The following is a 57,671-nucleotide window of genomic DNA, read 5'->3' as shown; positions in this document are numbered from 1 at the left end:
ATAACAACAGCCGCGATACAGAACAAGATTCCACTATAAGCCCGCAAAAGAATTCGAGAAGTACTTCTTCCTCTCCGAAACCACTTGATAATGCGTTAGCAATTATCACGTCACTTGTGGGGCTTATCGCCGGCTACCGGAAACGCCGATATGGTAGTTCAGCAGCGGAAATGACATTCCATAGTGAGGAAAAACATCCTCTGAAAGATTCTATAAAAACAAGCTTTGAAAAGTGTGTTACAAGCATGGATCTTTCTATGCTGAAAAAGCTTTCTAGAGCTATAGACAAAATATATTTTCCTTTGCCCAAGAAGAATGAGTATATCCGAGGTGGAGCAGTAGTCGCTTTACCGACATCAGAGTCGAAAATTAAAAATGTGGATTTGGTATACCCACTGCCTCACAAGGGCGGGGTGACGGGTGACCGATGGGATAGCCTCCGTATCCGGAAAGATACAGAGATAAACCTGAAGGACGAACTCGCTCCAATCTGCCTGTTCCTAAAGGACATCGGCCAATACCAACCGGTACCGGCGAATGCGGAAAACACCAGTACGTATATGCGAGCGTTATTAGTGGCACCGATAATGCATGGGTAAAAGGAGGGAAAAAAGGCTCGTCATCTCTGCAATATGTTTCACAAGGAAAAACAACAGTATATGACGCCACAGATCCTGAGCACCCCAAGAGACTTGGCACAATACCACTTGAGCAGGCATGCGCTACATATGATCATGACTCACAAAGAATGATTGTTATAGGTGATAGAAAAGCTCGTCCCGGCGAAAGTGGTTATCCCGGTGGACGGACTCGCGTAGTGGAGGTTAGTAAGGAGATTAAAGATCCTGATAATCCCGGAGAGTGGTATAACGATCTCACAGAAATAGGTGTTCTTCCCGGAGGCGGAGATAGAGAGTGCTCAATTCGATGCAGTCCAGATGGGTCGATCATAGTAACAGAGGAGACTACTCGCGATGGTGGAGGGATACAGGTTCACCGAGCACCATCTGCAGAAATGCTAACTCTTGCACCGCCTCATTTCCTCATAGATAACGGTGCCCCGGAGGATCCAAATATGAAGGATCCCACGCATCTGCAATGTGTATATGGAGGAGCTACAGGGAATTTTGAAAGTAAAGGTCCTTTTATATCAGCAGATTTTTATGTTTCGCAGTGGATACCACCAGTAAAGAAAGAAGGACCACAAGTACCACAGAAGCGACAGGATTCGCAAAATCCAAAGAAGTACGGCGTGGAAGTCTATGTTACGAAGTTTTTAAAACATCCATGGTCACACTGGAAAGTTTGGGATAGACCCACTAAGGGTATCTTCCGGAATTTACAGATAATAGTTGACCATATTTGGAAGTAGAGAATGGTGTCTAAACACGCAAATAGGTGAAGTAAACAGAATTATTTGAAACTTAGGTAGGTGTTTTGTGCATGTGGATAAATAAAAAGTTGGGGCGTGTTATTGCGGTTACTGCGTGTGTGGTGTCTGTTGTAGTGGGTGGTGCGTCTATTGGTGGTGCTGAGCAGGTGGGGCCTCGGGTGTCTAATGTGCATAAGGATACCTGGCTAGATCAATACCATCCGAACAGCGTTAGTGATGAGGCTGAGTGGATTAAGGGTGGATATCTTTTTGATAAGAACCCATTGATACCGTCGGATTGGGGTGGGTATCCGGTGTACACCTTTGAAGAGGAAATGGGGAAGGAAATACTCCGACTTTTAGGCCTTAAAGTACCGTATCGAGCACGACCTGTTGCTTTTTATCAAAGAGCTGGTATAGAAAACCATCCTTATGATCCCAATGGTTATGTTCAGCCATTGATTTCTCCCGGCAGTATAAACACCGCTCTTTATGTAGTTCGGGATTCTCCAGAAGCTCGGGATGCTCTTGTTAATCCATTGTTATGGAAGGAGATCCGGACTGGTAGAAAGTATTGGCCATATGGGTATCGGTTTGAAGTTGAGTCACCGTTTTCTCTTAAAGACTCCGAGAGGTTGAATTATCGTATTCCTAAGGTTTTTTCAGGAGTATGGGGCAATGAACAGATTGATGGCGTTTGGAGCTATTGTATTAATCTTTTTGCTAAAAAGGGTGCTCCTTTCGTCGTAGTTATTAACTCTTATGCCAGTTCAGACATTCATGACAATAATTTTATTTTGGGAGTAACAATAACGTCGCCGTATGTGGTGGATTATGGTCATGTTTCATCGTCTATTGAAGGTAGTAATACCTGGTGGACTCGTGGTAGGAGAGGCCATGATGAGAAGTGGACAGAAGGTTATGTTTCGTAAAGTTTCTGCGTGTGTGCTTGCTTTAGCGGTTGTTTGTGGTGGGGCTGTTCCTGCTTCTGCCGCTGTGACTATTAGTGATGCTGATCGTGAGAAATATCAAGATCTTGCTCAGCACTGCGAAGTTGAACTTCAGGATGTTTATGGCGGAGGGACAATTGGGCGTGATCTGATCATGCTTGAAACCAATAGGGGATACTTTGTTGATTCTGCTCCGGGGAATCCTTCTATGTGGGGTGGTTCCGATGTTTACCAAACTGGTTTAGATTTTCTTCGACATATAGCGATTCTTCTCGAATTGACAGGTCCTTTAGTGGAGACGACGGGGGTGTATGAGGGTACTCCGATGACGGAATACCGTCCCGTGGAAGGGACGAATGATTATGCGACTATGGAGGATGCGAAGAAGAATTTTCGCTCCTGGAGTATACAAAAGAAGTGGTCGTATATTAATAATCCACTTACCTGGTGGCAGCTGAAAACAGGTGTTCCGTACCGCATTTATTCAATGGTGTATAGGGAACGGTCCCCTCAGTCTCTAGCTAAAATGATTGAGAAGTATAAACGTGCTTTTATCTGCTTTGGTTCGTTTTCTCATACTTCTGTGCAGCCGATAGCAGGTCCTAATAATCAGTGGCAGGTATCAGCTGATATTCGTGGAAAAGGCGGTGCTCCGTTTGTTCTTAGGGTGTTTTCACAAGGCTCGAAGGATCCTCATGCGAAAAATACGGTGAACCTTTCGCTCGTCAGTCCTTACCTTGCTGATAAAAATAATGAATCGCAGCATCGCTCCCAATATCTCCCCCATACCTTGTAGAGAGTGTTGTCTTAATTAACAGATTGGTGGTTTGTATGTGGGTGAAGAAGAGATTGGGGCGTGTTGTTGCGGTTGCTACATGTGTGGTGTCTGTTATAGCAGGTGGTGCTTCTGTTGGTGGTGCTGAGCAGGTGGGGTCTCGGGTGTCTAATGTGCGTAAGGATACGTGGTTAGATCGGTATCACCCAAGTAACGCTAGCGAGGAGGCTGAGTGGATTAAGGGTGGGTATCTTTTTGATAGGAATCCGTTGATACCGTCGGATTGGGGTGGGTATCCGGTGTACACCTTTGAAGAGGAAATGGGAAAGGAAATACTCCGACTTTTAGGTATTAAGGCACCATATAAAGCGTATCCTGTTGCCAGTAATGCGGGTGAAAATAATTATGGTTATAGGCCTAATGGTTATGTGCGGCAGTTAATTCCTCCTATCTATTTATCTCGAACAAGTCTTCTGTATCAAGAAGATCGGGATGCTCTTGTTAATCCATTGTTGTGGAAGGAGATCCTGACCGGTAAGAAGTATTGGCCCTATAGATATCGGTTTGATATTGGGCCAACACTTTCTCGGAAAGAGTCCGAGAGGTTGAATTATCGTATCCCTGAGGTGTTTTCAGGAGTATGGAATAACTCTGCGTTTATCACTAAGTATCAACAATTCTTTGCTGACGAGGATGGCCAGTGGAGGTATCATATTAATCTTTTTGCTAAAAAGGGTGCCCCTTTTGATGTGACTCTTTATGCGTATAGCAGTCAAGAAGATCCTAATATTTGTATGTGGGGGTTGACGATAACGTCGCCGTATGTGGTGGATTATTGCCATGTTTCGTCGTCTATCGACAATAGTGACACTTGGTGGTGCCGTCATAGGAGAAGTCATCATGAGCAGTAGGCAGAGGGTTATGTTTCGTAAAGTTTCTGCGTGTGTGCTTGCTTTAGCGGTTGTTTGTGGTGGGGCTGTTCCTGCTTCGGCTGCTGTGCGCGTTAGTGATGCTGATCGTAAAAAATACCAGAGTCTTACTGACCGTTGTGGAGACGAATTTGAGCATGTCAGGAAAACCATGCTCTCTCATGAAGAGGACATAGCTTATATCAATAGGGGATATCTTATTGATCTTGATCCGAAGAATCCTTCTTCGGAGAAGATCTCTATGTGGGGAGGCTCTGATTTCTATCAGGCTGGTCTAAAGATTCTCCGTCAGGTAGCGACTCTTCTTCACTTGTCGCATCCTTTGGTGGAGACAACAGAGCTGTATGAGGGTACTCCGATGACGGAATACCGTCCTGTAGAGGGGACGAATAATTATGCGACTATGGAGGATGCGAAGAAGAATTTTCGTTCCTGGAGTATCGGTAGGCAGTGGGAGTATATTAATAATCCGCTTACCTGGTGGCAGCTGAAAACAGGTGTTCCGTACCGTATTTATTCAATGGTGTACCGGGAACGATCCCCTCAGTCACTGGCCACAATGATTGAAAAGTACAAACGTGCTTTTATGTGCTTTAGCACGTTTTACACTACCCGTGTAGAGCCTCCTGCAGAGCGTAGCAACCGGTGGCAAATATCAACAGATTTTTATATGAGGGACGAAGGTGCCCCACTTGTCCTTCGGATATTTTCGCAAGGCTCGAAGGATCCTCATGCGAAAAATACGGTGAACCTTTCGCTCGTCAGTCCTTATCTTGCTGATAAAAATAATGAGTCGCAGCATCGCTCCCAATATCTCCCCCATACTCTATAAGTGAACTGTTGCAGCTAGTAGAGTGGTGGTGTGACCAGCATTTCATTCCTCGGCCCTGTTGGCACATTCAGCGAGGCCGCACTGCAGCAGATTATTAACGAGAAGCCTGTGCCGGCTCTTCGTAGTGTGGAGAAGATTATTCCGGCTCTCACTCCGCAAGATGCGCTACACATGGTGCGGGAGGGTAGAGCAGACTTCGCGCTTGTTCCCACCGAGAATTTTGTTGATGGCCCCGTCACCACCACTCTGGATAGTCTTGCCCGTGGTAGTCGTCTTCAAATATTTGCGGAAATTGAAGTACCAGTAGCGTTTTCCCTCCTGGTAAAAGATGGTAGGCCGCTTTCGGATGTGCACCTTATAGGCTCCCACCCTATTGCTCTTACGCAGGTGCATGGCTGGCTTCAGGAGCATCTTCCGCAGGCCGAAACTGTTGCCACTAATTCCACTGCCGCCGCCGCGGAGGATGTTGTGCGTGGCCGGCTCGACGCTGCTTTCGCCCCCGCCCGCGCCGGCGAGATCCTGAACCTTGTTAGTCTTGCTGATGGTGTTGCGGATATCCCCGACGCCTCCACCCGCTTTATTCTGGTAGGTACGCCAGCGACCCCCACACCACGCACCGGTAAGGACTGCACTTCCGTTGTGTTCCGCCTCCCCAACCAGCCGGGCACATTAGTTGATGCCATGAATGAGTTCGGGCTACGCGGGGTAGACCTGTCCCGTATTGAATCCCGCCCCACCCGCGAAAAGTTCGGCACCTACAATTTCTATATTGACTGTGTGGGACATATTGATGATGCCGCCATAGCGGAGGCCCTGCAGGCACTCTACCGGCGGGCCGAATGGGTGCGGTTCTTGGGGTCCTGGCCAGTGTCCCGTAACAGTGGCTCCACTCCTCCTGATTTTCACAAATCCCAGGAGTGGCTAGAAAACATGCGCCACGGTAAAGAAAACTAACCAGAGGAGATTTATGGTTCCCCACCTGCTACTACTTCGGCACGGACAAACCGAGGCGAATGTGCGCGGCATGTTGGATACCAGCCTCCCCGGTACTTCCCTCACCGAAAAAGGTATGCAGCAGGCCTTCCATTGGGGGCAGCGAACACACCCCCACACCCTGGCGGTTATTGCCACGTCGGAGGCACTGCGGGCCCGTCAAACCGGCCGCATGATACTACGCGGCATGCACCAGGCTCACCCGGATTTACCGGAGGAGGATTTTCCGGAACTACGCATTGTGCCCGGTATTTTTGAAACCCAAGTGGGGGACTGGGAGAAAGCCACCGTGCAGGATAACCCCGACATTATGAAACAGTGGCTGCGTATCTACTACAGCTGGCTACATGGGGACGTTGATAATGCCACCCCGGGGCCGTTGGGGGAATCCGCCCGCCATATTTTTGCCCGCTACGCCCCCACCGCCATGAGTCTCTACCGCGAGTTCGCCCTCCCACAATTACAGGCACAGTTACAGGTGCAGTCACCGGCTCAGTTACGGGCTCAGCTACGGGCGGCGGAACACTCCGGTGCACGTGACGCTGCTGTGAAGAATGTGCTGCTAGTGAGCCATGGTGCTGTTATCCGCATGTTCACCACCATGCTGGTGCCGGAGATTGATAAACGCTACGCCTACTGGAACTTCTTGACGAATACGCAAGTAGTAGACCTTGTCCCCCACGCACTTGCGACATGGCTGTCAGCAGAGGAGGCCAGTGGTGTGGCCACGATGAAGATGCCCAGTGTGAAAGACATGCTGCAGTGGGGGTGGCAGGCCCTCCGCTGGGGTGACGATGAACCCCCATTCGTGTACACAGTGCCGGAAGAATACGACGACCCCGATTACCACGACCCACTTCAAGCAGGTAGTTCCGGCTCCGCCGGGGCGAAAGATACCCCCGGTGTGAATCCCACATTCAACAATGCACACTAGCAACAATGCGAATTAGCAATACTGCACGTTAATAGCAGCACACTAGCGCGACAATACCCGCTACTAGTAGGAAAGGCCGGGCACGGAGTACTTCAACAGTGGATCATTGTGCATATCCGGCAGCTGATTATTGCCCTTCGGGGGAAGTTTCTTCGGCTTCTTGGGTTTCTTCCCATCAATAGTGAACGATCCGGTAGCGGACCCCTGCAAGGTGGCGAACCCAGTCTTATTCCCCTGTGCCAGTGAACACGTCACCCTATGCGATCCAGCATTCCAGCCAGCGAGAGACACGCGCGACCACAGCACTGTCAAAGTGGTATCCCGCAGTTTCTCCGCCCCACCCAAATAGGTGTTCGCTAGCGCCACGCACTGTTTCTCGGCGTAAACATTCTGCTGCTTAGCACTGGGGTAATGCTTCCCAAATTGAGGAGTGAGGTCCACCGTGCCCACAATCTCCATAGTGTGCGGCTTACGGCAGTCCACTTCCTGCACATCGTGAGGGTGCTGCGGGTGGGACGCAAGGCAGGAGCCAGTTGCCCAGATAAGGGACTGATCCTGCTTGGCAACTGTGCCCGTAAATTCGGGGTTAGCGCTCAAGCTAACACTGGGGCTCGCCTCAATACCGCACACGAGAGTACGCACGCCACGCTTCCAGGACTCTGCACCCGGTTGAAGGATCCCAATACGGAATCGCCCAGCCGGGTCAAGCCCCTGCGGCAGGTAAGAGTTAATGAATGGGCGGCAAAGACCCAGGCGGAGACTATCCACCTGGGCGGGGCTCAGTGGCTCCTCACCAGTTGCAAAACGCTGCGATGGGTATGTTGTAAGGTCCACAATGCCGGCAACCTCAAAACGGTGAGGTTTATCGCAGTGAACCTTTTTCAAGGAATCAATCTGCGTATCAGAACTGTTATCGTCCCAGTTAAGGCACGACCCCACAGTAGCGTGAGCAAATTCCGCCCCCGCCTCCGTAGCACCCGCCATAGTGAGTTCCCCAGTTTGGGTAGTGCCGGTTTTATGAACAGTGAAGTTAATGGCAAGCGCCATCACCACAACATTAATAACAACAGTGGAGATAACAACGCACCAGCGGCGGTCTATAGTGCGTCTGCCGCTGTAGCTACCACTGTGCTTACTACCGTGCTTACTGCTGTGCTTACTGTTCTTCGGTGAGGGTGCCATCATCACTACCTATTGTGCACGTTTTCCGAAGCATGGGGTAGTGGATGGGTAGTGGGCGGTAAGAAAGCCACCATACTGTGGAAACGTACTAGTATGAGAGGGTGATCGATCTTAAATTCTTGCGTGAAAACCCTGATGCCGTCCGCACCTCGCAGCGCATCCGTGGGGAGAACCCCGCGCTGGTGGATGACCTATTAGCGGCTGACGAGTCCCGCCGTGCAACTATCCAGGTTGCGGACGCACTCCGTAACGAGCAAAAAACTTTCGGCAAGAAGATCGGTGCTGCCTCCAAGGAAGAGCGTCCCGCCCTACTTGCAGAGGCCAAAGAATTGGCTGCCAAAGTCAAAGAAGCAGAAGTTTCACAACGTGAAGCAGAAGCTAAAGTGGAGGAACTACAACGCCTCCTCCCCAACCTGGTAGAAGAAGGCGCCCCCGCCGGCGGCGAAGACGACTACATCGTCCTAGAAAAAGTAGGAACCGTCCCCGAATTCTCCTTCCCGGTACGCGACCACCTGGAACTCGCCGAAATGTGCGACATTCTGGACATGCAGCGCGGTGTTAAAGTATCCGGCTCCCGCTTCTACTTCCTGAAAGGCGCCGGCGCACTACTGGAGATGGCCCTCACCCAGCTGGCGGTGAAGAAAGCTGTAGAACACGGCTTCACCATGATGATCCCGCCCGTGCTGGTACTCCCAGAAATCATGCAAGGCACTGGTTTTAACGTGCAGCATGATGACGAAATCTACCACCTGCGCACCGACGATCTTTACCTTGTGGGCACCAGCGAAGTAGCATTGGCCGGCTACCACAAGGATGAAATCATTGACCTGTCTAACGGCCCCATCCGCTACTCCGGTTACTCCAGCTGTTTCCGCCGTGAAGCCGGCTCCTACGGAAAAGACACCCGCGGCATTATCCGCGTCCACCAGTTCAACAAGGTGGAAATGTTCAGCTACTGCACACCGGAAGAAGCCCGCGAAGAACACCAGCGTCTCCTCGGCTGGGAACGCGAAATGCTGGGCCTGGTAGAAGTACCCTACCGTGTGATTGATATTGCCGGCGGGGACCTGGGAACATCAGCCGCCCGCAAGTTCGACTGCGAAGGCTGGGTACCCAGCCAGAACTGCTACCGCGAACTCACCTCAACCTCCAACTGCACCACCTTCCAGGCACGTCGCCTAAACGTGCGCTACCGCGACGAGAACGGCAAAACACAAATAGCTGCCACCCTGAACGGTACCTTGGCAACAACCCGCTGGATTGTGGCCATTCTGGAAAATCATCAGCAGGAAGACGGCTCCATCGTGGTCCCAGAAGCACTACGCCCCTACATGGGAATGGACGTTATTAAACCCCGCGCGTAAAGCCCCGCGAAGCCTTGGATAGACTCCGCAAAGCCGTGGTTAAACCCTTTCTGCACAACTTTATAGAGCAGAGATTTTTGTGATACCCGCGTTAACAGTCTCCGGAAAGTCTGTTGACGCGGGTATGCTATAAAAATTTTCTCAAGGGTGCTCATTCCCCATTTTCCTGGGATGATAGAAGCATAAAAGTGGCAGTTAATAACAAGGAGTTGACCCTCATTGACCTCCCCACAACCTCCCCAAGAACCCTTTACGCCCCGCCCGCCGCAGCAGAATACACCCCAGCAAGGTGTATCCCCGCAGAACACATCCCCGCAGAGTGCGTCTCAGCAAGGCATGCCCCAGCAGAATGCGCCACGGAAACAGCCTGCGCCGGGCAATCCGCACCACATGAACCACCGCGAACCCGATTTCGCCTATGAGACCTTCAAATGCGGACACATTATCGGCCTTCTTATGCTCGGCGTACTACTATGCCAGCTTGGCAGCGTCTCGGTAGTGTCCTCCGACGAGGTCACGAAATACATTGTTTTCGTCGTCCTCCTGGGTCTCTTCCTCCCATACGGTATCTACACCACCGGGTACCTGCGTCGTGCTAGCTCACTGGATCGTACACTGAGTTCCATTTTCCTTTTCGCGTGTACCGTTATCTCCGTTATTGCCGCCGTCTATGTTGTGCCCGCCTTCTACTACGTCACCGCACTTCTCCTCTTCGTTGTGCTCATCTGTGAATGGGTTGGCCCGTTAACCGCCTATTGGAACGGTGAGAAAGTAGAGTTTTCTACCCTGAAGTCGTCCTCTACAAAGCCTGTTTATGGTGCCACCCCCTACGAACAGCCGGGCCAGCCTGGTCAGCCCGGTCGGCCAGGACGCTTTGGTCAGCCCAGCGGTCCACAGGGACAAATGAGCCAGATGGGCCAGATGGGGTACCCGGGACAGTTTGCCCAGCCTGGGCAGTTCGGCCAGCCGGGGCAGCCTGGACAACCCGGGCAGCCTGGTCAGCCTGGGCAACAACCTGGCCAGCCGGGTCAGCCTGGCCAGGCCGGTTATCCTGGGTCGCAGAACAACATGGGCTCTATGGGACAGATGGATCAGCCTAGTTATGGTGCTCCGTATGGCCAGCAGATGCCCGCTGCTCCCTATGGTCACTCTGGTCAGCCTGGCCAATTTGCCCAGCCGGGTCAGCCGCCCTATTCCCCGCAGTCGGATCAGTTCGGGCAGGAATACCCAGATCCCCGCAACCATGGACAGAACGCACAGACTGCGCAGGGTGCACAGCCTACGCAGACTGCCCCATTTGATCGGCCGGATTTTTCTGCGCCGCATGGCACTACAGATGATGGTTCCGCCGACAACTCTTCTAATAGCATGCCCGGCAACACGTCTGAGTAAATACAAGTAAATATATCGTATCTAACAGAGTGGGTGATGGTGGCTGCGGCCATCGTCACCCACTCTGTTAGTATAGGGCTGCGGTATGGGGTGTGGTATCAGATTGTGGTGTGCGATGTATCTACAGGATATGCATGGTATAAGCGGAACATCTGGCCATTGTCTTAGTCGCTGCGGCGGCATGGCGCTTACATAGTCGTCAACGAAAAATATAATTCTGTGCAAATAAACGGTTAATTCCCTGATAAAAGGAGGTTCTGGGATATCAGAACCCCCTTTTATCCAACTACGATACATAGTGTCCAACTAGATCGTTTCTGAGGTTTAACACATCATGGCTTCTCGCCTTTACAAGCGCTTCGCCGTCCCCGCAGCCACTGCACTTAGCATGACCGCACTGCTGGCCGGCACCGCCCAGGCTCTTCCTGTTACACAACAGCAAGACGCTACCGTCTTCACCATTGGCCAAGACGGAATGACCCTCAACAAGGGCACCTCTAAAGGAAATTCGCGTCTCGAATACACCTCTGCACCCCAAGAACTTAGCGGTCCCACCCGCGGCTACATCATGATTGCAGGCAAGCAAACCAAGCCTGCCAACGCACGCCTCTTCACCCGCCAGCCCGGCTACAACCCCTACCAGTTTGTAGCCCCCATGGGTAAAGGCCCCGACAAAAACTCCATGGATAGCAAAGAGGGTTTCAAGCCCGAGCAGCTGGCCACCCTCTACCGCTCCGATGTCCCCAAGAACATCAGCTATTCAAAGGTTATCTCTGGATTCTATGCGGCTATGGACCGTGCGGATATCAAGACGGCCAACGCAAACCTTGTGATGTCCATCAACAATAATGCCAGCCTCGTCCAAATTCAGCGCGCCGTTGCAGACTCCAATGATGAGAACCTCATCACCATGTCCGACGCATTGGGCACCCGCCTCGGCAAGATCTACCGCGATCTTTACATCGGCGGCAAACTTGTGAAACTCCAGCAGCTGGTGGGTGGCGACATGTCCCGCGCCTTCAACTTCACCAATGCCACCGGTTTGGAGAAGGCCCACTACCGCAACCCGCGCCCCTTCAAGGAGTTCCCTGAGCATCTCAAGTACTACTACGAGACCCAGGGCGACTTTAATAGCGATAAAGGGTACTCTGGTCTTGCCCTTTCCTACCCCTCCGGCCACACTAACCGCGCCTACATCAAGGGCATCATTCTTGCGGCTGTCTTCCCGGAGTTTGCACCTCAGCTTCTCGCCCGCGCTTCCGAAGTTGGTTTCAACCGCGTGGTGATGGGTGTGCACTACCCACTGGATACCGTCGCCGGCCGTATGACCGGCACCGCCTCCATGGCATGGCACTTCGCCGATAAGCGCTTCTACCCGCTGATTGCAGAAGCCGCTCGCGACACTCGTGCCATTGTTGAGAAGGCATGCGGAACCACCATCATGAAATGCTGGAAACAAGGTAAGCCCTTCCTCTCCGAGGCAGAGTCCATCCGTGTCTACACCGCTCGCATGAACTACAACCTTCCGAATGTTGGCAAGGCTGGACAGCCAATGACTGTTCCTGAAACAGCTTCCGCTCTCCTTCTTGCCAAGTACCCGCAGCTCACTGATGCTCAGCGTGATCGTATCCTTATGCTGTCCTCCATGGATTCTGGCTCCCCGCTAGACTTCGAGGGACAAGATGGCTTCTGGCAGCGTATTAACCTCGCCAAGGCACTTTCCGCCCACGTCAAGCAGCTCGGCAACGGCGCCATTCAGGTCCGCTTCGCGGCCTAAGCATGCACGCTGTTTAGCGCACGCATTCCGCGCCTGCTATCCACGTGCCTATAGCGTCACAACTTCATACCACTGAGTTCACGCCCAGCACTAACAGTCTTAAGCACAGTCGCAAGCACTGATTAGCGCCGGGCGTGAACTCCATTTCTGTTCTTTCCTGCGCTGCCCCTATCCCATTAGCTACACGCACTGTGCTTGCATAATTGGATACTGCGGCGTGACGGCATGTACCACCACAGCCGCGCCCCTAGTCGCGTCCCTGCTATCGCTACTGTTAAGTAGTACTTATGCAGAATAGGAAGTGACTCAACTAGCTGGCCGCATAAACAACGGTGGGCACCCCCTCAGGGGTGCCCACCGTTTAGTATGTTCAAAGCGCTAATGCGCTAGCGCATAAGAATGCAGGAAGGAATTACTCTTCCCAGCCGTAGGTGCGTTCAACGGCTTTATTCCATTCGCCGAAGAGACGATCGCGGGTGTCCTGATCCATCTTGGACTCCCAGCGCTTGTCTTCGCTCCAGTTGGCTTTCAGCTCGTCAATGCTATCCCAGAAGCCAACGTGTAGGCCGGCAGCGTAGGCGGCACCCAGGGCGGTGGTCTCGGCCACCTTCGGGCGGATGACGGGCACGTCGAGGATATCTGCCTGGAACTGCATGAGCGGCTCAGACTTCACCATGCCGCCGTCAACCTTCAGTTCCTTCAGCTGTACGCCGGAGTCGGCGACCATGGCGTCCACAAGCTCACGGGTCTGGTAGGCGGTGGCCTCCAGGACGGAGCGGGCGATGTGGCCGCGGTTAGCGTAGCGGGTGAGGCCGACGATAACGCCGCGGGCGTCGTCACGCCAACGAGGGGCCAGTAGGCCGGAGAAGGCGGGGACGAAGTAGACGCCGCCGTTGTCCTTTACGGTTTCGGCCAGGCGGTCGCAGGCGGGTGCGTTGGGGACCATCTTCAGGTTGTCGCGCAGCCACTGTACGAGGGAACCGCCCATAGCGACGGAGCCTTCCAGTGCGTATACGGGCTTCTCGTCACCGATCTGGTAGCAGACGGTGGTGATGAGGCCGTGCTCGGAGAACTTCGGCTCGGTGCCGGTTCCCATGAGGAGGAACAGGCCGGTGCCGTAGGTGTTCTTGGCTTCGCCAGGCTTGAAGCAGAGCTGGCCGAAGGTGGCAGCTTGCTGGTCGCCGAGAATACCGGTGATGGGGACGCCAGCCAGGTTGGAACGGTCGTGGACGACGCCGAATTCGCCGGAGGAGGGGCGGATTTCGGGGAGCATGGACATGGGGATGCCCATGGCGTCGCAGAGTTCCTCGTCCCACTGCAGGGTGTTGATGTCCATGAGCAGTGTACGGGAGGCGTTGGTGACGTCGGTGGCGTGGACGGCTGGTTCGCCTTCTGGGTTGGCGCCGCCGGTGAGGTTCCACAGGATCCAGGTGTCGGGGGTGCCGAAGAGGAGGTCTCCCTTTTCTGCCTTGGCGCGGGCGCCGTCAACGTTGTCTAGGATCCACTTGATCTTCGGGCCGGAGGAGTAGGAGCTGAGCGGCAGGCCGGTCTTCTTCTGGTACTTGTAGATGCCGTCGTCGCCAGCGAGTTCGTGGCAGATGCCGGAGGTACGAGTATCCTGCCAGACGATGCCGTTGTAGATGGGCTCGCCAGTGTTCTTGTCCCACACGATGGTGGTTTCGCGCTGGTTGGTAATACCGAGGGCGGCAAGGTCGCAGGGGGCAAGATCGGCGTCGGCTAGTGCTTCACCGGCAACGCGGCGGACGCAGTCCCAGATCTCTAGGGGATTGTGTTCAACCCAGCCTTTTTGCGGGAAGATCTGTTCGAATTCCATTTGGCCAACGGACACGATCTCGCCGTCGTGGTCGAAGATGATGCAGCGAGCGGAGGTAGTGCCTTCGTCGATGGCTGCGATGTACTTCTTTTTAGTCACGGGACTTTCTCCTCAAGAGAGTTCATTAAGTTTAGTAGAGCCTATTCGGTTATACAGATTAGGCGATGGCGAGGTAAACGGCGGCGGCCAGTGCGGCACCGATCAGCGGGCCAACAGTGGGGTGAATGGCGTTCTTCCATTCGCCCGTGCCCTTGCCCTTGATGGGAAGAACGAAGGCGTACATGATGCGGGGGCCGAGGTCACGTGCCGGGTTGAGGGAGTAACCGGTGGGGCTGCCGAGGCTCATGCCGATAGCAACAATGATACCTGCTACGCCGGCGTATGTGAGGTTACCGAGGTTAGTTGGGTCATTATTCCAAAGGCCAACGAGGATAAAAAGTACCAGTACGAAGGTGGCAATGATCTCGGTCACATGGTTCCATACCATGCTCTTGCCGGCGGGGCGAGTGTGGAAGACGTTACCGATAGTGGCATTGGCACCAGATTCAGTGCCGTCGTCGTTGTAGGCGTTGGCGTCGAACTGTTGCTTGAAGGCAGCCCATGCGAGGAGGGCTCCCACCATGGCACCCAGGAATTGGCCCAGAATGTAGTAGATGAAGGCTCCCCAGGGAGTCTTATCTGCAATGCAGAGGGCCAGTGTTACGGCGGGGTTGATGTGTCCGCCAGTGGGATGAGAGACGGATGCGCCGGCGAAGACAGCGAGGCCCCATCCGAAAGCGATGAGGAGCCAGCCGGTGTTCTTGGCGGCAGAGGTGCGGAGACTGTTTGCTGCGCAAACACCATTACCGAGTAGCAGCAGCACCATAGTGCCGAGGAATTCCCAGCCGAAAATTTCAGCGCCGCTGAGTTCATTTCCGTTGATCATGTACATATGCTTAGTCCTTGTCAGGGGAGCGAAGGGGAGAATCTGAGCACACGGAATAGTGCAATGACAGATCTTGACTTAATGGTATTTTGTTCCCCGCCAAGTGGTAGTTTTGTTGCCTCACGCAAATCGGTTAGTGCAGGTGACATGTCTTAATTACGGCAACTTTACGGAAATTAGGAGACATAAAGGGGAATAAAAAGCGGATTTATCGTTAAAAAATATGCGATGAAGGTGCGCTTAACAAAGACATAAAAAGACCGCCTCCCCCGGGAGTACAGGGAGGCGGTCTTTCACATCAGAAACTTACTTGTGTAAAAAAGTAAGCCGTGGTGTGGTTTGTATCTTACTTCTTGTCAACGTTGTCGACGTACTCGGCACGGGCTTCAGCAGCCTCGTTGCGGCGAGCATCGGCCTCTTCGTCGGTAAGAGCCTTCTGGGAGTTGAGCTCGGCAACCACGCGATCCTGGTAGAGCTTAACTTCCTTGGCCTTGGTGGCGTCGTCCCAGCCGAGGATCGGGGCGATGAGGTCGGCGATTTCCTGGGCGGAATCCATGCCGCGATCATCGTATTCGATGGAGATGCGGGTACGGCGGGCGATAACGTCCTCAAGGTGCAGGGCACCTTCCACAGCAGCGGCGTAGACGGCCTCAACACGGAGGTAGCCTTCAGCGTTGGTGATGGGCTTCTTGAGGGACTCGTCATCCTTGGCGTAGGAGAGTACGTCGAAGATGAGGGAGCCGTAGCGGTTGAGGAGGTGGTCAACCTGGGCGACGGTGATGCCGTACTTGGCGGCCAGAGCGTCGAGCTGGTTGGTGAGGGCCCAGTAGCCGTCAGCACCGATGATGGGGGTCTCTTCGGTGGTGGACTCGGAAACCTGGCCAGGAACGTCCTGGAGGGCGGCTTCTACGGCGTCCTTACCAATGACACGGTAGGTGGTGTACTTACCACCGGCGACGGAGACGAGGCCGGGGCAGAGGTGAGCAACTTCGTGGTTACGGGCGAGCTTCTCGGTGTTCTCCTGTCCAGCCTGAGCAACGAGCGGGCGGAGGCCGGCGTACACACCAACGATGTCGGCGTAGGTGACGGGCTCCTGGAGACGGGAGTTGAGCTCATCGAGCACGTAGTCGATGTCGGTCTTGGTGGCAGCCGGGTGAGCCAGATCTAGCTTGTAGCTGGTGTCAGTGGTGCCGACGATCCAGTAGTTGCCCCACGGAATAACGAAGAGGACGGACTTCTCGGTGACGAAGCACAGAGCGGAGTCAGACTTGATGCATTCCTTGGGAACGACAATGTGGATGCCCTTGGACTGGTGAACGTGGAACGCAGCCTTGGCGCCAGCGAGGTCCTGCATTTCGTCGGTCCATACGCCGGTGGCGTTGATGACGGCGGAAGCGTGGACGTTCTCGGTGCGGCCGTCTTCGGTGTCCTTAATGGTGACGCCGACAATGCGGTCGCCTTCCTTGAGGAAGTCAATAACCTGGGTGGAGGTGCGGATAACGGCACCGTACTTGGCGGCGGTACGGCCAACCATCATGGTGTGGCGGGCATCGTCGACGAGGGTGTCGTAGTACTGAACGCCACCGCAGGTAGCCTTGGGCTTCAAGGAAGGAATCTTCTTGAGGATGCTCTTGCGGCTGAAGTGCTTCTGGATCGGGACAGTCTTAGCGCCACCCATGCGGTCGTAAAGGGTGAAGCCGCAGAACATGATGGGGCGCTCAATGAAGGGCTTGGTGAGGGGGTAGATGAACTTTAGTGGCTTAACGAGGTGCGGTGCCAGGGTGTGCATGGACAGTTCGCGCTCGTGCAGGGATTCTGCGACGAGGCCGAACTGCGGAATTGGGTTGGGCTGCAGGTAACGCAGGCCGCCGTGGAACATCTTGGATGAACGGCTGGAGGAACCGCAAGCTAGGTCGCGGGCTTCAACCATGGCAACCTTGAGGCCACGGGTAGCGGCGTCGAGAGCGGCGCCTACACCGACGGAGCCACCGCCGATGATAAGAATGTCGAATTTTTCGGAGCCGAGGCGATCCCAGTTAGTTTCGCGGAGCTCAAGCGTGAGTTCGGACGGTGCAGACAAGTGAGTCCTCCTGTAAGAAAACCTTTATATCCCTAATAACTTAGGGAGTGGGTACTGCTTCACCGTACATCGTACCCGCGTGCCGGTAAAACGTTGTTTCTGCAGCTAAATAGCTAGTTGTGGGGTGGATTACACAATTTTGCAGGCGAACTGGCTAAATACCGCCCTAATTTAGTGGTATGCGTCACACTTTTGGGTTGTCATGTCTAAAAGCACCAGTTTCAATGGAAAATGTTGTTATCTAGTTTTCTTCTAATTTTCGCATTACAGTGGGGGAATGGCGTTCGAACCTCTCTTTGCAGTGGCAAACCACCTCTCAAAATTTATTGCGCGTGCCCTTAAATACAATGTCATCATCACCGGGGAGGAGAATATTCCCCGCAAAGGCGGCGCCCTCCTCTGCATCAACCACACCGGATACGTAGACTTCTACTTCGCTGCCATGCCGCTTCTGGCCGCCAAACGCCAACCGCACTTCATGGCAAAACAAGAAATTTTCGAAAACCCCATCGCGGGACCGCTCATGCGTGCCCTGGGGCAAATTCCGGTGGATCGTATCGCCGGTCGCGATTCCATGAATATGGCAATCGACAAACTCAAAAACGGGGAAATTGTGGGCATCTTCCCCGAAGGCACCATGTCCGACTCCTTCGAGATTAAGAGCCTAAAAACAGGTGCAGTGCGCATGGCGCAGACCGCCGGCGTCAAAATCTATCCCGTTATCGTGTGGGGATCCCACCGCGTATGGCGCCGCAACACAAAACCCAACCTGGAGCGCAACCTCCCCTTCATGGTGCACTACTGTGAGCCCATTGATGTAGCAGGCGGCGACGTCGACGAACTCACCGAACAACTCCACACCGTTCTCAAGGACACCTTAGAGGACGTCCGCAACCGCTACTTTGAAGAATTCGGCCCCTTTGAGCCGGGCCTTCCCTGGGTACCCGCTCGTTTTGGAGGCAGTGCCCCCACCTTGGAGGAAGCACAGGCTGACGACGACAGAATCGACAAGCACCGCAAGTACGCCAACTCGGTGATGCGGCACTCGGCGAAAGCGGCCAAAGAGGTCCATTCCGCTATCCTCAACACAAAAGATGCCACCCTTGACGAGGCCGATCCGGAGGCTAAACTCTCCCGGCTTACCAGTATGCGCGAAGCTGCCGAAAGTCTTACGAAAGCGGCTGAGGAACTTGTGGAGGCCGCTGAGCAAGGCGGGGAAGAAGTGAAGCGTAAAGCCGGTGCCGGATCACTGCGTTACATGACGGAGACGGTTGCATCTGCGACAGTGGAGTTGGAGCAGGCAACTGTTCGTTCTGCCCGTAAAGCCTCCCGCAAATTGGGCGCGGGCACGGATTCGGTGACGGAATTCGCGACAGGTTTCCGGCATCGTGCTGCCAAATCGTTACAGTCGGGTGCGGAGTATCTTTCGCAGAAAGCTGAATCGCTGCTGGCGTATCTCTCCGATGCTGAGGAGACAGTGCGGAAGTCCAGCGAGGAGCGGCATATTCGCCACGCCATCGCTCGTGAGAAGCGCATGGAGCAGGCCGCTGCCGACGAGATCCGTACAGCTATTCAAAAAGAAGAAGCTGCAGTAAAACACGCCGAGCGGGAGACGTCTCGGGCCTTGGAGAACGCTGCCCGCGCCACCGAGGAAGTAATACGAGTTTTTGACGACACCGCTACCGACGATGCAGAACTAGACGATGCGGATTTAGATGACGCTAATGAGCTAGGCAATGCAGAGCCTAATGCCGAGCCTAACCCCGAGCTCAACGGCGATGATGCATGAGTGATGGTGGCCAACGCTCATTCGCTCCTTGTGCACGCGGCGGATTAAGGCTGGTAGCAACCGATCTTGACGGCACACTGCTGGATTCCCACAAGCAGGTGTCGCCCCGTAGCCGCGCAGCTATCGCACGTCTCGCGGAGCGCCATATTCCACTCATTGTCGCCACGGGTCGCCCTCTTCGGTGGCTTCCTCCCGTGTGGCAGCAATTACCGGTCTCTCCCCTGTGTATCTGTATGAATGGGGCGCTTATCTATGATGCTTTTCGCCATAAGATACTGCGGCGCACGCTATTACAGTCGGCGGAGTTGACGGATATTGTGCAGTCTATTCACCGGGCTCTCCCGGAGGCGTGTTTCGCGGTAGAGCGTAGCGGTGCGGATACGCAATCCCAGGGTGACGGGCACTTACCGGGAGAGTTCCTTATCGCCGAGAATGCGGAGGAAGTCTGGTATGAGCAGAATGCCCCACGCACTACCCTGGCGGCACTGTCGGAGGAACCGGCGGCGAAACTGCTCGTGCGGTGTACAGAATTGTCTAGCGCGGAGATGGCGGAGATAGTGCGCCCACTGGTGGATCCAGTAGCACACGTAACGTACTCCATCGACAGTGGATTATTGGAGATTTCCCACCCATTGGCCACAAAGGGGAAGCGCTGGCGTACCTGCTGGATTGCTGGGACGTGCCGGAGGAGGCCGTAGTGGCTTTCGGAAATATGCCCAATGATATGGATATGCTGCAGCTATCCACGTGGGGTGTTGCGGTGGAGAATGCGCATCATGCAGTTTTGGCGGCGGCGGATGAAGTAACAGCATCCAATGATGATGACGGCGTCGCTCTCGTCATGGAGAGACTGCTAGCTGAATAATAACTGCTGGCTGAATAATACAAGGGTGGGGCGGGAAGCTGTGTGCTTCCCGCCCCACCCTTGTAGTGAGACTCTTTGTGGTGAGACTCGATGAAGAGATAGAGAGGTTGTGCCCCGTACTATTTACTTAGTGGAGGGCTTTAACTGTCCTAGGGGCAGAATGTTGTATTCGCGGCCCTCACAGAAGTCATTCGGGGCAGGAAGTCCTGCGAATCGACTCTGTGCCCAGGCTAGTGCACCGGGGAGTCCCACGAAGCCCACAAGCAGGTGCTCGGAGAGGTCCATGGTGGCTAGAGTGACGTGCGTGCCGGCCTTGCAGTAGCGGTGCGCTAGTTGCTTCAGCTTGGCGACGGGCACTGCAATGTCCTGGTTGCCGTGGTAGAAGTAGAGCGGCATCTTGGGGTTCAACGGGTAGTACAGGGGGCTGTTTTCCCGCACGACCTTGAACTCGCGGTGCTGTTTGTAGACGTCAACATTGTTGAAGACGGTACGCATGGATTGTCCGGAGAAGCTGGCAACCATGGTGGAGACGCAGGAGTCTTTAAGCCCATTGCGCATGCGTTTCTTCCACTCTGGGCGCATGCGGTCGTAGATGTTCATGCGGTCGGGGTATTCGCGCTCCAGCCCAATCATGGTGCCGGCGAGGATACCGAATCCGGGGTTTGGCCTGTTTCCCAGGGCTTTCCCCATCCATTCCATATCTGCGGGGGTACCGCCGGCGGCAGCACCAACGAAGTGGGGAATGGGTGCGTACTTCGGCGCCATGGCGGCTGCGATGACGGTTGTCATGGCACCGCCAGAATATCCTCCGAGGATAACTTTAGAGTGGCGGGAGTTGAACTTGGGGGTGGTGACAAGTGCGGTAACGGCGTCAAGAATAATGTGCCCAGCAAGAATGTTGGCACCGTAGGCACCTTGCATTCCCTCGAAGTCGGGGAGGAGGATATTCCAACCCATGGTGAGTGCCGCGTTAAGCCCAGCGGTAATTTCCGCGGCGGTGGTGAGGGATTCAACATTGTTGAACTGGTTAATGGGGGTTGTCAGCGAGAATGTCGGCTGACATTCCGTGCCGAGAGAGTTGATGAAGTGGTTGTACACCAGCGTTGGCACGTTGGGGAGGGCATAGGAATGTGCCTGGCGGAGGAGAAGTGCCGTGGAGAAGATCTTCTCTCCGTGGGAGTTTGTGGAGGCAAACACCATCTGTTCCGCCATAGTGCGGGGGAACTGCGGCAGCTTCATGCTGCGGCTCTTAATGAGCTTGCCGTGCGTGAGGTTCTGATACTTAGATTTCGGAACCTGGAAGTAGGGGTCTTTTACCTTGGAGGGGTAAATGGGGGTGGCATTAGCGCCGGGGGATACGGTTACTGCGGTACCCGCTGCTAGTGCTAGTGCGCACAGTGCCGACACGACTTTTTTTCGACAACTGCGAATCATCAGCTTTCTCTCTTTCTCTTAATACGTAGCTGGGCAATACTCTAGCGATTTCTTGCCTAAGCTGGTACTTTGCTCCCCTGCTGGAGGAGAGCAAAGTATGTGTAAAAGTTTAGTGGCCTTAGCATTCAGTGTTCTTTGGGGGTATTCCGGCGAAACGGCCTAGGACCCACGGGAAGGCAATCCAGGCGCCTACTGTGGCGTTGGCGACGTGGTTGAAGACGTGGGTGTCAACAAGCTGAACTTTCAGGTGTGGGCTGGTTGCGCACCAGTGTTTTGTCACTGTCCGAATGTAGCGGATGGGGACGAGGTCGTCACGGTCGCTGGACCAGAGGAAGGTGGGAACGCGTGGTGCTGGCTTGTAGTTAATGATGCTGTTTTCTGCGAAAACTTTGAACTCATTATGCTGCTCGCGCAGTTTCACGTTGTTAAACATGGTGGTGGCGGACTCGTTCTTCATGGCGTCCAACATGCGGGGAGTGCAGGCGTCGCGGTTAGCGTTAACAATGCGCTTGCCCTTCTTGGATAAACGGTTGTAAACGTTCATCCGGTTGGGGTATTCGCGTTCCAGCCCAAGCATGGCGCCCATAATGATGCCGAAACCGGGGTGGCGGTTGTTACCGAGGGCTTTCCCCATCCACACCATGTTAGCAGGCATTCCGCCGGCTGCCATGCCCACAATGTTGAGGTTAGGGGCGTAGGTGGGGGCCATGGCGGCGGCGTAGGCGGCTACCATGGCACCGCCGGAGTAGCCGGACAGGATAATCTTCGGGTTGGGGATATTGAGGTGTTTAACCTGGCGGGCTGCCTTAATGGCATCTAGTGTGATGTGTCCGCCAAGAATGTTGGCGCCGTAGGCAGATTGTAGTCCTAGGAAGTCGGGGAAGATGGTGGTAATGCCCCACACTGCAGCAAGTGCACCCATGCCGATGAGGGATGCGTTGCGAGTCGTAATTTCGGCTTTGCGTGCGGCGTTGGGGGTTCTACCAGCAGTGGTGATGTAGTCGGCGGCGGCGTTAAATGCGAAGGACGGCTGGCACTCTACCCCGAGGGAGTTAATGAAATCGTTGTAGATAAGGACGTTGTTGTTGGGGCGGGCAATGATGGGTCGCATGACGCCAGCACTGGCTAGGACGGCCTTACCGTGTGAGTTTGTGGTTTTGAAGACGTATTGGAAAACCTGTGTACCCTGTACAACAAAATTGGAGACGGGACGTATGCGGATAAGGGTTCCATTGGGGACGGAGTCCAGTTTGGCTTGGCTGACGTTGAAGAATGGCCCTAGGGGAGTGTCGTCGAAAATGGGGGTGGCGTTGGCCTCTCCCGTGGAGATGCATGAACCTGCCAGCATAGTGGCGGCAAGTGTGGCAGCAACGAAGTTTTTCAGACGGTGGCGTTGTGCCGTCATGGGCGGTAATCCTATCTTCTTCTGCAAGTCTTTATGAGACTTAGTTTTGGCCTAGTTGTGGAGCCTCAGCCTGGGGCCCAGTTATTTTTATGTAATTGTACGAGTTCGATGTAGCGGTTTGGTATAGCGGATTTTAGGAAGGGATGTGGTTGCAGTCGTCTCGTATGGGCGTACCGTGTCCCATTTTCCAGAGCCATTGGGCTGCGACGGGAAGATCGTAGTAGGCGGTGGAAACGTGGTTCGGGTTATTCACCTCTTTGTATTGTATATGAACTCCGGCGGCACAGTAACGGCGCAGTGTTGCTCGTAGTGGCCTAATGGGGGCGGAGGCGTCTGTGTAGGAGCCAAAAACGTAGAGTTTTGTTCCGCGGCTGGGGTGACGGCGGTCGTAGTAGAGACTGTTGGCGCGAAGAACGCGGAAGGCGTCTTTTTCTTTATCCGGGCGCAAGCTGACACCGTTGAAAACAGTGTCGATGGATTCCCCTTTAAGGGATTCCAGGAGGCGCGGGGAACAGGCATCTTTCAAACGACGTAGTTTGTCCTTGCCGTGTTCAGACAGGCGAGGGGTGACGCGCATGCTCCGGGGGTATTCGCGTTCTAGGCCGACCAGGGAAGCGAAGGCTAGTCCGAAACCGTCATTGGGTCGGTTTCCGAAGGCGAGACCGTAGTATTGCAGGTCTGTGGGGACGCCGCCGACTGCCACGGCGGAGAAGTGAACATTGGGGGCATACTGTTGGCGGAGGTTAAGGGCCCACAGGCTTGCCATGCCGCCGCCGGAGTAGCCGAGCATTCCCGTCCAACTGTGCTGCATACCTAGTGCAGAGGTGGTTTTCATGGCGCGAACGGCGTCAAGGATAACGTGTCCGGAATGAATATTCGCGGTGTAGGCGGCTTTCATGCCTTCGTGGTCGGGGATAAGGAAGGCATAACCATAGTGGGCGGCGATGGCGGCGTACCACATGGAGATGAAGCTGCGAGTGTTCCACTCGGGGTTGAGGTTTGAATAGGAGAAACTTGGCTGGCAGCCAATGCCGAGGGAATTGATGAAGTCATTGTAAACAATGACATTTCCGTTCTTGGGGAAGTTAGCGGGTTTGACGAGGACAGCGGTGCCGTAGGTGGGCTTGTTGAAGGTGTTGCGGGTGGCGAACACCATTTGGGTGGCACTTCCACCGGGGACAAGAAAAGCGGGGAGTTTACGACTACGGAGAAGCTGGCCGTGTTCCTTGTTCTTGTATTGGGAGGTAGGAACGTTGAAGAACGGGTCAAGTATGGGGGTCGGTATGGTAGCAGCGGCTTCAGCTGTTCCCGGGGTGATGAGGCCGACGGTGAGAGCAAGCACGCCTGCTGCAGCGAGGAGTCGTGTAGTCAAACGCTTCATAATTCTCTTTCTTAATCCCTATCCAAAGCGTGAACCAAGAAAAGTATCACGATAGATAGATTAACTCAAGGCAAGTCACATTTGTAACAATTTTAACAGTATTAACAATTCTGAAAAAACTACTACACGCGATCTCCCTAATTTTCGCTAGGCTTAAAGAGACTCACAGCCAAGGCAGTGCCAAAGACGAATCGTACCCATATTCTGTTGCACCCTTCCGCGCGAGTTTTCTTTCCTGACATGAGAAAAGGCGTTTACATAATGAGCACCCAGTCATACGACCTCATCGTGGTCGGATCCGGCTTCTTTGGACTAACCATTGCTGAACGTGCCGCCAGCCAGCTTGGCAAGCGCGTCCTCATCATTGAAAAACGCTCCCATATTGGCGGTAACGCGTTCTCCCAACCCGAACCAGAAACCGGCATTGAAGTACATCAGTACGGCGCCCACCTCTTCCACACTTCCAACGAACGTGTGTGGAACTACGTCACCCAATTCACCAAATTCACGGACTACCAGCACCGCGTCTTCGCCATGCACGACGGCAAAGCCTACCAATTCCCCATGGGGCTCGGCCTTATCTGCGAATTCTTCGGCAAGTACTACAGCCCGGACGAAGCCCGCGCCCTCATTAAAGAGCAGGCCAGCGAAGTCAACACGGAAGACGCCACCAACCTGGAAGAAAAAGCCATCTCGCTAATCGGCCGCCCCCTCTACGAGGCTTTCGTGCGCGACTACACCGCCAAACAGTGGCAGACCGACCCGAAGGAACTCCCCGCCAGCAACATCACCCGCCTGCCGGTGCGCTACACCTTCAACAACCGCTACTTCAACGACACCCACGAGGGGCTCCCCGTAGATGGCTACGCCGCCTGGCTCCGCGCCATGATCGACCATGACCTCATCGACGTGCAGTTGGATACTGACTGGTTCGACGTCCGCGCCGACATTCGCGCCGCCAATCCCGACGCCCCCGTCGTCTACACCGGCCCCCTCGACCGCTACTTTGACTACTCTGCCGGTCGTCTCGGCTGGCGCACCCTGGACTTCGACGTGGAAGTCCTCCCCATCGGCGACTTCCAGGGCACTGCCGTCATGAACTACAACGACGCAGACGTCCCCTATACCCGTATTCACGAGTTCCGACACTTCCACCCGGAGCGCGCCGACCGCTACCCCAAGGACAAGACCGTCATTATGAAGGAGTACAGTCGTTTCGCGGAGGAAGACGACGAGCCGTACTACCCCATCAATACTCCTGAGGATCGCAAGATTCTTGCTGCTTATCGGGAACTTGCTGCCCAAGAAACCGCTAATGACCAGGTACTCTTCGGTGGCCGTCTAGGAACGTATCAGTACCTGGACATGCACATGGCTATCGCCTCTGCCCTCACCATGTTCGATAACAACCTGACCCCTTACTGGACTGAGGGTGCTCCCCTGAAAGGAAAGGGACAGCATTAATGACAACTGCTCCAACGTCCGCACAATTCTCCTCCTTCGCGGGGGAGCGGCTCGCCCACATCATCACCCCGCGCCCCGGTGAGCCTCTCGACGTCCGCAGTCTCTACATGGTGGAAGCCTCCACCAATCCGCGCCGCTGCCACGCCCCGAGCCGCACCACCCTGTGGATCCCGGCAGACTCCGAAGTTTCTTTTGAAACGTACTTTAACGGTCTGCCCGCCTCCTATTGGCGACGTTGGAGCACTCTCACTTCTGTTGTCCTACGTCTGCACCTTACTGGGTCGGGCCGCGTGGATACCTACCGTTCCAAGATCGACGGATCCCGCATCGGCATTACGGGTGCGTCCTTTATTGGTGATGTTGACGCTGCCGCCACACCTGTATCCGCACCTGCCGCATCCGCTATTGGCCCGCAGGTAACTCGCTGCGCAGACGGCTCCAGCATTGTCGAAATCACCCTGGATCTGGGGCCTTTTGAGGATGGCGGCTGGATGTGGTTCGACATTACCGCCGACACCCCCGTAGAACTTTTGGAGGGCGGCTGGTACGCCCGCACGCCGGCTCCCGCCACTATCAACTATGTGGACCCCGACACGGGCCTAACCCAGGAACTGGATAACTCCAACAAGGTGGTTATCGGTATCCCCACCTTCAACCGCCCCGATGATGCCGTCGCCGCCCTGAAAGCATTAGCCTCCGACCCGGACGTGGACGCCGTCATTGAGGCTGTCCTGATGCCGGACCAGGGCACAAAGAAAGTTATCGACCACCCCGAGTTCGCTGCTGCCGCAGGACATTTCGGTATCGGTGGAGGTGTAGACGGAGCCACCGACGCAGCAGGTAAACCCCTCACTACCTCCCCGGATGGTCGCTTCTTCCGTTTTGAGCAAGGCAACCTGGGTGGCTCCGGCGGATACAGCCGCATCATGTATGAGGCCCGCCAACACACCACCGCGCCGTTCATCCTCTACATGGATGACGATATTGCCATCGAGCCGGACAGTATTCTGCGCGCTGTCGCTTTCGCCCGCTTCGCCAAGAAACCCATGCTGGTGGGTGGCCAAATGCTCAACCTCCAGGAACGCAGCCACCTGCACTCCATGGGTGAGGTCGTCAACCGCGCCGACTTCATGTGGACCTCCGCCCCGCACGTCCACTACGACCACGATTTCAGCCAGTACCCGCTGTCGGCCGCTCGCGACCACCGCGGCGCCAAAAACACTGGCCTGGCTGATCCCCGCTGGGAGGAAACCGCCGACCTGCACCACCGGATTGATGTGGACTACAACGGCTGGTGGATGTGCCTCATTCCGCGCATTGTGGCCGACACTATCGGCCAGCCCCTGCCACTGTTTATTAAGTGGGATGATGCCGAGTTCGGCCTGCGCGCCGGCGCCCACGGCTTCCCCACCGTCACCATGCCCGGTATCGCCATCTGGCACATGGCCTGGTCAGACAAGGATGATGCGATCGACTGGCAGGCCTACTTCCACCTCCGCAACCGCCTGGTGGTAGCTGCCCTCACCCAGCCCACAAGCGCCTCTATTAACGGCTTGCTGGCCTCCATGGCGAAAGCCGCCATGAAACACACTCTCTGCCTGGAATACAGTACTGTCGCCATCCAGATTGAGGCGGTTAAAGACTTCCTGCGCGGCCCCGATGCTCTCTTCGAGCTTCTTCCCACCGCACTTCCGAAGGTGGCAGCCATGCGTCGCGATTACCCCGATGCGGTTGTTCTCCACTCCGCCAGTGATCTCCCCGCTCCCTCCGGTGGTCCCGGTGGGGTGACGGTAGAGCCGCGCGGTATCCGTAAAAAGGTTGTGGCACTGGCAAAAGGCGTGCTGCATTCAGTACGTCCAGCAGACTCCGACCACCACAGCACTCCGCAGATGAATCTGCCCCCTATTGATGCCCGCTGGTATTCCCTCAGCCGACTAGATGGGGCTACCGTCACCACCGCAGATGGGCGCGGCGTGGTGTATCGCCAGCGTGATCTGGATAAAGCTAAAGAGTTACTACGGGAAACATTCGCCATGCATAAGCAGTTGCGGGAACAATGGTCGGATATGCAGCGCCGCTACCGTGCCGCACACCCGCAGCTGACCAGTATGGAAGCCTGGTCGCAGATTTTCGGGCCAGAAACACTCGATTAATCCCACATGAGCATAGAGAATACTGACATGGAGAACACCGTCACAGACAACATGTCCAGCACTCCCTCCGATCTTTCCCCGGAAGAGAAAATTCTGTGCACGGTACAGAAATGGTGCCGCCCCTACCCCTGGACAGTAAAAGTTGCGCAGGGGCTTTCCCACTTCGGTGAGCATTCCCTGGGCTGGCTTGTTTTATCCGGTCTAGCGGCGCTTACCTTCCCTAAGCATCGGGAGCAGTGGGGGCTGGCAGCTCTTTCTGCCTTCGGGTCGCACGCTTTAGCTGTCATTATTAAAAGAATTGTGTGGCGTCCGCGCCCGCACCACCCGGCTATTGACGTCAATGTGAAAACCCCTAGCGCTCTGAGCTTCCCCAGTTCGCACGCCACCAGCACCACCAGTTGGGCGACTAGCGCCGCTACTATTAGCCATAATCCACTGCCGCTGGTGCTTAGCCCCATCATGATGACATCCCGCATGATAGCTGGTGTTCACTACCCCACGGATGTTGCTGCAGGTGCTGCTCTAGGGGCTGTCAGCAGTGTGGTGACCCATAAATGGGGTCCGGCCGTGTTGCAGCGGTTACGGAGTAGAAAAAATCATTAGTATGGCGTCGTAAGTACCCCTAAGGAGCAACTATGCCCAACTCACCATGCTTCCCTCATTCGCGCCCCCCACGGAAGTCGACTAACGCGGAACCTTCCTCTGCTGCGAAACGGACTCCCCGAGCGGGCCAGCCTGGTCGTGCTTCTGCACAGCGTATCGGCGGATCTGCCGCCGGTGCGTCGCGTGGTGATAATCAGCGTGGCGGTATGCGACCCCGACGTGGTAGTGCACAGACTAGCCGCAGCACACAGCCTCGCGGTACTGCACAATCTCGGAGTACTGCGCAATCTCTCACTGGTGCGCAACTTCGCGGTGGACAGCCTCGCCGTGGTGGGCAGTCCGGTCGTAACCGGAACTCTTTTCCAGCAGGGGGAAACTCTCAGAACAAGAATTGGGATAAAGATTGGGGAAGAGCCTGGGGTGATGTCAGTGGTGCTAACTATGAAACCCAACCGGAAAATGCTGAGCCAAAAAGCTCTGGCCGATTTTCTGCCGCAGGTTTCTTCACAAAGCGCAATACCATCATTATTGGCGCTATTGTGCTGGTGCTTATCATTGTGATTTCGCTGGCCGTAGCCCACCACAATTCCAACAGCGATGATGAGTCCACTGATGCAACCGTCACCACTTCTACAACGGTAACCGAAAACGGTACTAGTACTCCCACAGAAGAGGGTTCTGGCGACGACGGTGATATCCCTCTGGACTTTTCGCAACTCTCCATGGATCCATCAACTGACCCCAATTCGAAAGCATATTTTGCAGCCTTGAAGAAGGCCGGTATGCCGGTAAGAAAGGGCATGGAAACTGCTGTTTTAGGGATGGGCTACACGCACTGTCAGGTACTATATGCCGGCAGTGACACTAACAAGCAGGCCAAAGAAGTTGAAGATGTCATGATGGACACTTTTGTGCAGATGACACCCGGAGTGAAGAAAGAAAAGGCTAGAAAAGCTATTGCGCAGGCTGCTGATGAACATTTGTGTCCGGCTTTAGAAAAAAGCGTTGGGAAAAACTAGCCCGTGTAACATTTTTCCCGGTAGCAGCGATGAACCCAGTGACACAGTCAACATCACACCTTTAAGGAAGGTTTACATGTCCTTTGAAGTAGAGTCGTTCTTCCGCGGCACCACTATCGATACCTCCCTCCTGACCACATTCCCTGATCTTGCAGAGAAACGAGTCGCGCAGATTGTTGCTGGCGAGGCGGAAGATTATCCGATCTACCGATTCTTCGACTATCTACAGGACCCACAGCCCACTCCCGAATCATTAACATGGCTGTCATTTGTTACCCGCACGAAAGCTATTGCGGCACAACTACAACAAGTGTGTGAACGCGGTGACCGAGTAGTCATTATGATGCCGCAGCACCTTGACTACGTCACGGGCTTCTTTGCTCCCCTCTTCGGCGGCCAGATCGCTATCCCCGCATTCAGCCCCACAGAACCTTCCCACGCTGGCTACCTAGAAGCCATCCTCACAGATGCAGAACCCAAGGTTATTCTGACAGACGTAAAGGTGGCAGGCGCTGTTCGGAAATTCTTAAAGAGCGTTGACGTTAAAAACAAGCCACGCATTATCGCCGTAGAAGGAATTGAAGACGGCATGGCAGATGCCTGGGTTGATCCCCAAGTAGAACCCACAGATATTGCTTATCTGCAATATTCTTCTGGCTCCACGCGCCGTCCCACCGCCGCAGAGATTAGCCACCATGCTGCCCTCTGCAATACTCTCCAAATCATACGGACACTGGGATTAAAACCGCACATGCGTGCTGTCGACTGGATCCCAATCTTCCATTCCATGTCCCTCATTTATCTGTTCGCTGCCCCACTTTCCTATGTGTGCCTCGACTTCATGGAGCCGGCTGCATTTCTACAGCAGCCCTCCCGATGGGTCAATGCCCTCCAGTCCATTAATGGCGAGGATGTTTTCTCCTCCGGCCCAGACTTCGCTTTTGCGCTAGCCGCTGCTCGCGGTAAACCCGAGGACGGTCAATCTCTGGATCTTTCTAATGTTGTCGCGTTGATGAACGGCTCCGAATCCGTCACCCAGAGCACGGTGGATCTTTTCAACGCTACATTCGGCCCCTACGGTTTGCGCTCCGATGCTATGCGCCCCTCCTATGGCATGTCTGAAACCACTACTGGTGCCGCTACTCTCGAAAGCGGCACCCCCACCTTCATCGCCAAAGTTGACGGCCATGAACTGGCAGAAGGAAAGTTCGTTGAGATAGCTCCCGAGGAGGCTGACAAGGGGATTTCCCAAGTTGGTGTTGGCGTACCATTCCTGAACGAGTATGCCGTGATTGTCCACACTGAATTTGATGAGAACGGCGAATACCTAAGGCGCGGTTCTGAAATACCGGACGGTACCATCGGCGAAATTTGGATTTCTGGCCCGAACCTAGCCTCCGGCTACTGGAATCGTCCCCAAGAAACAGTAGCTACTTTCGACAATGAACTAGTTAAGGCACTCCCCGACGACATCACCCACACTATTCGCCAGGGTGAACGCGTCGCCGCCGATACTAAGTGGCTGCGCACCGGTGACTGCGGCGCCTACTACAATGGGCAGCTCTTCATCACAGGCCGTGTGAAAGACCTCGTCATTGTGGATGGTCGTAACCACGTTGCCACCGATATTGAAGAGACCGTAATTATGGCAGGCGAAGGTAAATTCCTCCCCAATACCGTTGCTGCATTCTCAGTGGCTGCTCGGGAACTGCTAGATTCTGCTGTTAACCGCACAAACCGCACTATTCCCTCCGATACGAAGGGGGAACAGCTGGTGATTGTGGCAGAGAATAATCCCGATAACGAAGTGGAAGATTATGCAGAGGTCTTTACCTCCGTGCGGTCTTTGATCGCACGTCGCCACGGTGTGCAGGTAGCTGACTTCCGCATTGTTGAGCAGGGCGTTATCCCCCGCACGCCGACGCAGAAGATTAAGCGTTCGGCATGTCGTAGCGCTTACCAAAATGATGCCCTCAACGCGCGTTTTTAGTGTGTTGTAGACATCCTGTCCAGTAAAATCTAAAGAGCTTGTGGGTAGCCTATCTGCCCATGTAGACACAGTTTTCACCGCCTCGGGTGAAGCATGGAGAATTGAGACTTATTGTGAAATCTGATCTTACGGTTGTTGAACTCATTGCCTGGATGCGGGAATGGATTGCAAACGACGTAAGTATTACCGTTTCGGAAGTAAACCCGGACAAGCCTTTTGAAGAGTTCGGCCTATCCTCCCGAAGTATTCTGGAACTCACTGGGCAGTTGGAGGACCTCACCGGAAAATCCATCAATGCGGCAGTGATCTACCAGAACCCCACAGTAAACAAACTGGCAGTTTTCCTCCTTGACGACTCCGACCCAGCAGCCGAAACCTTCCACAAGTCCCGCGACCGCTCCACCGTGGAAGGTGCAGACATTGCCATCATCGGCATTGCCACCCGCTTCCCCGGCGACGCCAACACCCCGGAGGAATACTGGACTCTTCTCCACGACGGTGTGGACGCCGTCACCGACCTCCCCGACACCCGCTACCAGGAGTTTCTTGAGGATAAAGAAGTAGCGGCCAAACTCGACGCGGCACCCACCCGTGGTGGCTACATTAAACCCGAGTACATTCGCTACTTCGACCCCGAATTCTTCTCCATCGCCCCCCGCGAAGCTGAACAAGTAGACCCGCAGCAGCGCATGCTCCTCGAACTCACCTATGAAGTATTCGAGGACGCCCACCTGCCCATCTCCGAACAGCGCGGCCATAAAGTAGGTGTTTTCGTAGGCGCCTCCAGCCAGGACTACGCCCGCATTCTGGAAAGCGACTACTCCGCCTTCCACCCCTATTCCCTCACAGGCCTATCCCCCGCTATCCTCTCCAACCGCATCTCCTACACCTTCGACTTCCGCGGCCCCTCCATCTCCATGGACACCGCCTGTTCCTCCTCCCTGGTGGCAGTGCACCAGGCAGTGCAGGCACTCCGCCGCGGCGAAAGCTCCCTGGCGGTAGCCGGCGGCATTAACCTCATTCTGGCACCCGGCACACAGCTAGCCTTCGCAGACCTGGAGACAGTGCTCTCCTCCGACGGCTATATTAAAGCCTTCTCCAATGACGCCGACGGTATTTCCCGCTCCGATGGCGCCGGACTGGTCCTGCTGAAGCGCCTCCAAGATGCAGAAGCCGACGGGGACCATATCTACGCTGTCATTAAGGGCTCCGCCGTGAACCAGGACGGCCGCTCCAACGGCATTACCGCCCCCAATCCGGACGCCCAGATGGAAGTTCTGGCCGACGCCTACCAGGACGCCAACATTGCCCCACAAGACGTGGACTATGTAGAAGCTCACGGCACCGGCACTATCTTGGGTGACCCCATTGAGGCCCTCGCTCTGGGTAAAGTTTTGGGCTATGGCCGCGACGCGGAAAAACCCCTCCTTTTGGGTTCCTGCAAGACGAACTTTGGGCACATGGAATCGGCTGCCGGTTCCGCCTCCCTCATCAAGCTGGCGTTGGCCATGGATAAGGGCGTTATTCCCCCCATGCTGCACTTCGCCGGCCCCAACCCCTACATTGATTTCGAGGGTGACCATCTGGAGCCCGTCACCGAACTACGGGAATGGCCACGCTACTCCGGTAAGGCTGTGGCTGGCGTGTCCGGCTTCGGTTTTGGTGGCACTAACGCCCATGTTGTGGTGGAGGAATACACTGGCCCCGCTGCTGGCTCTGCTGATACTGCTGGCCTTGCTGATGCGGCAGATAGCGCCGCTACACCGGAGCTCAGCGAGGAAGAGCGCACCCAGTTGGAAGCGGAAAACGCCATGTTCGAGGACGTGGAAGAACCCGCCACCTACGTGCTGCCAATCTCCGGCACCCTCTCCACCCGCGCCCGCCAGTCTGCCAAGCATGTAGCGGACTGGCTGGAAGACAACCCGGACGTGGATCTGGCGGCCGTCGCCCACACCCTGGCCACCCGCTCCATTGGTCGCTTCCGCAATGAGGTCATTGCCACCGACATGGACTCTGCTCGCGCCGGGCTCCTAGCCGTTGCCGAGGGAACAGAATCCCCGAACGTCTACAGTGGCCACCACACCGCCCTGGAAGGACCCGTGTGGGTGTACTCCGGCTTCGGCGGACAGCACCGCAAAATGGGTAAGCGTCTCTACCTTGCCGACAAGTTCCGGGGAGACTTCGGCGGTATTTTCGCCGCCTCCTTCGACAATGTGGCAAAGCTGATCCAGGAGGAATCCGATAAGGATATTCGCCAGATTATGCTGGACGATGCCCTCAGCTGGGATACAGAAACTGCCCAGGACGGCATTTTCGCCATCCAGGTAGCCCTCACTGACACCCTCACCTACTTCGGCTGCCAGCCCGCTGCCGTCATCGGCCACTCCATGGGTGAGGTTGCCGCCGCCTACGCTGCCGGTGGCCTCAGCCTTGACGATGCTGTTCGCGTTATCTGTGTCCGCTCCCGCCTCCTCGGCGAAGGTGAAGCTAACCTCTCCGCAGAGGAGCAGGGCGGTATGGCATTGGTGGAATACTCTGCTGATGAAATCGCCCAGCTAGTAGCCGAGAACCCCGGCAAATTCGATACGGTAGAGCCCGCCGTCTACGCCGCCCCCACGCAGATTACGGTGGGTGGCCGGAAGATCGATGTAAAGGCTTTTGTGGACTACGCCACCGAACACGGCAAATTCGCCCGCATGCTGCCAGTGAATGGCGCCGGGCACACGTCCATGGTGGCGCCGCTTATTGGTGAACTTATTGGCGAGATTGCCGATATTGAGCCGCGTCCACTCCGCTGTACACTCTTCTCCTCCATTGATAAGGACGCCGTGTACCGGGCTGGCGATACGCCAACGGACTACAAGTACTTCGCGAAGGGTATGCGCCATTCCGTCTGGTTCACCCAGGCTGTGACGCAGGCCTGCCAGGCTGGCCACACCTGCTTTATGGAAGTGTCCGCACACCCGGTGGCTATTCTGTCTGTGGCTGCCGCTACCTACGCCGCCAAGATTCCCAATGCCAAACTCTTCTACACGCTGCGTCGTAAAGAGTATGAGCCGAATACGCTGGTGCGTGCTATCGCCCAGTTGGCGGCTGATGGTCACCCAACTAATCTTCGTAACCTGGCTCTTACCCGCGACTATGCGGATGTGCCGCGTACCGGATTCCAGCGTAAATACTGCTGGACCAGTTCCCGCCTATCTGGGTCCAACGATTCCCATCTGCCGGGTGCGCATGTTCTTCTGCCCACCGGCCAGCATGTGTGGAATGTTCAGAAGAAGGCTGTGAAGACGCCAGAAATGCTGGCTCTTGCTGCCGCCGACTACTGCTATGGGCAGGACGCTGTAGTAACCGCCTGGGAGATTCTTGGGCAGGACGCGAGCGATTCCGCTGCTGGTGACGGCCACTACGTCACCATGCTGGAAGAACAGGGCGCTGCTACAACCGCCGCGGTCACAAGTGACGCTGCCGCGCAAGACGCTGACGCTGCGGTAAAGACCGCTACAGTGGAGATTTTCGCCCAGCAGAATAACGAGTCCGTGAAACTGGCTGTTGCCACTATTACCGTGGGTGACCCCAGTGCAGAGCCGGCTATTGTTGCCGAGCAGCGCAGCCAGGATGAGTTGGATTCGGAGGATTTCCTCGCCGAAAACAATACGGATAATGACTACTATGACCCCACCACGGGGGAGACCATTCTGGAGCGTCTTACCAAGATTGTTGCCACGAATTTGGCCTATAACCCGGAGGATCTCACCAGCGAACTGCCACTGATGGAACTGGGTCTGGATTCCCTGATGGCGATCCGCATTAAGAACCGTATCCAGTATGAGTTCCAGATTCCGGAGCTGGATCTCATGGTGGTTCGCTCTTCCACTATTGGTGACGTTGCCGAATACATTACTAATGTGAGGGAAGCCCAGGTGCAGGGCTTGTCAGCGGAGGAGGCGTCGCAGGTTTCCGCGCAGAAACTGGCGGAGAAGCGCTCCGGTACACAGACTGGTGCACAGACAGGTGCCGACAGTGCCGATGCTGCTGCCACCGCTGGTGCTAACGCTGGCGCCGGTGCTGCCCATGCCGCAGATAGTGCAGAGACGAATGTGCCGCCGCGTGATGCGTCCGAGCGTCTCGCCTTCTCCACGTGGGCTACCGTTACTGGCGAGTCCGCGGGTGATGTTCTGCACCCGCTACCGCAGATTGGTGACGATACCCGCGCTAAGTTGGCGGAGCGGTTAGCGGAGCGCACTGGTTCCGATATTGACCCAACACTCCTGAGCGATGTGAAGAACATTGAGCAGTTGGCCAACATTATTCGCCCCTTCCTGGAGAAGGAAGTGGAGGGCCTAGTGCGTACTCTGCGGGACTTCCCCACAGAACAGCATGCGAAGGCACTTTTCCTCTTCCACCCGGCGGGTGGTACTACCGCCCAGTATTCTGCACTGGTGGATGATCTTCCGAAGGATCTTCCCGTGTTCGGTTTGGAGCGTGTGGAGGGCCCACTGGAGGAGCGCGCTGCCGCATACCTTCCGGCTATTAAGGAAATTCAGCCGGAGGGCCCCTACACGTTGGGTGGCTGGTCGCTGGGTGGTGCACTGGCCTATGAGGTTGCTAAACAGCTTATTGCCGCCGGCGATGAGGTTGCTTCTATTCTCCTCATTGATACTGTGCAGGCTTCTGAGCCGGATCCGGGAACGCGGGAGGAACTCCATGCCCGCTGGGATCGCTACGGTGCGTTCATTAAGAAGACATATGGTCTGGACTTCCAGGTGCCGCATGAAATGCTGGACGCGCAGGGTGAAGAGGGCATGATGAAGCTCTTCGCCCAGATGGCTACTAACCCGAATCTTGCGCGCGCTGGCGTGTCGGCGGCGGTGTTGGAGCATCAGCGTGCGTCCTTTGTGGATAACCGCATGTTGGCCAGTATTGATATGAGTAAGTGGGCGTCTGTGCAGGTGCCTGTCACACTGTATCGGGCTGAGCGTATGCATGATGGTGCCATTGAATTGGAGCCACGTTACGCCCATATTGATCCAGATGGTGGCTGGGGGAAGATTGTGAAAGATCTTACCGTGGTGCATCTGAAGGGTGACCACTTGTCGGTTATTGATGAGCCGGAAGTGGGGAAGATTGCCCGCGACATTATTAAGCGTCGGACAAACTTGGGATTGTAGTAATGGCACAGGATCCAGCGAACGCGAATAGCGACACCGCCGACGACGCCATGTTTGAGGAAACGGAGTCGGCGGCGGAGATGACGCAGGAGGGTCGCCAACTGCGGCCACCCCGTAATCTGGCTGAGGCAATGTGGAAGGCTCTGCGCCCGCGGCAGTGGGTGAAGAACATTCTGGTGGTGATGGCGCCACTGTCTGCCGGTACGGAGGTGGTGACGGATCCGCATGTGTTGCTGCAGGTCCTGTATTCGTTCATCACGTTCTGTCTGGCATCGTCGTCCATTTACCTCATTAATGATGCGCGGGATGTGGAGGCGGATCGGCAGCATCCGGTAAAGCGTTTCCGCCCCATTGCGTCTGGTGTGCTGCCGCTGCGGCTGGCCTATGTGATGGGTGTTGTGCTCATGCTGGTGTCGGTATTGCTGGGCTATTTCTTGTCCGGTAGTTCCCTGGCGATAGTGTTGGCTGTTTATATTGTGTTGCAGTTGGGCTATTGCTTTGGGCTGAAACACCAGATGGTGCTGGATATTGTGCTGGTGTCCTCGGGATTCCTGCTGCGTGCTATTGCTGGTGGTGTGGCGTCGGATGTGCCACTGTCACAGTGGTTCTTGCTGGTGATGGCGTTTGGTTCCATCTTTATGGCCAGCGGTAAACGCTATGCGGAGAAACTGTTGGCAGATAAGGAAGGCCGGCAGATTCGGAAGGTGCTGCAGTCCTATACAGGCACGTATCTGCGTTTTGTGTGGACGATGTCGGCGACGGCGCTTATTCTCTGCTATTCACTGTGGGCGTTTCAGCAGGGGCAGGCGACGGCTGACCATAGTGGCAGTTTGTGGTACGAGATTTCAATGGTGCCGTGGGCGATTGCCGTTATGCGCTACGCGGTGGATGTGGATCGTGGCGATGCGGGGGCACCGGAGGATATTGCCCTCAAAGACCATGTTCTGCAGGTCATTGCCCTATTGTGGCTAATGTGTATCGTACTGGCCGTCTACGTTTTCGGCGGCTAAGTTTGCACTAAAAATAGCATTACCACAAATAGCATTGCCGGCTACTGTCCCTCTCCCCGAGGTCAGTAGCCGGCATTTTATGGGGTGCTGCTAGCTGTGGTGACTGCTGCTAGCAGTACTGCTAATTATTTGACGGTGATGGGGGTGTCTGCGATCAGCATGGGGACGGTGGCTTTGGCTTCTTTTGCGGAGGTGGGGTGGTCGTAGGTGAGGGCGATACGGCACCCGGTGGCGCACGTGATAACGAAGGGGTTGGGGACGGGACCAGTGAGGGTGGTGTCCTTCTTGGTGATTTCTAGCGGGGAGGTGGCTACGCCGTCTTTGTTGATGCGGACTCCGCCGGCGTCGGTGACGTTGTTGTTAATGCGCAGGTGGGATTTGGCGTTTTTGCCGTTTTTGACGCAGATGGGGAATTTTTTGGGGTGTGCTTCGCAGAAGAGGAGGTAGTAGCCTTTGGTGGTGTCTAGGCCGGTGACGGTGACGTTGACGGTATCGCCCCAGCTAACAGTGTCTTTGTCGAGGGTGATGGTGGCGGCGGGTGCGGCCCAGGCGGTGGTGGCGAAGAGGCCGAGGGCTAGAGCGGAGCTGCTAATAGTGGCAGCAGCTTTAATGAGGTGGGTGCGGATATTCAAGGGAGTGTGTCCTTTCAGTGACTGTCCATAGTTGGCATGGCTGGCATAGTTGGTGACGACTGCCAATAATTGTCCGTGTGTATTCCACGAACACCATACATATATTAGGTAAGCCTTACCTAAGGTATAAGGATTCAGAAAGGGCGTCAAATTTATTTTGTTATCGCATGTAGACGGAAACAGTAGATGTATAGCTAGAAACAGTAAATAAGTTTGCTGATTCATGTGTTACTAGTGTGACTAATGTGATTTAGTTTTGTATAGTCAGAGGAGTAATAAACTCTCCCATCTCGTCACAGCAGTAACAGTTAAGTAGTAGCCGGTCGCTAGCCAATTACTAGCCGATTACCGGGCTGAGCACGGGCTGAACGTGGGCTGAACATGAGTTGTTCGCTTTGGTTGTTCATAAAAAATTCAACTAAAGTAACAATCTCACTGTAGATGACGATAAACAGGGTATGAGCGCAAGGAAAAGAACTATGACTGTGAACAAGCGAAATAAATGGATAACGTCCCTAGGAGCATCACTCCTAGCTATTTCCTTGGTCGCCGGAATGGGTGTTAACCTTCCCAACGCGAACGCAAGTAACCGCAGTTCGCTCCGTCGTGACAACTCCTCCAACCGCCATTGCGAGTGGGATCCCGCACACTACTGGGTTCAGCAGTGCGAAGTATGGTCGGACTCAATGCACCGTAAGATCCGCGTGCAGGTGCAGCCGTCCAAGAATGGTGGCAAGCACGCGCTCTTCCTGCTTGATGGAATGCGTGCCCGCGAGGACTGGAATGGTTGGTCCCACGATGGTCACGCCCCCTCCGTTTTTGTGGACTCTGACATTACCCTGGTTATGCCCGTAGGTGGCGAAACATCCTTCTATTCAGACTGGAAGCGTAAGTCCTCCACAAACAACCAGAAATACACCTACAAATGGGAGACGTTCCTCACTAAGGAACTCCCCGGCTACCTCAACCGTCGTTTCGGTGTAGCCTACACCGGTAATGGTGTCGGTGGCTTGTCCATGTCCGGATCTGCCGCCTACACGTTGGCCCTCTACCACCGCCCCTACTTCACGCAGGCATTGAGCTTCTCCGGATACATGAATGTGTCCGACCCCGTTATGCAGCGTCTCCTGCAGTACGCAGCGAAAGATGCCGGTAACTACAACCTCGAAGACATGTGGGGACCCTACAGCGACCCTGCCTGGGTACGTAACGACCCGTATGTCAATGCGGAAAAGCTACGTGGACTTCACCTGTTCATGTCCTCCTCCACGGGCATTCCCGGCCGCTACGACGACCCCAAGACTAAGCAGGAAGCCATCAACACAACTGTTGGTTTCATGCTGGAGGGGCTTGCCCGTCAACAACACATCAAGATGAAAAAGCGCCTGGAGGAACTCGGTATTCCGTGCCGTCACGTCTTTATGGCCAATGGTATTCACAACTGGGGTTATTGGCATGACCAGCTGGTTACTGCCTACCCGTATGTAAAAGCTGTTCTTGGATAGAAAGTAGCTCTCATTCCGGGGGAGGGGAACCCACGGAGGGATAGCTAAGCCCACTGTTCATTTTTGTTACCTGTGAGGTTTATGATGCTTCGTCCGTTCCGTTCCGCTCGTGCCACTGGCACCATTGTCGCGGCATCGCTACTTATTGCCACGCCTGCGGTCGTTGTCCCCACCCTGGGCGCACACAACATTGGGCCTATGGCCGGTGTTTTCGCCCAGGCGGCGGGGCAGCCCACCATCACCAAAACGAAGTGGCTCTCCGATCGCCATGTCGCTATCTGGATCAATAGCCCCGCCATGAAATGCGTGCGGCAAGTACAACTCCTCTTGCCGCCCACTTTCAAGAGCAATCCCCGACTGTCGTACCCTGCCCTCTATCTGCTAGACGGTATGCGTGCCGCCACCTCCTATAGTGGCTGGACGAAGTATACGGACATTATACAAACAGTTGATAAGGCCGAGTTCATTACCGTTCTCCCCATTGGTGGGGCGGCATCGTTCTATACGAACTGGGAGAAATCCCCCGAGCCGAAGAACGCTATGCAGTGGGAGAAATTCCTCACGGTGGAACTCCCCAACGTGTTGCGGAACCACTGGCGCGTGAATAAGAGCGCCGGTGTGGCGGGGCTGTCCATGGGCGGTACTGCCGCCGTGAACCTGGCCGAACGTCACCCCAGCCTGTACCGCTTTGTGGGCTCCTACTCCGGCTATCTGGATACGTCCTCCGATGGTATGGGGGAGGCCATTGACCAGGCCATGCGGGAAGTGAAACCGAAGTACCACGCCACCCAAATGTGGGGGAAGTACCAGTCCGCTAACTGGCGTGCCCACGATCCGAAACTGCACGTGGATCGACTCTCCGGGAAGAGTATTTATATCTCCGCCGGATCTGGCAACACTGGCCCCTACGATAAACCCTCCCAAGTGGAAGGTATTCCCGAAAATACTGCCGCCTACACGCTAGAGATCCTTTCCCACCTGACGTCGAAAACATTTGTGAGTGCGGCGGAGCAGGCCAATGTTCGCATGACGGTTAAATTCCGTCCCTCGGGAACACACTCGTGGCCTTACTGGCAGTTTGAATTTAAGCAGTCCCTGCCACAGATTGCGAAGGCTCTCGGCCTGCCAACTGTGGGTACCACCCCCGGCAATATCCAGTACAACGACTCACTGTCCAGCTACGCAAAGCACGGTGACAGTACTGCTCAGTCTGCACAGTCTGCGCAGCCCGCTAAATCTGGGAAAGCGACTCCTACACGCAAGCCCTACCATGCCCCCGCCAAGGTAGCGGCAGAACTCAATAAGCGGAATCCGAATAAGCCTATCCCCTATAAGACACCCAAAAATAACTCCAAGTGTAAGACTGTGGGGGACATTAAAAAGTATCTGAAGGGGTACCCGGCTATCGCAAAAGCTGCTGGGCACTGCCAAACAGACGAGTATGCCGTACCCGGCGGACGTGCCCAAAACTTTGAGCATGGACGCATATTCTGGTCCCCCGGGACAGGTGCCGTCCTTGTTAAAGGCAAGGTTGATGAGGCCTACAAGAAGATGGGATCCTCCGGCTCCGTGCTAGGACTACCCGTCGATGAGGAACACAAGACCCACGATAAACGCGGCTACTACCAGGACTTCCAGGGTGGACGGCTGTATTGGTCCTTCCAGAATGGGGCGCACTGGGTGCGCGGTACCATTCTGGATAAGTATCGGCAGATGGGCTACACGTCCGGCAAGCTGGGCTGGCCAACCTCTAACGAGAAAGCGACGAAGAAGGGCGCTGTCTCTTCCTTTGAGCACGGTCGTATTGAGTGGACCGCTAAAAATAACACGGCGAAGTACTACAAGAAGTAACTATTCTGTACGTCTTACTACCGTAAGGACTTCATTATGCGAGAGAGTAACCGTCGCCCGCAGTATCGTCTTGCCGCCCTCAGTATGGCTGTGCTTATAGCGTGCAGTGGGCTTACTGCCTGCGGAAAATCTGACGTAGACGGTACTGGTGGAGATTCCGCGACGGAAACCTCCACGACATCGGCGTCCCCGCGTTCCTCCGATGGTGCCAATCCGGCGCAGCCGAGTGAATTGTCGGAGGATTACCCGGGGCCCTCCACTGTCATGCGTACTGCCCAAGATGATGAGTATCTGCAGGATCTCAAGAATCAGGGCGTTACGGTTGATGGTGTGGAGGACTCCCTTATCGGAACCGGAAAGTCTCTGTGCCAGGGGAAGGCGGAGACCGGCCGGGTCGATCCCGTGCTGGCGCGGGCTGTCGCAGGGCAGCTCGCGCAGCAGGGGAAAGCTAGCCAGGACACGAAGCAGACCTCCACTATTCTTACGAACACGGCAGTGAAGCACTATTGCCAGTAGAGTGGAACAGTCTGCCATTACCGGTTGTCCGTGAAGGAGGGACTGTCTATGTGGGGGAAAGAGACGAGCCCGCAACACGGTAAGAAACGTAGTGTGGGAATTATTGTGCTCACACTGCTTGTTGTTGTGGTGGTAGTTGGTGCGCTGCTGTGGAATGTGGTGGGGAACCGTCCTCAGAGTAAGCCTGCAAAAACAGCGGCGGTGAATCCTGCCGGCTGCCCCATGGTGGAGGTGCTGGCGGTGCCAGGGACGTGGGAATCCGAGCCCAATGATGACCCCTTCCACCCCCATTTCCGCCGTAATGCCATGCTGCTGAACGTTACTCGCCCCCTGCAGCAGCATTATGACTCGTCCCGCGTACGGGTATACACCATTCCTTACCTGGCCCAGTTCCGGAATATGAATTCCGAACACGAGGCCAGCTATGATGATTCCCGCGAGCAGGGGAAGGACCGTCTAGCGGCGGAAATGAGCCGCATGAATCAGCATTGTCCACAGACGAAGTTCCTGTTGACGGGCTTTTCGCAGGGTGCTGTTATTGCCGGTGACGTTGCCTCCGATATTGGCAATAGTCGCCTTACCATTCCCGACAAGAATATGCTGGGTGTGGCACTGCTGGCAGATGGCAGGCGCGTGAATGGGCAGGGTATTAATCCTGGTAAACCGTTAAATGGGCAGGGGCTAGAGGTTACGTTAGGGCCCATGGGTAGTGGGCTAGGCATCATATCCGGTACTGACGCCACTATGAAGGGCCGTCGCAGTGACGGTTTTGGGGTGCTCAATGAGCGCACCTACCAGTTGTGTTCAGAAAAGGATATTGTCTGCAACGCCAGTAAGAACCCCGTCACGCTCATAGAAAAAGGGCATAATTTCTTCTCTAACAACCCTATTCACTCCCAATACAATACGAATCCCGATGTTGTTCCCGGTACTACTGCCACACGGTGGATAGTGCAGTGGATGGAGAAACTAATTAATACCGCATTGGCATAGGGGAACGAGAGTACTGCGTAACTACTAGCACCGTGTAACTATTGGGATAGGTGCAGGTGGACTAAAATAATGGTGCACTCAGAAAGGACAGCAACTGTGAGCATGACCACCGCCGAAAAGCTAGCTGACCTCCGGGCTAAAATGGCCCAATCCGAGGACCCTGGCAGTGAGCGTTCCAAGGCGAAGCGCGCCGCGCTGGGCCGAACAACTCCCCGCCAGCGCATCGATGCCCTCCTGGATAAAGGCTCTTTTGTGGAGATGGGGCGTTTGGCGAAAATGCCCGGAAATCCCGATAACCCCTATGGCGATGGCGTTGTCACCGGCCACGGCACTATTGATGGTCGCCCTGTGGTGGTGTACGCCCACGATAATACTGTGTTCGGCGGTTCCGTCGGTGAAGCCTTCGGTAAGAAGGTTTGTGCCGCAATGGATCTGGCTATTAAAATCGGCTGCCCCGTCATTGGTATTAACGACTCCGGTGGCGCCCGCGTGCAAGATGCCGTCACCTCTCTCGCCATGTACTCGGAGATCGGCCGCCGCCAATACCCACTATCTGGCCTATCGCCGCAGATTTCTATCATGCTTGGTAAATGCGCGGGCGGCGCTGTCTACGCCCCCGTCACCACCGACTTCGTGGTGGCCACCAAAGACTCCTACATGTTCGTCACCGGCCCGGACGTTATCCGCTCCGTCACCGGCGAGGACATCACCATCGAAGAATTAGGCTCCGCCGAAAAACAGATGGAATACGGCAACGTCAACTATGTGGCTGAGGACGAATACGAGGCCTTCGCCTATGTGCGGCGCCTCCTGTCCTTCCTCCCCACGTCCGCAAACGATCCCGCCCCGCTGGGGCGCACCGGTCTGGAACCAGAAGTGACGGACTCGGATCTGTCCCTGAACAGCATCATTCCGGACTCCGATAATGCCTCCTACGACATGATGGACGTGCTGGTCAAGATTTTTGACGATGGTGACGTCCTGGAGGTCACCCCCGGCTACGGCGCTAACCTCATTACCGCCTTCGCCCGCGTAGATGGCCACCCGGTAGGAGTTATTGCCAACCAGCCGACAGTTCTTTCCGGCTGCCTGGATGCGCGCGCCGCGGAAAAGGCTGCCCGCCACGTTGCCCTCTGCAACGCCTACAACATTCCCATCACGTTCGTGGTGGATGTGCCTGGATTCCTCCCCGGTTTCGAGGAGGAGAAGAACGGTGTTATTCACCGTGGCGCAAAGTTCCTGGATGGCATTGTGGGTGCTAGTGTTCCCAAGGTAACAGTGGTGCTGCGCAAGGCTTATGGCGGCGGCTACGCAGTGATGGGCTCAAAGAACCTGGGTACGGATATTAACTTCGCCTGGCCCACCGCCCGCATTGCGGTGATGGGTGCAGAAGGTGCCGTGAACCTGTTGAAGCGCCGCGAAATTGAGGCTGCCGGCCCGGAAGAGGGTGCGAAGATCCGCAAGCAGTTCATTGAAATGTACAACACGTATATGGCCACCCCGTATATTGCGGCGGAGCGCGGCTACGTTGATGCCGTCATTGAACCTGCTGATACGCGCCTTATGCTGCGGAAGGCTTTTGCCCAGCTGCGGGATAAGGAAACACTCCTGCCGCCGCGTCGCCACGAAGTGCCGTTGATGTAGTAGACGTTACGTGCAGACTAGGCATCGCATAGTGTGCGGTGTTTGTACGCTTTGAAATACTGAGATAAAAGGATCCCCCGCTTCCTGATGAGGTGAGCGGGGGATCCTTTTACACGGCGCTGTTAGCTGGGCATAGCCTATTCGGAACGGCCCGGCTGTTGTACCTTAGCCGATGTTCATTTTGCCGGGGTTCCATAGGCCGGAGCGTTTCTCCGTACCGTACTGAATATCGGCGCGCACTGGCAGTCCTGGCTGGCGGGTGCCGTAGGGTGTGAGTCGTTTCAGCGACCCCCACTCGCGTCCCCAATCGTCCTTCAAGTAGGTGGGCACTTCCTCATCACTGCTAAGGCCTTCAGTAATGCCGAGGGATCCACCGAACTTGGTGGCTTGCCACGTGTCCGTATTGTTGACGGTGGATTCACGGTCGGGCGAGATGCGCCACTTGGGGCGTTCGGTAACGCCAGCGTAGTGGCTGTAGGGGTGAATGCAGGGGAATTGTAGGGCGATTTCCCAGTCGAGCAGGGTGGGGTCGTCGGAGCCCACATAGTTCTGCAGGGTCACCAGGTGCGGCAGGCGCGGCGGGGTGACGGCCACCCAGTGGTCGGGGTCCAGGTTAGTGTCCTCACCGACAAGGCGGACGGCGTTGGCTTCGGCGGGGATAGCGCTGCGGGGAATACGCATGTTGCGCCAGGCAGGAATGGGGCCCACATCGTAGGGGAGTACTTGGCCCAGCATTTTTACGCTGCCGTCGGGTTGAGTGACGCCGTATTGTAGGTAGACGGGCTGCCCGTAGGATTCGTTGCCGTTGACGTTCAAGAATTTCAGGCGCCCGGCGGCGGTGAACACGATAACGGGGTGTGCGTCGTCTGCTTTAGGGAGGCTGTACCAGGCGGTTTGTAGGGTGGCGGAGTGCTGCATGCCGTACTGGTAGGAGCCTAGGACAGGGGTGGTTTTCGGGTTGAGTCCGAAGGGGAGTTTCGCATGGGAACCATTGACACCCAGGTCGGTTTCTACGCCACCGTCAATGCCGCCTTGCTGCCCGGATTGTTTAGTAAGAGAAGGCAATTCGGCTTTGTAGTCGGTGCCGGCGGTGCCTTGCTGAATGTAGACGGGGTCGGCTTCAATATGGTCGGGAACACCCCAGGCCTCGAAGTTTTTGGTGGTGGGGCCGGCGAGGGGGCCGCGGGCGATAGTGTTCCCGTCTTGGGGGGTGCGTTCCCATTCCTGGTGGGGGAGGGGTGTCAGCATTCCCTTATTGGGGTCGGGTTCAACGAGGATATTGTCGGCCATCATGCATTTGTGCCCGGCGAGAACATCCATGTTGCCTTTCGCCACGGAATAGGCGGGGTATTGCGAGATAGCGGCCTTGCCGAAGGTCAGTAGGTAGAAGGCAACGGTGAGCCAGGCAACGACGGTGACGGGGGCGGCACCCAGAATGCGGAGGCGTTCGCGGCCTTTCGCAGTGGAGGGTTCCTTGGGGGGTCGGAAGTCTTGCGTCATGTGCTGCCAGCCGGCCACCAGGAAAGCGATGATGGCAATGACCATGACAATCTTGAAAAGCTCCACCCCGTGGATTTGGGGGACTTTGTCGAACCAGGGAATGTGGTAGTGGCTGACGAACCACCAGTCGTTGACGGTAGCCAGGGAGAATGCCAGGACGAATCCCATAGCGCCCAGGACGAGGCTGCGGTTACGGCTAGACCGGAGGGCTGTATTGCCGATGGCGAGGGCGGCCAGTGCCGCCAGAATGGGGGCGATGCCGGCGTAGGCGCCGAAGTGGTGGGTCCACTTGGTGGGGCTGAACATCATGAGGATAAGAGTGCCGTAGGTGATGCCGAGGGCACGCCAGCTGGGGCCGGGGTCAGCGCCCGTAATTTTACGATTGCGGAGGAGGACGACCGTCACCACAATAAGGCAGAACAGCATGGTGAAGACGGCAATGCGGCGGGACATGGAGCCGTCCACGGTTTGAATGGTCAGCCAGAAGTAGCGGAGGACTTCCCGGTACCAGGGCATGTTAGGGCCAATATCGCCGCGGACGCGGGTGGCTTCCCGCACAGCACCAATGTTGTGGTCGCCAAAGACGCAGGTCAGAACAGCAAAGCCGGATGCGGCAATGGGCCCAATTTGGGCGGCCACGCCAACGCGGGGGCGACGTTCCCGCATAACGTGAAGGAGTGGGCGAATGGCGGCGACGAGGGCGGCCACAGCCATCAAACCCGTGGGGTTGCCGGAGAGTGCCAAGGCAGCGGTAAGCACAGAGATGGTGGCGGGCAGCATCCGATGTGTGGCAATGCTTTTCTCCAGCAGGGCCCAGGTGAGCAGGGCCATCATGGCGACGAATGGTTCAGGGCGCATGCCATTGTTGAACGCCATGTGGAAGATGAGGAAAACACCGGCGGCAGTCCAGGTGGTGATCTTGCGCTTGTAGAGGCCTTCACCGAGGCGCGGAATGATGGATTTGGAGATCAGCATCCAGGTGAGGACAGCGCAGATGAGGGCGGGGAGCCGCACGAAGGGGCTGGTGGGGTTGGCGGCGGCGAAGCCTTTCAAAATGTCGTAGTAGGGGGAGCCGAAGGGGGATTCGGTAACGCCATACCAGCGGTAGTAGTTGGCCATGTAGCCGGCACCCTGGTTCACTACCCGCACCATGGTGTGAATGTAGCCGTCGTCGGAGGTATTGGCGCCAATGAAATGCCAGATCAGCAGGATAATGTAGACGACGGCGTCCAGGGCGGTGAAGCTGCTCCAGTGGCTGCGGATAGTGCCGTCGGGGCGCCGGTAGCCGGTGGGGGTGTGAGGTGTGGGTTGCACGATGGCGTCTATGCGAGCCAGGGCGATCCAGCTGAGGATCATGCATATGACGCCAATAATCATGGCGAGGAGTTTCACCAGGGTGGGGCTGGTGGTGAAGCGGGTATCAATGTGGACGGTGACTTTCATGCCCTGGACGGCAGCCTGCGGGGTGTCCAGGGGAAGGTCGGAGAAAATGCCCATGGTGATGGGGCGTAGGTGGGCATCATCGGAGGTGAAAGTGACGGGGTTACCAAGCCCGGTGACGCGGGCGCGGGCACCGTCTTTATCCACCTCAATATGAATGGTGCCGTCGTGGGCGGCTTCTACCTCACTGCGGTGGAGGGTAAGGAAGGGGGTGTCGCGGGAGAGAACGTCCACGGTGTGTTCGGAGACGCGAATGAAAAGACCGCGCTGGGTGGCCTGCAGGGATTGTCCGGGGAGTGTACTGGCAATAATGCCGTCTTTTTGGCCTTTCATGGCCTGGATAGCGGAGAACGGGACGTCTAGGCTAATGCTTTGCGGACTGTGTGCAATGAGTGGTGCCTCAACGCTTTTCACGCTTTTATGCTGCGGCCAGGTGACGGTGGCGGTGGTCTGGTTGACCGGCAGGAATGGGGCCAGGATAAAAAGGACCATGCCGAGGAAACCGGTGATGGCGGCCGTCAGGCGGGCTGCCTTAAGATTCCAGAAACCGGATACGCGATCATGTGATGTGTTCTGTGACGCGCTCTGTGGTGTGCACTGTGATGTGCGCTGTGTCGTGTTCTGTGATGCGTGGCGGTGTGTATGGCCGTGTGTGCGCCGGTGCGATGTGTGGTGCGATGTGTGGCGCGAGGTGTGAGGTGCAGGCTCAGACATGCCCCTCATTCTACCTAGTACCCCCTGGGCTAAACCTAGTCGAGGCAGTCTCGGCCACACCCCGACCTACCCTGGTTTAGCCCAGCCTACCCAGAGTCATGCCTAGGCCATGTCGGGTGCTCTTAAGCCACACCCCGGACTGTCCCGGCGCACTAGTGCTCCGGGGCTAGTGGCTTGGGGCTAGTGGCGTTTGGGGGCTGGTGGGGTGTCCCGCATGGTGCCGGGTGTGTAGAAGCCACTCACTTTCTTTTCGGTGACGGTGACGGCGGCGGGGGTTGCTGCCGGGTCGCGGGGGATGAAGCGTTGTAGGGCGCCCCAGTCTTGTAGCCAATCGTGGTTGAGGTAGGTGGGGACGTTTTCGGCGTAGTAGAGGAGGTCTGTCCAGCCGAGGGGTCCGCCGCCGAAAGTGTCCTCCCAGGAGTTGGCGGATTCAACGTTGCGGCCGTTCGGGAGGATACGCCACTTGGGTTGTTCTGCAATGCCATTGCGGTGGTGGTAGGGGCGTTGGCAGGGGAAGGCAAGGCCCACGGACCAGTCAATGAGAACCGGGTCGGTGCTGCCCACAACCTCGTTGAGGGTGCGGAGTTGGGGGGCGCGCGGCGGGGTGACGGCTATCCACTTGTCTGTGTCGAGGGAGGTGTCGTCAACACTTATGCGGATAGCGGTGGCGTTGGCGGGAATGTCGTGGGGGCGGCGGAGCCGTAGGTTGCGCCAGCTGGGGGTGGGGCCGGGGTCCATGGGGACCAGGCGGCCGGCCACCCGATAGGTGCCGGTGCCGGGCGCGTCAGTGCTGGGCGCGCCGGTGCCGGAAGTGCTGGCGTTGGGTGCGGTGAGGTCGTCCGTGGTCCATTCCACGTGTACGGCCGTGTCTTTAAGTGTGCCGGCAATGGTAAGGACCAGGAGGGGGCTATCGTCGCGCTGTGCGGGTAGACGATACCAGCTGGTGACAAGGTGCGCGGATACTTGGTTATCGGGACGGTAGGTGCCCAGAATGGGAACATCTAGGGGGAGGCCGAAGGGGGGAATCTTGTGGTTTTGCCGATCGGGGGTTTCTACGGCATCACCAGTGTTCAGTTCAGTTTGGTTGTCGTCGATACTGTCGGGCAGGCCACCTTCCTGGAAACCATTGCGGACAGTACCAGCGAGAGCGTTGGCGAGGCTGCCCCCGTCAACGGGGTGGAGGATCCAGCGGCCCGGATCCGGCTCTACAAGTACTTGGTCGGCCAGGGAGCAGGGGCGCCCGCGGAGTGCCTCCATATTAGCGGACCCCACGGTGTAGGCGGGGCGGCGGCTAATGTAGGCGCCCAGGAAGGACGCCAGGCTGAATGCCACCACGAAAGTGCTGAGAACAGCCAGCACAATAGGTTTGCTGGCCAGCCAGTTCGTGGTTTTACGAATGGCGGGTTTGCTGGTGGTGCTTAGTTTGTGGTCAATGCTGGGGAAGAAGTGCAGAATGGCCGCCACTAGCAGGAAGAGGAGTGCTAGCCCCAGGAACCAGGTGGAGATGGCTTTACCGCAGAAGGTGGGGAAGTTTTGCTCATCGTGCGTGGTGTTAATACCGAATTGGCTGACGTACCACCAGTCATTGTTGGCGGTGAAAGCCAGCGCGGTCACGGCGACGGTGGTGGCGGCGGCTAGCCAACGGTTGCGGGTGACGGCAATACCTCGGTTTGTCATAAGGACGGCACCTATTGCGCCTACAACCGCGATAATGCCGGTGAAAGTACCGAAGTGGTGCGTCCACTTGGTGGGGGTGAGGGTGAGGAGGAGGAGTGACCCAATGCTAATGCCGGCCACGCGGGTGAGGACGGGGGTGGAGAGGCCCGCAATGGGTTTGCGTCGGGCAATGATGAATACCATGATGCCGAGGATCATGAGCATCATGAAGATGGGGAAGCGGCGGGTGACGGAGCCGTCGGGGCTAATGCCGAAGAGGGCAATCCAGCGGGCTTTATCCTCGAACCAGCCCAGGTTGGGGCCAATTTCGGTGCGGACGCGCACAGCTTCTCGCATAGCGCCCAGGGTTTGGTCGGCGAAAACCGTGTAGAGGATAAGGAAACCGGTGGCCAGAATGGGGAAAATAATACTGACAATAGCCAGCCCCTTGCTGGCACCTTTATGGGCACCCTTGCCTGCCCCTTTGCTGCCTTCGCTGCCCTCCCCGGCGGTGCGGAGGGTGTAGACACCCATGCGAATGTTCTGCCAATAGCTGCGGAACCCGGCGAAGAGAATAGCCAGGCACATAATGCCGGTGGGGCCAGCACCAATAGCGAACGCGGCAGCCAGAATAGCGAACGCGCCGGGCAGCAGAGTGCCGTTAGCAATGGCGCGCTCTACCAGTGCCCAGCAGGCGATGAAGAGGACGGCCTCAATGGGTTCGGGGCGGAGACCATTGTCGAGGGGCATCCAGCAGGCCAGGTAGAACATGCCGGCGGTCCAGTAGGCGATGGTGTTGGTGCGGAAGGCGGCGCCCAGCCGGGGGATAAGACTGTGGGAAATGATGAACCAGCTGATAATGCCGGCGAGCAGGGTGGGGATGCGGATAAAGGGGCTGGCGGTGCTGATCCGGGTGAGTGCCTGGAGGATACTGTAATACCAGCCGATGGGAGATTCGGGGGAGCCGAGCCAGCGGTAGTAGTTGGAGATGTAGCCGGCGTGGTCGGCGACGCGCGCCATGTTCAGGAGGTAGCCGTCGTCGGAGGTGTTGGCGCCGAAGAAGTGCCAGACAAGCAACAGAATGGTGACGACGGCGTCCGTCACCCACACGCCTACGCCGGGTTTGCTGACGCTGGCTACGTCTGCACTGTCTGCGTCTGTGGTGTGGCTGTCGCGGCGGTAGCGCCAGCTCATGCGGTCAATGCGCCATAGCATGACTAGGCTGGCCAGGCTGGCGACAATCCCAAGAACCATGAGAGTGGTTTTGAGGGGGGTGGGGCTGGTGGAGAAGCGGGTGTCTACCACCATGTGGGCGGTTAGTCCAGGAATGCGGGTGCCATGCGGCAGGGTGGTGAAGAAGCCAACAACTTGTGGGCGGGTGGTGGAGTCGGTGGCAAGTTCGCCACTGATGGGGCTGTCGGTTTTGGGGTTGTCACTATCCGCTGTTGACATGGCGAAAGTTGTGGCGGTGGCGGTGACAAATACGGAGGGGTCGGAGGGTCCGGCATCTGCCCGTACTGTGGTGGTAATGCGGCAGTCGGCGGGCTGTTTCTCTAGTTCAGAGACGGGAATGGCGAACAGGAGGTGGCTTTTTGAGGTGATGGAGAGGGTGTCGGTGCCGGTGCCGTCGGGGGCGCGGCGGATCTGCATGCCCTCACTGCCAGCATTAGCGGATTTAGCGGGAACAGTGGAGAAAAGAAGTGTGTTTTGGGGGGCGTTGGTAACGCTACCGCAGGGGAGTGTGACGACCAGGTTTTGCGGTATGTAGGAGACGAGGGGGGAGGTGATACCAGCAGGCTGGGTGTTTTGGTTCCAGTCGATGGTGGCGACGCTTTGCTGGACGGGAAGAACAGCGGAGGCGATGGCCAGGAGGAAGCCAATAATGCCGGTGATGGTGGCCAGAATGGCGACGCGCTTACCGTGCATGTTCCCGCGTGCGCCCTTATGTGTGTCCCTGCGTGTGTTGTCGTGTGAGCTCTCGTGTGTATCGAGTGCAGGCTGGGAAGTGGACGTGGCGTCTGTGGTCATACTGGTGGGGTTTGTGCTCTGGTGGGGGCTGGTAGTCACGCTCTAAGCCTACTTGTTTGCCACTATTTTCGGGATATGGGTGTCAGGTAGATGACGTTCTTGCTGCTTGGAGATTAATCTTTTGTGTAAATTTTTGTTTTTTAGTTGAACAGATGGCGAGAAAATAACACTGTACCAGTGCATCCGCATAGACAATACAGCAGTATTTTCTATTAGAAATGTTGTAGCACTGTATTTTTAGTGTTTTTCCGACGATAAATAAGAGCTCCTGCACTGGATAAATAGGTAGGTAGTTCGTACTACTATGACGGGTGCGGACACGTTGTAGTCCATGCAAAATATGTTGTCTTACAAGGAGTTTTTGTGAGAAAGTTTCTAGTTTCTGGTGGTGTCGCTATTGCGGCAGCTGCCGTGTCGTTGTGCTGTGGTGGTGCGGCGGCAAATGCTCAAGAGGTTTCTACCGGGCACGTGTCCGCACAGGTGGTTAACCATGTAAAGGAAGCCACTGCTGGTGTTCTTCGTAATGCTCAGCAACGTGATGTCCAGCAAAAGTCTCCGATGGTTCCTACTGGTGAGGTACTCTCATTCCTGGCTGATTCTCTTAATCTGGCTGGTCGAGATGTGCTGACAGGAAAGGTTGTCCCTGCTGGCAAGAACGATACGGCCGGTAAGGACGGTAAGAATAACGCTGCTGGCCAGGCTGGTCAGAAGGGCTCTGTTGGTCAGAAGAATAATGCTATCCAGAAGAGTATTGCCGATAAGAACAATACTGCTGACCAGAATGAGGCTGCTGTAGCTTTTGTTGCGAAACTAAAGGATCTTCTGGCCCAGGTGAAATCCGGTAATCTTCCTCTTCCTGCTCCGCAGAAGGGGGATGATCCCAGTGCTCAAGGGGGAAATGCTCCTAGCGCTGAGGAGATTATGAATATTGTGAAAGCGTTCGCTCCCCGAGCTATTGCGCTTGCATCAAATTTCATGCATGCGGGGGTAGCCATTGTTGTGGGAACGGTTGCTAGTGGTATAGCTGTTGGCCTGAAAAGTGCTATTGACGGTTTTCTTGTTGGACCGCTAGTGAATGTTCTTCTTGCCCCTGTATTCTCAGCACAAATAACGTCTAAATTGCTGTTCATTCCCCTACTGCCAGTGGTATCTGTGATGGTGGGATGGGCGCTACTTCACTGGCCTGCGTGCGCACTGCTAGTGACGAAGGCACTACCTCTTTCTCCGGTACTTTTTATCCCGACTGTTCTGCTTAGCGGAATTGCGGTCACTGTGTACGTCGTGAAAGTTGTCTTAAGTTTCGTCCTGTTACTGATTCCGGGGCTTCGCGGTATCGGTCTGTTGATAGGTGTGGGCTGCCTATTGAAGGCTGTCTTAACAATTCTTGGTGCTATTAGTGTTGTTGGAATACTTATGCTTCCTCCCTTTGTCCCCGTTGCTATTGTTGGGCTGGACAGTATTCTTGGCTCCATACCGGGCTTCTTTATAGGGTTGTTTATCCCTGTTATTGCCCGTCTTGTTATTGGCGCTCTTAGTGGAATGTTTGTGGGGCTTAAGCTTGGTACTGTCGTAGGCCTTGTAGGCGGTTTCGCTGTGAATGTTTTGGGTGGTTCCGCTGATCTTATGCTGGCCATTATGTATGCATTCTTTGTTAATCCGCTAATGCGTAAGAATTCGCCGCTGAATGATCCGCAGGAGCCGGGTAAGAAGATCGGAAATCTTATTCCTCGCCCCACTGATTACGCGCTTGCAGCGTAAGTGAGATCTCCGGCTGATCCCATACTGGGCTTATCTGTAGGGCTTATCTGCAGGTAAGAACTGGTAAGGGATAGAACCGGTAGAGATAGAAGAGTACTGTACCGTACACGTTCATAAAAGAAGTTAAGGGTGGCGGCTCCGTAATGGAGTCGCCACCCTTAACTATCCTCAACTATGGGGAGTCTGTTTTGCGCCTGGCTAGCTAGTAACTAACGCTGTGCCTATAAGGAATGTGCTTATAGGAATGTTTTGATGGTGAATTCTTTTTGGTTGTCTTCACTCTTTTGGATTAGTTCAACTTCTTCCCTGGTAAGTGGCCCAATGAGGTTAATACCGTTGGCTTTAGTGCCTGCAGCGCAGCGGGCGGTTGCTCCACCGCTTCGGTGTGCGGGAATGGCGAAGGGGCTGTTGGCTGGTTTGTAGGTGGTGCGGCCATTCTGGTCTTTAACGGGGCAGGTGGTGGTGATGATGGCGTAGTAGTGCGTGTTGGTGTTGTTGACGCACTTGGCGGAGGCTTTATTGTCCTTGAGGTTGACGGTGCAGCTGGGGCGTTTGCCGTCTTTCATTTCGTGGCGGATTTGGCTGCCGGTGGGAATGTTTTTGTTTCCCCAGCTCAGTTGGCTGGCGTCTTTGGCGAAGGGGTTACGGTCGCTTAGTGGGCCGAGGGGGCCTTCTGGTGCGGTGTCGGAGTTTGTGTCGGCGTGGGCGATGGTGCCGGCGCTGGCGAGGGCGAGGAGGGCGCTGGCGGCTGCGCTGAGGATTCGTGTCGTGTTCTTCATAGTCCCAGGATACCGTGTCTTAGAATGCTGCCACGTGTAGTGTGGCTAGTGCTGTGTGGTGTGGCAGAGCCGGGTCACTACCGCGAACGGCCCCACGTTTTTCACCAGGAAGCAGTGGTGCTGGAAGAGGCTGGCGGGGAAGGCGACGGTGTAGTCGTGCACGTTGGGCTGGTTGGGGTAGACGTCTTCGCTAAGCAGGAGTGTGTAGGTGTTGCCGTCGCGGTGGAAGACGAAAGCATTGGGGGCTGGGTAGGGGCTGGTGTTGAGTTTGTGGAGGAGGTCGTCTGTGCTGGTGGCGTGCGCCCAGTCCTCGATGAGGTGGTTGCGCTGCTCGTAGAGGCCGAGAGGATTGGCGTAGTGGGGGCTGATGGCTTGGAAGGACCAATAGGGGTAGTAGGCCAGGAGTGGTTCCTCGGTGGTGAGGATGGTGATGTCGTGGGCGGTGGCGGGGTGTCCTAGGCGGGTGGTGGCACCGTCGAGGAGTGCCTGGTTGACCTGCGGGTAGTGGGCGGCGTCGGTGGCGGGTTCGCGGTTGGCGCGGGTGCCGTAGCCGTCGGTGTCGGAGTAGGCCAGGCGAATGTCACTGTCGAGGGTGGCGGGAATGTTTTGGGCTAGGCCTACCCCAAGGAGAACCACAATAACGGTGATGACGGCGTGGACAGTCCGGGCAGTACTCGCGTTATCGCCGCGTTGTTTTATGCGGGTGAGGGTGTAGCGGGTGCCGTCGGCTATGCCGCAGACGCCGGCGAGGGCGAAGGCGAGTATGAGGGGGAGGTTAATGCGGAAGCCGAGGAGGGTGACGCCGCCGGCGACGTCCACCATGGAGATGAGTTCCCAGAGGTACATGGCGATAATGCCGATGCTAAGTGCTTGGGCCATACGGCGTTTGCGGAATGCGGCAACAAGCCAGATAAGGCCGATGAGGGAGAGGAGCCCCACAATGTCGGGTGTGAACATGGGGAGGAGGAGGCTGGCGGAGTCCTCGGGCAGGTAGTGGAGGGCGCTGCCGCTGGTGCTGTGTGTTGTGCCGTGTCCGTCGGCCAGGTAGTGGCCCCAATGGATAAAGGAGAGGGCGAGGGCGCCGGCCCCCATAATGAGGAGCCGCAGTATGGGCTGCCATGCGCTCCGTCGGGTGCGCTGCGCGCTGGACGTGTTGTCCTGTGTACTGGGTACACTGCGCTGCGTGTTGCGCGTACTGTCCTGCTCACTGCGCATATCACGCTGCTTGTCCCGCTGCTGGCGGGCGCGGTGGATGGAGAGAGCTATCGCCATGAGGACGAGGGTGAGGGCGCCGAGGGCGGTAAAGAGGGTATAGGTGCAGGCGCCGAGCCCTAGGAGGATAGCGGCACCGGCGGCGTCAGGCCAGCCGTTGGCGGGTGTGTCGGGTTGCGGGTGGAGGGCGCGCCAGCCGAGGACGAAGACGAGGGGGAGCGTCATGGCGACGATGGCGGCGTAGGGTTCGGCGCTGCCGTAGGCGGTGGTGACCAGTGCTGTCGTTGTGCCGATGAGGATGCCGAGGTCTGGGCGGACGATGGTGCACCAGAGGGTGGTGATGATGCTGGCGGTGAGGGCGAGGGAAATAATGGCCCAGGGTTTGAAGGCTTCCCAGCCGGGCAGGTGGACGAGGTTGGCGTAGCGGCCGCCTAGCCAGAACCAGGCGCTGGGGTAGTAGGGTGACATGCCCTGGTAAGCCATGTCGTGGAGGGTGGTGCTGTCGGTGAGTCGGGTGAGGTATTCGGTGCGGAAGGCTTGGTCTGCGCTAATGCCGTGGAGGTAGAGCTTGGTGGCGGAGAGAGGGAGGCCGAGGGAGACGGTGACCAGCGCGGAAATGGAGAGGGAGGCAAGGAATCCGGGCCCGAAGTGGGTGCGCCACACACTGGTACGGGAGTTTTTGTGCGACTGTTTCTGGGAGTTTGTCAGTTGGTTCAGTTGCTCGAGCTGTGTGCGGTGGCGTTCTGCGTATCGGCGTTCTGCGTGTGCCCAGGCGGCGCAGCCGAGGACGATCAGGCAGAGGATTACTTGGGCGACAGTGGTGAGGCTGCGGATGAAGTGGCTGTTTCCGTAGGCGGGGAAGTGGTTGTGGGTGAGGACCCAGAGGATAAGGAGGGGGAGGAGGAATCCGCCGAGGAGTGCGAGGAGGTTCAGGAGGGTGAGTGTGAGGGTATCGCGTCGGGTGCGTTGTGCTCCGTGTGATGGTCCCATGGTGCTCCTTTGTATCCTTATTGTCGCGCCGGTATCTGTTCTACGACGATGCGAGCTGTCTTTAGGGTACTTGTTTGCTGATATTTTTGTTATTGGTGTACTGTTTACCTAGTGTTCACTATTGGATATCTATGATTATCCGATAACGTTCTCCAAAAGTAAGACAAGTAGACGCATGAGTGTGTCTCACTGTGCCTAAGCAGTACAAAACAGCGCACAGTGTAGTACATTTGCATTTTCCTATCACTGTAATAAGTTTATATTTTTCTCAGGTAAATCCACAGGTTAGGGGTTTCTTAAATATAACGGGGGTAGTTTTGGGGGTACTTGTGTTGCTGTTTATTTTTTCATTACTTTGTAGTAACTATTTCGCACGGCTTACGATTCTTCCGTACTGCTGAATCGTTTATCCTGTGCCACTGAACTCAATCGTATATTGGGAAGCTTTTAAGAATTTCTTGAGAAGCTATTAAGTGGCGTTCGCAGGATGACTCTCATCTCACTTTTGGAGTTCTAGTGAAGAAGAAGTTCGTGTTGCCTGGTGCGGCTGCTTTTGCCGCAGCTGCGCTGTCACTTTGCCTCGGTGGAGGTGTGGCACATGCACAGGAGACGGCAGATCTTCCTGCTGCACCTGTGCAAACTCATTCACTCCACGCCGCTAACCTTAATCCTCTGAGTGTTCCCCAAGAAGAGGGCGATGGTGAGGGTAGTTCCCCCAACGTCCCCGTTGGAGACATTCTATCATTCCTCTCTGATTCTATTTACCTCGTTGGCCGCGACGTTCTCGGTAACATTGCTGGTGCCGGTGCAGGTGCCGGTGCCGATGCTGC

Annotated in this window: 38 protein-coding genes and 1 pseudogene (1 of these 39 cut by a window edge); 27 read left to right on the top strand and 12 right to left on the bottom strand. The window is 55.9% G+C overall.

The window, feature by feature from the left end:
* The 8 genes from QZV76_RS04435 to QZV76_RS04400 form a co-directional block, all read left to right on the top strand.
* A protein-coding gene (locus QZV76_RS04435) for a hypothetical protein (RefSeq protein WP_290598612.1) crosses the window boundary here: on the top strand, nucleotides 1-599 show its end. The gene continues 883 nt to the left of window position 1, outside the view; the window shows 599 of its 1,482 coding nt (coding positions 884-1,482); its start codon lies off the left edge, out of view; the stop codon is at nucleotides 597-599.
* Nucleotides 600-817: 218 nt separating this feature from the next.
* Nucleotides 818-1,372, top strand: coding sequence for a hypothetical protein (locus QZV76_RS04430; RefSeq protein WP_290598611.1), 555 nt, complete (start codon nucleotides 818-820; stop codon nucleotides 1,370-1,372).
* A gap of 71 nt (nucleotides 1,373-1,443) precedes the next feature.
* Nucleotides 1,444-2,304, top strand: coding sequence for a hypothetical protein (locus tag QZV76_RS04425; RefSeq protein ID WP_290598609.1), 861 nt, complete (start codon nucleotides 1,444-1,446; stop codon nucleotides 2,302-2,304).
* Nucleotides 2,294-3,118 carry a hypothetical protein gene (locus QZV76_RS04420; RefSeq protein WP_290598608.1) on the top strand — a complete coding sequence of 275 codons (825 nt, stop codon included), beginning with the start codon at nucleotides 2,294-2,296 and terminating at the stop codon, nucleotides 3,116-3,118. Before QZV76_RS04425 ends, QZV76_RS04420 begins: the two co-directional genes overlap by 11 nt.
* Nucleotides 3,119-3,153: 35 nt before the next feature.
* Nucleotides 3,154-4,008, top strand: a complete 855-nt coding sequence (locus tag QZV76_RS04415; protein WP_290598606.1) for a hypothetical protein — start codon at nucleotides 3,154-3,156, stop codon at nucleotides 4,006-4,008.
* A gap of 10 nt (nucleotides 4,009-4,018) precedes the next feature.
* Complete coding sequence (locus QZV76_RS04410; RefSeq protein ID WP_290598604.1) at nucleotides 4,019-4,858, top strand: hypothetical protein; 840 nt, start codon at nucleotides 4,019-4,021, stop codon at nucleotides 4,856-4,858.
* A gap of 30 nt (nucleotides 4,859-4,888) precedes the next feature.
* On the top strand, nucleotides 4,889-5,812 hold the full coding sequence (pheA, locus tag QZV76_RS04405) for a prephenate dehydratase (RefSeq protein ID WP_290598603.1): 924 nt from the start codon (nucleotides 4,889-4,891) through the stop codon (nucleotides 5,810-5,812).
* Nucleotides 5,813-5,825: 13 nt separating this feature from the next.
* A complete protein-coding gene (locus QZV76_RS04400; RefSeq protein WP_290598602.1) occupies nucleotides 5,826-6,785 on the top strand; it encodes a histidine phosphatase family protein in 960 nt (319 codons plus the stop codon).
* 63 nt (nucleotides 6,786-6,848) lie between these two features.
* On the opposite strand, the gene QZV76_RS04395 is transcribed toward QZV76_RS04400, so the two are convergent.
* A complete protein-coding gene (locus tag QZV76_RS04395) occupies nucleotides 6,849-7,967 on the bottom strand; it encodes a septum formation family protein (RefSeq protein ID WP_290598600.1) in 1,119 nt (372 codons plus the stop codon).
* 101 nt (nucleotides 7,968-8,068) lie between these two features.
* On the opposite strand from QZV76_RS04395, the gene serS reads away from it, so the two are divergent.
* The 3 genes from serS (at nucleotide 8,069) to QZV76_RS04380 (ending at nucleotide 12,500) form a co-directional block, all read left to right on the top strand.
* Nucleotides 8,069-9,331, top strand: coding sequence for a serine--tRNA ligase (gene serS / locus QZV76_RS04390; protein ID WP_290598599.1), 1,263 nt, complete (start codon nucleotides 8,069-8,071; stop codon nucleotides 9,329-9,331).
* A gap of 219 nt (nucleotides 9,332-9,550) precedes the next feature.
* Complete coding sequence (locus QZV76_RS04385; RefSeq protein ID WP_290598597.1) at nucleotides 9,551-10,723, top strand: hypothetical protein; 1,173 nt, start codon at nucleotides 9,551-9,553, stop codon at nucleotides 10,721-10,723.
* Nucleotides 10,724-11,057: 334 nt separating this feature from the next.
* Nucleotides 11,058-12,500: a phosphatase PAP2 family protein gene (locus QZV76_RS04380; RefSeq protein ID WP_290598596.1), complete on the top strand. Its 1,443-nt coding sequence runs from the start codon at nucleotides 11,058-11,060 to the stop codon at nucleotides 12,498-12,500.
* A gap of 412 nt (nucleotides 12,501-12,912) precedes the next feature.
* Here the strand turns inward: QZV76_RS04380 and glpK are convergent, their stop codons facing one another.
* From glpK to QZV76_RS04365, 3 genes are all read right to left on the bottom strand, one after another.
* Nucleotides 12,913-14,433: a glycerol kinase GlpK gene (gene glpK, locus QZV76_RS04375; RefSeq protein WP_290598595.1), complete on the bottom strand. Its 1,521-nt coding sequence runs from the start codon at nucleotides 14,431-14,433 to the stop codon at nucleotides 12,913-12,915.
* A gap of 58 nt (nucleotides 14,434-14,491) precedes the next feature.
* On the bottom strand, nucleotides 14,492-15,259 hold the full coding sequence (locus QZV76_RS04370) for an MIP/aquaporin family protein (protein ID WP_290598594.1): 768 nt from the start codon (nucleotides 15,257-15,259) through the stop codon (nucleotides 14,492-14,494).
* Nucleotides 15,260-15,605: 346 nt separating this feature from the next.
* Nucleotides 15,606-17,339, bottom strand: coding sequence for a glycerol-3-phosphate dehydrogenase/oxidase (locus QZV76_RS04365; protein ID WP_290598593.1), 1,734 nt, complete (start codon nucleotides 17,337-17,339; stop codon nucleotides 15,606-15,608).
* A gap of 277 nt (nucleotides 17,340-17,616) precedes the next feature.
* Here QZV76_RS04365 and QZV76_RS04360 point away from each other — a divergent pair, with 277 nt between their 5' ends.
* Together QZV76_RS04360 and QZV76_RS04355 are read left to right on the top strand one after the other, a co-directional pair.
* Nucleotides 17,617-19,128, top strand: coding sequence for a lysophospholipid acyltransferase family protein (locus tag QZV76_RS04360; protein WP_290598592.1), 1,512 nt, complete (start codon nucleotides 17,617-17,619; stop codon nucleotides 19,126-19,128).
* Nucleotides 19,125-19,993 (top strand): annotated as a pseudogene (locus QZV76_RS04355) (HAD family hydrolase). Before QZV76_RS04360 ends, QZV76_RS04355 begins: the two are co-directional and overlap by 4 nt.
* A 123-nt stretch (nucleotides 19,994-20,116) precedes the next feature.
* On the opposite strand, the gene QZV76_RS04345 reads toward QZV76_RS04355, so the two are convergent.
* From QZV76_RS04345 to QZV76_RS04335, 3 genes are all read right to left on the bottom strand, one after another.
* Nucleotides 20,117-21,427: a lipase family protein gene (locus QZV76_RS04345; protein WP_290598589.1), complete on the bottom strand. Its 1,311-nt coding sequence runs from the start codon at nucleotides 21,425-21,427 to the stop codon at nucleotides 20,117-20,119.
* A gap of 118 nt (nucleotides 21,428-21,545) precedes the next feature.
* Entirely contained in the window at nucleotides 21,546-22,832 is a 1,287-nt protein-coding gene (locus QZV76_RS04340) for a lipase family protein (RefSeq protein ID WP_290598588.1), read from the bottom strand.
* Between the two features lie 133 nt (nucleotides 22,833-22,965).
* Complete coding sequence (locus QZV76_RS04335; protein ID WP_290598587.1) at nucleotides 22,966-24,213, bottom strand: lipase family protein; 1,248 nt, start codon at nucleotides 24,211-24,213, stop codon at nucleotides 22,966-22,968.
* Nucleotides 24,214-24,474: 261 nt separating this feature from the next.
* Here QZV76_RS04335 and glf point away from each other — a divergent pair, with 261 nt between their 5' ends.
* The 7 genes from glf (at nucleotide 24,475) to QZV76_RS04300 (ending at nucleotide 37,623) form a co-directional block, all read left to right on the top strand.
* Nucleotides 24,475-25,677 carry a UDP-galactopyranose mutase gene (gene glf, locus QZV76_RS04330; RefSeq protein ID WP_290598586.1) on the top strand — a complete coding sequence of 401 codons (1,203 nt, stop codon included), beginning with the start codon at nucleotides 24,475-24,477 and terminating at the stop codon, nucleotides 25,675-25,677.
* Nucleotides 25,677-27,830 (top strand): glycosyltransferase, encoded by a 2,154-nt coding sequence (locus QZV76_RS04325; protein WP_290598585.1) that lies wholly within the window; start codon nucleotides 25,677-25,679, stop codon nucleotides 27,828-27,830. Before glf ends, QZV76_RS04325 begins: the two co-directional genes overlap by 1 nt.
* Before the next feature lie 6 nt (nucleotides 27,831-27,836).
* Nucleotides 27,837-28,433 carry a phosphatase PAP2 family protein gene (locus QZV76_RS04320; protein WP_290598583.1) on the top strand — a complete coding sequence of 199 codons (597 nt, stop codon included), beginning with the start codon at nucleotides 27,837-27,839 and terminating at the stop codon, nucleotides 28,431-28,433.
* Between the two features lie 32 nt (nucleotides 28,434-28,465).
* Nucleotides 28,466-29,452, top strand: coding sequence for a DUF732 domain-containing protein (locus QZV76_RS04315; protein ID WP_290598581.1), 987 nt, complete (start codon nucleotides 28,466-28,468; stop codon nucleotides 29,450-29,452).
* A gap of 76 nt (nucleotides 29,453-29,528) precedes the next feature.
* Nucleotides 29,529-31,442 carry an AMP-binding protein gene (locus QZV76_RS04310; RefSeq protein WP_290598579.1) on the top strand — a complete coding sequence of 638 codons (1,914 nt, stop codon included), beginning with the start codon at nucleotides 29,529-29,531 and terminating at the stop codon, nucleotides 31,440-31,442.
* A gap of 113 nt (nucleotides 31,443-31,555) precedes the next feature.
* Nucleotides 31,556-36,613, top strand: coding sequence for a type I polyketide synthase (locus tag QZV76_RS04305; RefSeq protein ID WP_290598578.1), 5,058 nt, complete (start codon nucleotides 31,556-31,558; stop codon nucleotides 36,611-36,613).
* Between the two features lie 50 nt (nucleotides 36,614-36,663).
* Nucleotides 36,664-37,623: a decaprenyl-phosphate phosphoribosyltransferase gene (locus QZV76_RS04300; RefSeq protein WP_290598639.1), complete on the top strand. Its 960-nt coding sequence runs from the start codon at nucleotides 36,664-36,666 to the stop codon at nucleotides 37,621-37,623.
* A 125-nt stretch (nucleotides 37,624-37,748) separates the two neighbouring features.
* Here the strand turns inward: QZV76_RS04300 and QZV76_RS04295 are convergent, their stop codons facing one another.
* Entirely contained in the window at nucleotides 37,749-38,321 is a 573-nt protein-coding gene (locus QZV76_RS04295; RefSeq protein WP_290598576.1) for a hypothetical protein, read from the bottom strand.
* A gap of 413 nt (nucleotides 38,322-38,734) precedes the next feature.
* On the opposite strand from QZV76_RS04295, the gene QZV76_RS04290 reads away from it, so the two are divergent.
* The 5 genes from QZV76_RS04290 (at nucleotide 38,735) to QZV76_RS04270 (ending at nucleotide 44,764) form a co-directional block, all read left to right on the top strand.
* Nucleotides 38,735-39,760: an alpha/beta hydrolase family protein gene (locus tag QZV76_RS04290; protein WP_290598575.1), complete on the top strand. Its 1,026-nt coding sequence runs from the start codon at nucleotides 38,735-38,737 to the stop codon at nucleotides 39,758-39,760.
* A gap of 84 nt (nucleotides 39,761-39,844) precedes the next feature.
* Nucleotides 39,845-41,611: an alpha/beta hydrolase-fold protein gene (locus tag QZV76_RS04285; protein ID WP_290598573.1), complete on the top strand. Its 1,767-nt coding sequence runs from the start codon at nucleotides 39,845-39,847 to the stop codon at nucleotides 41,609-41,611.
* A 36-nt stretch (nucleotides 41,612-41,647) separates the two neighbouring features.
* Nucleotides 41,648-42,127, top strand: a complete 480-nt coding sequence (locus tag QZV76_RS04280) for a DUF732 domain-containing protein (RefSeq protein ID WP_290598571.1) — start codon at nucleotides 41,648-41,650, stop codon at nucleotides 42,125-42,127.
* A gap of 30 nt (nucleotides 42,128-42,157) precedes the next feature.
* Entirely contained in the window at nucleotides 42,158-43,120 is a 963-nt protein-coding gene (locus tag QZV76_RS04275) for a cutinase family protein (RefSeq protein WP_290598569.1), read from the top strand.
* A 96-nt stretch (nucleotides 43,121-43,216) separates the two neighbouring features.
* Nucleotides 43,217-44,764: an acyl-CoA carboxylase subunit beta gene (locus QZV76_RS04270; RefSeq protein ID WP_290598567.1), complete on the top strand. Its 1,548-nt coding sequence runs from the start codon at nucleotides 43,217-43,219 to the stop codon at nucleotides 44,762-44,764.
* A 165-nt stretch (nucleotides 44,765-44,929) separates the two neighbouring features.
* Here QZV76_RS04270 and QZV76_RS04265 read toward each other — a convergent pair whose 3' ends face one another.
* Both QZV76_RS04265 and QZV76_RS04260 read right to left on the bottom strand, forming a co-directional pair.
* Complete coding sequence (locus QZV76_RS04265; RefSeq protein WP_290598566.1) at nucleotides 44,930-48,418, bottom strand: arabinosyltransferase domain-containing protein; 3,489 nt, start codon at nucleotides 48,416-48,418, stop codon at nucleotides 44,930-44,932.
* Nucleotides 48,419-48,598: 180 nt separating this feature from the next.
* Entirely contained in the window at nucleotides 48,599-52,141 is a 3,543-nt protein-coding gene (locus tag QZV76_RS04260) for an arabinosyltransferase domain-containing protein (protein WP_290598564.1), read from the bottom strand.
* A gap of 324 nt (nucleotides 52,142-52,465) precedes the next feature.
* On the opposite strand from QZV76_RS04260, the gene QZV76_RS04255 reads away from it, so the two are divergent.
* On the top strand, nucleotides 52,466-53,860 hold the full coding sequence (locus QZV76_RS04255; protein WP_290598562.1) for a hypothetical protein: 1,395 nt from the start codon (nucleotides 52,466-52,468) through the stop codon (nucleotides 53,858-53,860).
* Between the two features lie 236 nt (nucleotides 53,861-54,096).
* Here QZV76_RS04255 and QZV76_RS04250 read toward each other — a convergent pair whose 3' ends face one another.
* Together QZV76_RS04250 and QZV76_RS04245 are read right to left on the bottom strand one after the other, a co-directional pair.
* The gene (locus tag QZV76_RS04250; protein ID WP_290598561.1) at nucleotides 54,097-54,639 is read right to left on the bottom strand and encodes a hypothetical protein; all 543 of its coding nucleotides are present in this window, start codon (nucleotides 54,637-54,639) and stop codon (nucleotides 54,097-54,099) included.
* Nucleotides 54,640-54,684: 45 nt separating this feature from the next.
* Nucleotides 54,685-56,841 (bottom strand): arabinofuranosyltransferase, encoded by a 2,157-nt coding sequence (locus tag QZV76_RS04245; RefSeq protein ID WP_290598559.1) that lies wholly within the window; start codon nucleotides 56,839-56,841, stop codon nucleotides 54,685-54,687.
* Between the two features lie 516 nt (nucleotides 56,842-57,357).
* Between QZV76_RS04245 and QZV76_RS04240 the strand changes: the two genes are divergently transcribed.
* Nucleotides 57,358-57,671: hypothetical protein (locus QZV76_RS04240; protein WP_290598558.1), on the top strand; the 314-nt coding region annotated here is incomplete at its 3' end.

The organism is Lawsonella sp. (assembly GCF_011525565.1).
In the GTDB taxonomy this organism is placed as follows: Bacteria; Actinomycetota; Actinomycetes; order Mycobacteriales; family Mycobacteriaceae; genus Lawsonella; species Lawsonella clevelandensis_A.
The sequence above is the reverse complement of the archived record's forward strand: the minus strand, read 5'-3'. Positions and strand labels throughout refer to the sequence as shown.

Excerpts from the sequence above, each read along its gene's own strand:
- QZV76_RS04340 (WP_290598588.1), bottom strand. The coding sequence starts at position 22,832 with ATGACGGCACAACGCCACCGTCTGAAAAACTTCGTTGCTGCCACACTT.
- QZV76_RS04360 (WP_290598592.1), top strand. The coding sequence starts at position 17,617 with ATGGCGTTCGAACCTCTCTTTGCAGTGGCAAACCACCTCTCAAAATTT.
- QZV76_RS04335 (WP_290598587.1), bottom strand. The coding sequence starts at position 24,213 with ATGAAGCGTTTGACTACACGACTCCTCGCTGCAGCAGGCGTGCTTGCT.
- QZV76_RS04315 (WP_290598581.1), top strand. The coding sequence starts at position 28,466 with ATGCCCAACTCACCATGCTTCCCTCATTCGCGCCCCCCACGGAAGTCG.
- QZV76_RS04285 (WP_290598573.1), top strand. The coding sequence starts at position 39,845 with ATGCTTCGTCCGTTCCGTTCCGCTCGTGCCACTGGCACCATTGTCGCG.
- QZV76_RS04345 (WP_290598589.1), bottom strand. The coding sequence starts at position 21,427 with ATGATTCGCAGTTGTCGAAAAAAAGTCGTGTCGGCACTGTGCGCACTA.
- QZV76_RS04370 (WP_290598594.1), bottom strand. The coding sequence starts at position 15,259 with ATGATCAACGGAAATGAACTCAGCGGCGCTGAAATTTTCGGCTGGGAA.
- QZV76_RS04250 (WP_290598561.1), bottom strand. The coding sequence starts at position 54,639 with ATGAAGAACACGACACGAATCCTCAGCGCAGCCGCCAGCGCCCTCCTC.
- QZV76_RS04410 (WP_290598604.1), top strand. The coding sequence starts at position 4,019 with ATGTTTCGTAAAGTTTCTGCGTGTGTGCTTGCTTTAGCGGTTGTTTGT.
- QZV76_RS04415 (WP_290598606.1), top strand. The coding sequence starts at position 3,154 with ATGTGGGTGAAGAAGAGATTGGGGCGTGTTGTTGCGGTTGCTACATGT.
- QZV76_RS04280 (WP_290598571.1), top strand. The coding sequence starts at position 41,648 with ATGCGAGAGAGTAACCGTCGCCCGCAGTATCGTCTTGCCGCCCTCAGT.
- QZV76_RS04245 (WP_290598559.1), bottom strand. The coding sequence starts at position 56,841 with ATGGGACCATCACACGGAGCACAACGCACCCGACGCGATACCCTCACA.
- QZV76_RS04425 (WP_290598609.1), top strand. The coding sequence starts at position 1,444 with ATGTGGATAAATAAAAAGTTGGGGCGTGTTATTGCGGTTACTGCGTGT.
- QZV76_RS04380 (WP_290598596.1), top strand. The coding sequence starts at position 11,058 with ATGGCTTCTCGCCTTTACAAGCGCTTCGCCGTCCCCGCAGCCACTGCA.
- QZV76_RS04265 (WP_290598566.1), bottom strand. The coding sequence starts at position 48,418 with ATGTCTGAGCCTGCACCTCACACCTCGCGCCACACATCGCACCACACA.
- QZV76_RS04320 (WP_290598583.1), top strand. The coding sequence starts at position 27,837 with ATGAGCATAGAGAATACTGACATGGAGAACACCGTCACAGACAACATG.
- QZV76_RS04325 (WP_290598585.1), top strand. The coding sequence starts at position 25,677 with ATGACAACTGCTCCAACGTCCGCACAATTCTCCTCCTTCGCGGGGGAG.
- QZV76_RS04420 (WP_290598608.1), top strand. The coding sequence starts at position 2,294 with ATGTTTCGTAAAGTTTCTGCGTGTGTGCTTGCTTTAGCGGTTGTTTGT.
- QZV76_RS04300 (WP_290598639.1), top strand. The coding sequence starts at position 36,664 with ATGTTTGAGGAAACGGAGTCGGCGGCGGAGATGACGCAGGAGGGTCGC.
- QZV76_RS04290 (WP_290598575.1), top strand. The coding sequence starts at position 38,735 with ATGACTGTGAACAAGCGAAATAAATGGATAACGTCCCTAGGAGCATCA.
- QZV76_RS04400 (WP_290598602.1), top strand. The coding sequence starts at position 5,826 with ATGGTTCCCCACCTGCTACTACTTCGGCACGGACAAACCGAGGCGAAT.
- QZV76_RS04395 (WP_290598600.1), bottom strand. The coding sequence starts at position 7,967 with ATGGCACCCTCACCGAAGAACAGTAAGCACAGCAGTAAGCACGGTAGT.
- QZV76_RS04310 (WP_290598579.1), top strand. The coding sequence starts at position 29,529 with ATGTCCTTTGAAGTAGAGTCGTTCTTCCGCGGCACCACTATCGATACC.
- glf (WP_290598586.1), top strand. The coding sequence starts at position 24,475 with ATGAGCACCCAGTCATACGACCTCATCGTGGTCGGATCCGGCTTCTTT.